Source organism: Cytobacillus sp. Hm23 (genome assembly GCF_051842895.1).
Taxonomy (GTDB): Bacteria; Bacillota; Bacilli; order Bacillales; family SM2101; genus Nanhaiella.
On the sequence record NZ_JBPXRQ010000032.1, the window covers coordinates 1 to 56302 of the forward strand.

The window sequence follows — 56302 nt, forward strand, 5'->3', positions numbered from 1 at the left end:
TCTGGTGGCGATAGCGAAGAGGTCACACCCGTTCCCATACCGAACACGGAAGTTAAGCTCTTCAGCGCCGATGGTAGTTGGGGGTTTCCCCCTGTGAGAGTAGGACGTTGCCAGGCAATGCAAAAGTCAGAGGATGATATAATCCTCTGACTTTTTTATATACAATTTTTTAGCTAATTTGCTGTTGCCTAAAGTATTATTGCATCCAGCTGTTGTTTTCGTATTAAACTGATGTTATTAGTAATAAAAACTAAATATGAATATAACTAACGTCCGGGGCATCTTCTTCTCTAAAGACTATAAAAACCAGTTCATATACATAAGTTACTCAAATGTAAGCAACAAAGTTTATGACAAGCTGTTAGGCTTTTCTTGTTTTGATTTATTAAATAAATGGCAAGGATATACTTGTAGTATATGGTGTGGCAGTTAATTTAGCTAATTCGAGTCGCTTGCGCTTTTTTCCAATTCACTATATAGTAAAAGTAAAGTCAAATATAGTCAAAGTCAATGAAAGGAGGGGTTGAGTGAGAAATATATCTGATGTTATTGAACAGTATTTGAAAAGCGTTCTAGAAATGAATGATCAAGATATTGTTGAAATAAAAAGAAATGAAGTAGCAGATAAATTTCAATGTGTACCTTCTCAAATTAATTATGTGATAAATACACGTTTTACAATGGAACGTGGTTATATTGTAGAAAGTAAACGTGGTGGCGGTGGTTATATACGAATAATGAAAGTACAGTCTCATGATGATACCCACTTAATTGAACAACTGCTATCGTTAATTGGTCCAAGAATCTCTCAAACAATAGCTGAAAATATTATAGGTCGATTAATTGAAGAAGAGGTTATTACTGAACGTGAAGCAAAAATCATGTTGAGTACTGTTGATCGATCAATCTTATATATTAGCCTTCCAGATAGAGATGAACTACGATCTAGAATACTCATTGCGATGTTGACATCACTAAAATACAATTAATGATATGAGTAATTCAGATGATATTAATAATCTAGAAAGGAGAGGTGAAGTCATTGATATGTCAAGAATGTAACAAGAGACCTGCAACGTTGCACTTTACAAAAATTATAAATGGAGAAAAAGATGAAACCCACGTTTGTGAGCATTGTGCACAGGAAAAAGGAGAAATGTTTATGCTTGCAAATAATCAAGGCTATTCGATTAATAACTTAATAGCAGGACTACTCAATATGGAACCTTCTCTACAAGAAAAACAACGTAATTCATTTCATCAAAATGAGGTTATTCAATGTGAAAAATGTAAAATGACTTATACTCAATTTTTAAATATTGGAAAATTTGGATGCTCTGAATGTTATAAGACGTTTAAAAATCATTTAACTCCTATACTCAAAAGGTTTCACAGTGGAAACACTATTCATTCTGGAAAAATCCCGACAAGGATAGGTGGAAATATACATTTACGAAAACAAATTAAACAATATAAACAAACGCTTCAGGAGTATATAGTCAATGAGGAGTTTGAAAAAGCAGCAGAAGTTCGTGATAAGGTTAGGGCTTTAGAACGAAGTCTAAGTCAGATAGACATGGGGGAGGGATAACTATGTCACTTCAGCAGTTTCTACAAAAGGCAATAAGCTCTTGGATGAGTGAGGATGGTCCTGAATCAGATATTGTACTTTCTAGTAGAATTAGACTTGCGCGAAATATAGAAAATATATGGTTTCCTACTGTCATAACAAATGAAGAAGCGCAGAAGATTATTCAATTATTTAAAAAGGTATGTGAAGAAAAAGCACCAGAATCTTTTGGGAAGCTAGAATTATTAGCGATGAATGAAATGCAGCCTATTGAAAAAAGAGTACTAGTTGAAAAGCATCTAGTTAGCCCTCAATTAGCCGAGGATGCGCCTTTTGGAGCTTGTATTTTATCAGAAAATGAAGAAGTAAGTATTATGATAAATGAAGAGGATCATATACGAATTCAATGTTTATTTCCTGGGTTTCAGCTTAGTGCAGCTTTGGAAAAAGCAAATGAGTTAGATGATTGGATTGAAACACATGTAGACTATGCGTTTGATGAACAGAAAGGGTATTTGACTAGCTGTCCAACGAATGTTGGTACTGGATTAAGGGCATCGGTCATGATGCATTTACCTGCCCTTATATTAACCCAACAAATGAGCAGAATTATTCCAGCAATAAATCAACTTGGTCTAGTTGTTAGAGGAATATATGGTGAAGGAAGCGAAGCATTAGGTAATATATTTCAAATATCAAACCAAGTAACTCTTGGTAAATCTGAAACTGATATTGTGAATGACCTAGAAAGTGTGGTGCAACAACTAATTGCTCAAGAACGCTCTGCACGAGAAGCATTAGTAAAAACATCGGGTATTCAACTAGAAGACAGGGTATATCGCTCATATGGTACATTAGCACATAGTCGCGTCATTGAGACAAAAGAAGCTGCTAAATGTTTGTCTGACATTCGCTTAGGCATCGATATCGGATATATAAAAGATATATCCAGCAATATTTTAAATGAATTAATGATTGTAACACAGCCTGGCTTTCTTCAGCAATATGCAGGTGGTCCATTAAGGTCACATGAACGTGATATTCGTAGAGCAACATTGATTAGAGAAAGAATAAGCTTGGAAAAAAGCAATCAAAATGAGTTTGGAGGTCGAGAATTATGATGTTTGGAAGGTTTACTGAGCGTGCACAAAAAGTTTTGGCATTGGCACAGGAAGAGGCAGTTCGTTTAGGTCATAATAACATAGGAACGGAGCATATTTTATTAGGTCTTATTCGCGAAGGTGAAGGAATTGCTGCTAAGGCGTTAGTTGCTCTTGGATTGGAATCTAATAAGATTCAAGAAGAAGTTGAAAAGTTAATCGGTAGAGGGCAAGAAACAACTCAAACGATTCATTACACACCTCGTGCCAAAAAAGTTATTGAATTATCTATGGATGAGGCGAGAAAGCTAGGACATTCTTATGTAGGAACGGAGCATATTTTACTGGGGCTCATCAGAGAGGGTGAAGGTGTTGCTGCTCGAGTTTTAAATAACCTGGGAGTAAGCTTAAATAAAGCACGTCAACAAGTGCTTCAGTTGTTAGGGAGTAATGAAACTTCATCAGGTCATCAAGGGGGAGCTGCTACCAATGCTAATACACCTACATTAGATAGTCTCGCACGGGATTTAACAGCCATTGCACGAGAAGGAAGCTTAGATCCTGTCATTGGTAGAAGTAAAGAAATTCAGCGTGTAATTGAAGTTTTAAGTAGACGCACAAAGAACAACCCAGTCCTTATAGGAGAACCTGGAGTTGGTAAGACTGCAATTGCTGAAGGGTTAGCTCAACAAATTGTAAATAATGAAATACCAGAAATCCTACGTGATAAGCGTGTAATGACTTTAGACATGGGCACAGTGGTGGCAGGAACTAAATATCGCGGTGAATTTGAAGATAGACTAAAAAAGGTAATGGATGAAATTCGCCAAGCAGGAAATATCATATTATTTATTGATGAACTTCATACATTAATTGGAGCTGGTGGAGCTGAAGGAGCAATTGATGCTTCAAATATTCTAAAACCGTCATTAGCTAGAGGGGAGCTTCAATGTATTGGAGCTACAACTATAGATGAATATAGAAAATATATAGAAAAAGATGCTGCGTTAGAAAGGCGTTTTCAGCCGATACAAGTAGATGAACCAACGAATGAGGAATCAATACAAATTTTGAAAGGTTTACGTGATCGGTATGAAGCACATCATCGAGTGTCAATCAGTGATGACGCAATCATTCAGGCGGTAAAATTATCCGATCGCTACATTTCAGATCGCTTTTTGCCTGACAAAGCGATTGATTTAATAGATGAAGCAGGTTCAAAAGTTCGTTTGCGGTCTTATACGACACCACCAAATTTAAAAGAGCTTGAACAAAAATTAGATGAAATAAGAAAAGAGAAGGATGCAGCAGTACAAAGTCAAGAGTTTGAGAAAGCGGCTTCTCTACGGGATACTGAACAACGCTTGAGAGAGCAATTAGAGGAAACAAAGAAAAGCTGGAAACAGAAACAAGGTCAAGAAAACTGTGAAGTAACAGTAGAAGACATTGCTAAAGTTGTTGCCAGCTGGACTGGAATTCCAGTATCAAAACTTGCTCAAACTGAAACAGCTAAATTATTAAAATTAGAAGAAATCCTGCATTCTAGAATAATTGGGCAAGAAGAAGCTGTGAAAGCTGTTTCCAAGGCTGTACGTCGAGCGCGTGCTGGATTGAAAGATCCGAAAAGACCTATCGGCTCATTTGTTTTTTTAGGCCCTACAGGTGTTGGAAAAACTGAACTAGCAAGAGCATTAGCTGAATCAATGTTCGGTGAAGAAGATGCAATGATCCGAATTGATATGTCTGAGTATATGGAGAAGCATTCGACGTCAAGGCTCGTTGGTTCACCACCAGGTTATGTCGGTCATGATGAGGGTGGGCAACTAACTGAAAAAGTTCGTCGTAAACCATACTCAGTTATTCTTCTAGATGAAGTTGAAAAAGCACATCCTGAAGTTTTTAATATTTTGCTTCAAGTGCTAGAAGACGGCAGGTTAACTGATTCAAAAGGCCGTACAGTAGATTTTCGGAACACAGTGTTAATTATGACATCAAATGTTGGTGCAGATGCGCTAAGACGGAATAAATTTGTTGGATTTAATGTACAGGATGAAAACCAAAATTATAAAGATATGAAGGGGAAAGTGATGGATGAGCTGAAAAAAGCATTTCGTCCTGAGTTTTTAAATCGTATCGATGAAATTATTGTTTTCCATTCTTTAGAGAAAAAGCATCTTAAAGAAATCGTGACATTAATGACAGAACAATTAACAAAAAGATTAGTGGAGCAAGAAATTGCCCTGGAAATTACAGACGCAGCAAAGGAAAAGCTAGCAGAAGAGGGGAATGACCTAGAGTATGGAGCACGTCCTTTGCGCAGAGCGATTCAGAAGCATGTTGAAGATTTGCTTTCTGAAGAATTGCTCAAAGGAACGATTGCAAAAGGTCAGAAAGTTATGCTAGATGTTGTTGAGAATGAGTTTGCTATTCGCTTAGCAGAAGAAATCGGTGAATTAAACCACTTATAACATACGATAAGTAAGAAAAGAGGTATACGTCAGCATGTAAAGTCGTATACCTTTTCTTCTTTAGATCTACTTATATTGTCATAAAATATAATACACATAGGTATTTTAAATAGAGGAGCTTAACATAATGGCTAAAAGAAAAACAAAGTTTAGTTGTCAAACTTGTGGATATGAATCAGCAAAATGGATGGGAAAGTGTCCTGGGTGTAATGCGTGGAATACAATGGTAGAAGAAATGGAACAGACTAAATCTGCTCGGAAGGGATCGTTTTATGTAGCACCTACGTCTACTAGTACAAAACCTACAGCTATAACAAAAATAGAAACAACGAACGAACCAAGAATGTATACAGATTTTGTGGAATTTAATCGGGTATTAGGTGGAGGTATTGTTAAAGGATCGCTTGTATTAATAGGTGGAGATCCTGGTATTGGAAAATCAACATTGTTATTGCAAGTATCATCAAAATTAGCACATTCTGAACATAAAGTATTATATATATCTGGAGAAGAATCAATAAAACAAACGAAGCTTCGTGCAGATCGACTAGAGGTTCACGGAGAGAATGTCTTCGTGTTAGCTGAAACTGATTTAGAGTATATATCAAAAGCAATTGAAGAGATGGAGCCATCATTTGTTGTTATTGATTCTATACAAACTATTTTTCACCCAGAGGTTACATCTGCTCCGGGTAGTGTCTCACAAGTAAGAGAATGTACCGCTGAGCTTATGAAAATTGCAAAAACGAAAGGTATCGCCACTTTTATTGTTGGTCATGTTACGAAAGAAGGCTCAATCGCTGGGCCACGGTTACTAGAACATATGGTGGATACAGTTCTTTATTTTGAAGGTGAACGCCATCATACGTATAGGATATTAAGAGCAGTAAAAAACCGTTTTGGATCAACAAATGAAATAGGAATTTTTGAAATGAAAGAAATAGGTCTAACTGAAGTTCAAAATCCTTCGGAAATTTTTCTTGAGGAACGTTCAAAAGGAGCAGCTGGTTCAACAGTTGTAGCCTCTATGGAAGGAACAAGGCCTGTTCTGGTCGAAATACAAGCACTCATTTCGCCAACAAGTTTCGGTAATCCACGAAGAATGGCAACTGGAATCGATCACAATAGAGTATCACTACTTATGGCTGTACTAGAAAAGAGAGTTGGGCTATTGTTGCAAAATCAAGATGCATACTTAAAGGTAGCAGGAGGAGTCAAGTTAGATGAACCTGCAATTGATTTAGCTGTAGCCGTCAGTATCGCTTCAAGCTTCCGAGACCAACTATCAAACCCTACAGATGTAGTTATCGGGGAAGTTGGCTTAACTGGGGAAGTACGACGCGTTTCTAGAATTGAACAGAGAGTTCAGGAAGCTGTGAAACTTGGCTTTAAGAGGGTTATTTTGCCTGAGAATAATTTAGGAGGATGGACTGTTCCAACTGGAATTGAGGTAATTGGAGTATCATCTGTTAATGAGACCTTACAACATGCATTGGGAGGGTAGATAGTTAATGGAGAGAGTGCATAGCGAACAAATTGTAGCAGACATATTAAAGCTAATTGCCCCTGGAACCCCTATTCGGGAAGGGTTAGATAACGTATTACGTGCAAAAACCGGTGGATTAATCGTTGTTGGCTACAACGATAAAATGAAAAAATTGGTTGATGGTGGCTTTCAAATAAATTGTCAATTCTCACCATCATATTTATATGAATTAGCTAAAATGGATGGTGCAATTATCTTAAATGAATTAGGGACGAAAATTTTAATATCCAATGCACAATTAGTTCCAGATTCTTGTATTGTTGTATCTGAAACGGGCATGAGGCACCGTACTGCAGAGAGATTTGCGAAACAAACAGGGAGCTTAGTCATCGCTATCTCACAACGCCGTAATGTTATTACGTTATATAAAGCTGACTTTCGCTATGTATTAAAAGATATTGGTGTCATTTTGACGAAAGCAAATCAAGCTATGCAAACACTTGAGAAATATCATGCTGTTTTGAATCAAAGTATGACCAATTTAGGTGCATTGGAATTTGAAGAACAAGTAACTTTTTCAGAAGTATTACAAGTTCTACATCGCATTGAAATGGTGTTGAGAATTCAAAATGAGATCATCAGCTATGTTACTGAGTTAGGTTCTGAAGGAAGGTTAATACGCCTACAAATGAACGAATTAGTTGCCCATATTGAGGAGGAGGCAATTTTACTTATTAAGGATTATGCATGTGAAGCTAAGGAAGATATTGATGCAATTTTACTTAAAATACAAAAGCTTTCGAGCTCGGAGCTTCTTGATGATTATCTACTTTTAAAATTACTTGGGTATCCTCAAAATACAAATATAGATAAAGGTGTGATACCTCGAGGTTATAGAGCCTTATATAAAATACCACGTTTGCCATCAGTTGTTATAGAAAATTTAATAGAAACCTTCAAAAATATGAATCAAATCGTGAAAGCAAGTGTAGAGCAATTAGATGAAGTAGAGGGGATTGGAGAAGTTCGAGCACGAAAAATTAAAGAAGGACTTAAAAGAATACAGCAGCAATTGTTAATTGATCGTCAAATATAGTAGTCATTTGCAATCATCGCATAAAGGATGATATGCTAAGTGAAAGATGTCTTTATTTTACAAATATATTTCATCGCGGTTACAAATAGAAAAAATAATAGTAATAGTACGTTTCAATTATTGCAAACTGTTTATAATGTATAGAAGGAGGTGAAAGAATGTTAAAAAGAATTGTACAATTATTTTTTCTCATTATCGGTGGGATATTAGGTATATTTTATATTCCATATGTATTACCTTTAATGAATATTGATAACATTGCATTGTTAAGAGAACATTACATGCTAGCCATATTAGGTGCACTTATTTTCTTTCTTGTTACATTTTGGTTAGTAGATTATATAGTAAATTTAATACGTTGGTTAGAGGAGACTGTTGTTAAGGCTCCAGCAACTGATGTAGTCTTTGGGAGTTTAGGGTTAATCTTTGGCCTTATTGTTGCTTTTTTTATTAATATCCCAATACAAAAAATCCAAATTCTATTATTCAATACTGTTATACCTATATTTTTGACTCTGTTATTAGGTTATTTGGGCTTTCAAATAGGTTTTAAAAAGCGAGACGACCTTATTAACTTATTTTCAATATCAAATCGCAAAGGAACAAAAAAAGGCAACGAAGAAGATTTTGAGCTGTATGATAAAAAATTAAAAATATTGGATACAAGTGTTATTATTGATGGTCGTGTAGCGGATATATGTCAAACAGGCTTTTTAGAAGGAACGATCGTCATACCCCAATTTGTGCTAGAAGAGCTTCAGCATATCGCAGATTCAGCGGATGTGTTAAAACGTAATAGGGGTAGAAGAGGGCTTGATATTTTAAATCGCATACAAAAGGAATTATCAAATAACGTTGAGATATATGAAGGTGATTTTGAAGATATACAGGAGGTTGATAGCAAGCTTGTAAAGCTAGCTAAAATTACTTCTGGAGTGGTAGTTACAAATGATTTTAATTTAAACAAAGTTTGTGAATTACAAAATGTAGCTGTGTTAAATATTAATGATTTGGCAAATGCCGTGAAGCCAGTTGTTCTTCCAGGAGAAGAGATGAATGTCCAAGTAATTAAAGATGGGAAAGAACAAAATCAAGGCATTGCATATCTTGATGACGGAACGATGATTGTTGTTGAAGATGGAAGAGATTATATAGGTAAAAATCTTGATGTGTTAGTTACGAGTGTACTACAGACTTCTGCTGGGAGAATGATTTTTGCTAAGCCGAAGTTGTTAGAAAGAGCATTATAAGATATAATACAAAGTTTATAAATGATAAAGTTATAGGTGAAGTGAGCAAGTTCCTTAACCGTTATCATGCCTATACAAATGTTAGGAGAGCAGCATGATGTTATATAAGGTAGTCATTCCTGCAGCAGGACAGGGGAAAAGAATGAATGTAGGTATGAATAAACTGTTTATGTCATTACAGTCAATGCCAATCATAGCACATACTTTAAAAGTTTTTGAGAACGATCCCCTTTGTGTAGGAATTGTCCTAGTTATTAATTCACTAGATGAGCAATATATGAGGGAAATTGTAGAAGAGAACAACTTATCGAAAATAGAAAAAATCGTGTATGGTGGAGCTGAGCGGCAACATAGTGTACATTTGGGCTTAAAAGCAGTACATAATGTTGATATTGTGCTCATTCATGATGGTGCTAGACCTTTTATTAAAACCGAGCATATTCATTCTTTGGTTAATACGGCATACAATGACGGGGCGGCTGTTCTTGCAGTACCCGTTAAAGATACTGTGAAGCGTGTTCTGGATTTTAAAGTGGAGGAAACATTTGAACGATCTAGCTTGTGGGCAGTGCAAACGCCACAAGCTTTTCGTATATCATTATTGGAAGAAGCGCATGAACAAGCCATTAAAGATAGATATATTGGTACCGATGATGCCAGTTTAGTAGAACGACTAAATAAACAAGTAATTATCGTCGAAGGTGATTATCAAAATATCAAAATTACTACACCAGAGGATATCAAATTTGCACATGCAATTTTGGGTGAGTAGTTTAAATTAAAAGCGAGTTAACATAGAGAGATAAAGTAACGGGAGTGAAGAGTTATGATTCGTATTGGGCAAGGTTTTGATGTTCATCAATTTGTTGATGATAGACCTCTAATATTAGGGGGGATTGAAATTCCACACGTAAAAGGTTTGTTAGGACATTCAGATGCGGATGTATTATTACATACAATTGCAGATGCCAGTTTAGGAGCCATTGCTGCAGGGGATATTGGCAAACATTTTCCTGATACAGACCCGCAATATAAAAATGTTGATTCATCACTATTACTTCAACACGTGTGGAAGCTAGTAAAGAATGAAGGCTATGAATTGGGCAATGTGGATTGTACGATTATTGCTCAACAACCAAAAATGGCCCCATATATTGACCAAATGAGAGGGAGAATTGCTGAACTTCTAGAGGCTTCTATTGACCAAGTAAATGTAAAAGCTACAACTACTGAAAAGCTTGGGTTTACAGGAAGAGAAGAAGGAATAGCTGCCCAAGTAGTTATTTTACTAAAAAAAAGGTAGCAACATAGACATGCTTTGTATACAATCATGTTTGGTGATAAAATAACGATAATACTTTGCTATGTACAATTATGGGGGTAACAATTATGGTAAAAGATATAAGGGTTCGTTATGCGCCGAGTCCAACAGGACATTTACATATAGGGAATGCGCGTACGGCATTGTTTAATTATTTATTTGCTCGAAATAATGATGGCAAATTTATTATCCGAATTGAAGATACGGATAAAAAGCGTAACATTGTAGGTGGAGAAGAAAGCCAATTAAAATATTTATCTTGGCTAGGTATTGATTGGGATGAAAGTGTTGATGTAGGCGGGAATTATGGGCCTTATCGTCAATCGGAAAGAAATGATATTTATCAGCAGTATTATAATGAATTATTAGAGAAAGATTTAGCATATAAATGTTATTGTACTGAGGAAGAACTAGAAAAAGAGCGCGAAGAGCAATCTTTAAATGGAGGCATGCCTCAATATTCAGGGAAATGCCGTCATTTAACGGATGAGCAACGCAAATCTTTAGAAGCCGAAGGTCGAAAACCTAGCATTCGTTTTAGAGTGCCATCAGAAAAAACATACCGTTTTCAAGACATGGTAAAGGGTGAAGTGACTTTTGAATCACAAGATATTGGTGATTATGTCATTGTTAAGAAGGATGGTACCCCAACGTATAACTTTGCAGTAGCAGTTGATGATTATCTTATGAAAATTTCACATGTTTTACGTGGGGATGATCATATTTCTAATACACCAAAGCAAATGATGATTTATGAAGCTTTTGGATGGGAGTATCCTACATTTGGTCATATGACTTTAATTGTAAATGAGAGTCGGAAAAAGCTTAGTAAGCGGGACGAAGCGATTATTCAATTTATCGAGCAGTATGAAGAATTAGGTTATTTGCCAGAGGCTTTATTTAACTTTATTGCACTTCTAGGTTGGTCACCAGGTGGTGAAGATGAAGTATTTACGAAGGAACAATTAATTGATATTTTTGATGCTAAGCGCTTATCCAAATCACCTGCTTTATTTGATAAACAAAAATTGACATGGATGAACAATCAGTATATAAAACATCTAAACGCCGATGAAATCGTAAACTTGTCCTTACCTCATTTAATTAAAGCTGGGCTCATACAGGAAAACGTGGATGAAGAAAATAGAGAGTGGGTTCGAAAATTAATTTTGTTACATCAAGAAAAAATGAGTTACGGGGCAGAAATTATTGGCTTAACAGAAATGTTTTTTAAAACAGATCTCGAGTATGATGAGGAAGCAAAAGTAGTTCTATCAGAAGAACAAGTAAATGAGGTACTTACAGGGTTTCTGTCAGAGATTGAACAGCTTGAATTATTTAAAGCAGAGCATATTAAAGCAGCAATGAAATCTGTTCAAAAATCTACAGGCAACAAAGGTAAAAAGCTCTTTATGCCGATCCGTGTTGCGACAACAGGTCAAACACATGGCCCGGACTTACCAATGGCAATTGAGTTACTCGGTAAGGAAAAAATTAAAGAGCGGATAAAAAGCCTAATTAGTTAACTTTTTTTGAACTTTGTAATATAGTAAAGATATATCAATCGACGTTTAAATGTGTAAATTATAATATATATTTTGGGAAACAAGCTTTAACAAAATGAATGATACGTAATTACGTTGACGAGGAAAAGTAAATGAGCGGATAAAGATATTTAAGAGAGAACCATCATCGGCTGAAAGTGGTTCATATCTCCGCTTTTTGAAATGCACCTCTGAGTATTCTAGGTGAACTAATCTTTGATTAACTAGCTTAGGACGGATTCTCTTCCGTTAGAAGGGTTGAGTTGGGGTTAGCTTACAAGTTTGAGCTACCTAAACAGGGTGGAACCGCGTGAAAACGTCTCTGTGCATAGGCATAGAGGCGTTTTTTCGTATATAGAAATGAACACGAATACAACTTGTGTTCATCGTATCTTTTTTTATATTTGTTCTTAATATTTCTAAAATTTGGTGCATCCTTACTTCTATAAAACGATGACTTTTACGTAAAATGATATCTTTATCTTCTAGTATAGGTACAATAGCAACAAAGTTAACGAAAAGAGTTTTGTTAGAAAATCAACACCTTTATTGATGAGTTATAGAAAATATGGCCCTTACAGTCATTTCAACATAAAACCATTTGATAGTTAATTGTCTTGTTTTAACCCATGTTGGGGATGATTGTGGCTCTTGCACTTTTCTTGTCTTTTGAACAAATAATAAGAATGGAGGGGAACACCGTGTTTAAAATGTTTAAAGAAGATATTGAGGTGGTTTTTGAGCAAGATCCAGCTGCAAGAAGCTATATTGAGGTGATCCTTACTTATTCAGGGTTACATGCTATTTGGTCACATAGGATAGCTCACGGATTATTTAAGCGAAAACTGTTTTTTCTTGCTAGACTCATATCACAAATAAGCAGATTTTTTACTGGAATTGAAATTCATCCTGGTGCTCAAATAGGAAGGCGCTTGTTTATTGATCATGGCATGGGTGTTGTCATAGGTGAGACGTGTGAAATTGGAGATAATGTTACGATTTATCAGGGTGTTACGTTAGGGGGAACTGGTAAGGAAAAGGGTAAGAGGCATCCGACTATTAAGGATAATGCACTTATCGCGGCAGGAGCAAAAGTACTAGGATCAATTACTATTGGAGAGAATTCAAAGATTGGGGGAGGCTCTGTTGTCTTACATGACGTTCCTGACAATTCTACAGCTGTTGGCATACCGGGAAGGATAGTTATAAAAAATGGTGTGCGTGTAAAGAAAGACTTTAATCATCGAGATTTACCAGACCCGATTGCTGATCGTATAAGAGAAATTGAATTAGAAATGAATGAATTACGAAATGAACTAGCAGAAATGAAAGAGAGGAAAACAGAACATGCCAATTCAAATTTATAATACACTTACTAGAGCAAAGGAATTATTCATTCCTATTGAGGAAAATAAGGTTACAATGTATAAGTGCGGACCAACAGTATATAACTATATCCATATTGGAAATGCACGACCTGATATTATATATGATACAGTTCGGAGATATTTTGAATATCGCGGGTATGATGTGAAATATATTTCCAACTTTACTGATGTTGATGACAAGATTATAAAAGCTGCTAACGAGTTAGGTGAGGACGTACCTACTGTCTCTGAAAGGTTTATTCAAGCATATTTCGAAGACGTTTCCGCGTTAGGGTGCAAAAAAGCCGATGCTCATCCACGAGTCACAGAAACGATGGATATTATTATTGACTTTATTCAAGCATTGATTAACAAAGGTTATGCTTATGAATCAGGTGGAGATGTTTATTATAAAACACGTGAATTCGATGGGTACGGAAAATTATCTCATCAATCAATAGACGAACTCCGAGTAGGTGCTCGAATTGAAGTTGATGAGAAGAAAAACGATTCAATAGATTTTGTTCTTTGGAAAGCAGCCAAGGAAGGAGAGATTTCCTGGGAAAGCCCATGGGGCTTAGGTAGACCTGGTTGGCATATCGAATGCTCTGCAATGGTACGGGAATATTTAGGAGATACAATAGATATTCATGCAGGAGGGCAAGACTTAATTTTCCCACATCATGAGAATGAGATAGCACAATCAGAAGCTTTAACAGGAAAACAGCTTGCTAACTATTGGATGCATAATGGATATATCAATATAGATAACGAAAAGATGTCGAAATCATTAGGGAACTTTGTTTTGGTTCATGACATTATTAAAGAGCATGACCCACAAGTGTTGCGCTTTTTTATGCTATCTGTACATTACCGTAATCCAATAAATTATAATATTGAATTACTTCAGAGTGCCAAAAGTAGCCTAGAGAGATTACGTACAGCATATACGAATTTAAAACATCGGATGAATAGCAGTGCTAATTTAACTACTAATGATGATGAATGGATTCAAAATATTAGTCAATACAAAGAGAAATTTATTGAAGAGATGGATGATGATTTTAATACTGCGAATGCAATTACAGTATTATTCGACCTTTCTAAGACAGCAAATCTTTATTTAATGGAAAAAAACACTTCCAATCAAGTTATTCAACAATTTATATTGCTCTTTGAAGAAACCTTTAACGTTCTTGGACTCACATTAGAAAATAATGAGCTACTTGATGATGAAATAGAAGAGCTGATTCAACAAAGAATAGATGCTAGAAAGAATAGGGACTTTGCATTATCTGATCAAATTCGAGATGAGTTAAAAGAGCGAAATATTATTCTTGAAGACACAGCTCAAGGTACAAGATGGAGAAGAGGGTAAAGAAAATGTTACATTCACCTAATATTATTGATGTGAAACAGTTAAACAGTCTAGCTTTAGCATATATGGGTGATGCTGTATACGAAAGTCATGTGCGGCATCATCTATTACTAAAAGGTAATATTAGACCTAATCAATTACACAATATTGCTAAAGCATATGTGTCAGCGAAAGCGCAAGCAAATGTTATTCACTTCTTTCTCCAAAATGATATGCTTAGTATTGAAGAGCAAACAATTGTAAAAAGAGGGCGTAATGCAAAATCAGGTACCATTCCAAAAAATACAGATGTACAAACTTATCGATATAGCACAGCGTTTGAAGCTTTATTAGGATATCATTATTTAATGGGAAATGAAGATAGGTTTGAAGAGCTTGTAAGTGAATCATTTCAATTTATTGAGAAACAAAAGAAAGGAGGTAAATGATGAATCAGGAATATATTATTGGCAAAAATCCTGTGTTAGAAGCGTTAAAATCAAAGCGGGAAATTAATAAGATTTGGATTGCTGAAGGATCACAACGAGGGCAAATGCAACAGGTTGCTCAGCTTGCAAAGGATAAGCAAGTACCGGTTTCATTTGTTCCAAAGAAAAAGATAGATCAAATGAACGATGGCAATCATCAAGGTGTTATTGCTCAAGTGGCTGCATACGAATACGCAAGCCTAGATGATCTATATCGTAAAGCAGAGGAAAAAGGAGAAATGCCCTTTTTTATCTTACTCGATGAAATTGAGGATCCACATAACCTCGGTTCTATCATGCGAACTGCAGATGCAGTTGGTGCTCATGGCATTATTATTCCTAAGAGAAGAGCGGTAGGATTAACTGCAACTGTTGCTAAAGCTTCAACCGGAGCGATAGAGTATATTCCAGTAGCCAAGGTGACAAATTTGTCTCGCACAATAGAAGAGCTCAAAGAAAATGGCATATGGATTATTGGTACAGATGCAAATGGTCAAGATGACTACAGGAGCATTGACGGAAATATGCCTTTAGGACTTGTCATTGGGAGTGAAGGAAAAGGGATCGGAAGACTTATTAAAGAAAAATGTGATTTTCTCATTAATCTTCCTATGCGTGGGAAGGTAACATCTTTAAATGCATCGGTTGCTGCTGGCTTACTAATGTATGAGGTTTACCGTAAACGAATCCCGTTAGGGGACTAGCCTTTATGGATATCCTGATTGTTGATGGATACAACATTATAGGGGCATGGCCAAGCTTAAGACCTTTAAGGGATAAAGATTTTAACTCAGCTCGTGATAACTTAATCAATCAGATGGCTGAATATCAAGCTTATACTGGCTATAGAGTAATCATTGTTTTTGATGCTCATCTCGTTAAAGGCATTGAAAAGAAATTAAAAAACCACAAAGTAGAGATCATATTCACACGTGAGAATGAAACTGCAGATGAACGTATAGAGAAGCTCGTGAAAGAACTTAAGAATATTCAAACGCAAGTTCATGTTGCAACATCAGATTATATGGAACAATGGACGATTTTTGGACAGGGCGCATTGAGGAAATCCGCACGAGAACTATACAATGAAATGACCGCAATTAAACAGCGAATTGAGAAGAAGGTCAAAGTAACACAACAAAAAAAGCCAAAGTCTAAAATACATCTTAGTGAAGAAGTTGCAGAAATTTTCGAAAAATGGAGACGTGGACAACGATGAGTAGTTGACGTTGAAAAAAATCGTGCTGTATAATATTTCTATATAACGGTCGGAGGGATCTGTGTGGTTTCGAACTTCAAAGGGAAGACAAGGGGAATATATGAGCAGTATGAGGATGAACATATTGTAGAATTAGTTCACAGCGGCAATAGTGAAGCGCTTGATTATTTGATCAATAAGTATAAAAACTTTGTCCGTGCAAAAGCGAGATCGTATTTCTTAATTGGAGCAGATCGAGAAGATATTGTTCAAGAGGGTATGATAGGCTTATATAAAGCAATACGTGATTTTAAAGAGGACAAGCTTACATCATTTAAGGCTTTTGCGGAATTATGTATTACGAGACAAATTATTACTGCTATTAAAACTGCTACTAGACAAAAACACATTCCGTTAAATTCCTATGTATCACTGGACAAGCCTATTTATGACGAGGAATCGGATCGAACACTAATGGATGTAATTTCTGGTACGAAGGTAATGAATCCAGAAGAACTCATTATAAATCAAGAAGAATATGATGATATTGAAGTGAAAATGTCAGAGTTATTAAGTGATTTAGAAAGAAAGGTATTAGTTCTTTATCTAGATGGAAGGTCTTATCAGGAAATTTCCGAAGATCTAAATCGTCATGTGAAATCTATTGATAATGCACTACAAAGAGTAAAAAGAAAGCTTGAGCGTTACTTAGAGCTGAGAGAGATAAGTTTGTAGCTTTCCTCCATTTCTTAACAGTTGTTGACATAGAAAAGAATGGTATGATAATCTTTTAAGGACATGTATGTCTATGGTAGGTGTTTATCATGAGTAAAAAAATAGTCCTTGCATGCAGTGAGTGTGGAAGTCGAAACTATATAACTATGAAAACTGATGCAAAAACAGAGAAAAGACTTGAAATAAATAAGTTTTGTAAAACTTGTAATACACATACAACCCATCAAGAAGCAAAATAATTTTTCAACCTAGATTATATAAAAACCGGCGCTGGAGGTTACGTATATGAAACGTTTAACAACATTTTTGCGTGATGTTGTACGTGAAATGAAAAAAGTAAGTTGGCCTAAACGAAAGGAATTGACTCGCTATACTATTACAGTACTATCAACTGTAGTATTTTTTGTGTTGTTTTTTGCTTTAACAGACCAAATTATTTCTTTTTTAATTGAATTAGTAGTTGAATAACAATTGCATTGTCATGGTATAATGATTGATAAAGTTGATGAAAAGCCCGGTAACGGGTTTTTTGATTTGGGAATAAATGTATTTTGGGTAGGCGTTTTAACAAGAGGACGGAGTTAATTAAGGTTATAACCCACTGATGAATGTTTGACGTCTGAATGTGCCTTTATGAAAGTTGACGAAATGTTAATGGTCTCTTAAGTGTAGGGAAACTAATCATCTCCTCGAGGTCACTATACCTTTTTACTAGAAGGCAAAAAAGCGCCTTCAAGTTAGGTGGCTCCAGTGCTTGTGTGGGATGAATGAGACGTTTGAACTTTGCTGAATGACTAGCTTCAGCAGCCATCATCTCGAGGTTATAAGCCAATCCGTCATTATGGATAAAAAGCAACCGTATTGATGGTTCGCCATATGCTTGTCACCGGTGAGTGTGCTGTTTGCGCTTTCAGGTCTATTTTATTGTTGGGGAGGGAAGGACATAATAAGTCCTATCAAATGGAAAAGAATTGGTATGTTGTTCATACGTATTCAGGTTATGAAAACAAGGTAAAAGCAAATTTAGAAAAACGTGTTGAATCAATGGGAATGCAAGATAAAATATTTAGAGTTGTAGTTCCTGAAGAAGAAGAAACAGATGTGAAGAACGGAAAAAAGAAAGTCGTTAAGAAAAAAGTATTCCCGGGATATGTGCTAGTAGAAATCATAATGACAGATGACTCTTGGTATGTTGTACGAAACACACCTGGAGTAACAGGTTTTGTCGGATCATCAGGTTCTGGATCAAAACCAACTCCGTTGTTGCCAGATGAAATTACTCATGTGTTAAAAAGAATGGGTATGGAAGAAAAAGTTGTTGAGGTTGATTTTGAACTTAGTGAAACGGTAAAAGTGAAGGATGGTCCTTTTGCTAACTTTACAGGTAAAATTGAAGAGCTTGATGTTGATAAGAGTAAAGTTAAAGTCCTTGTAAATATGTTTGGACGTGAAACGCCAGTTGAGCTAGACTTTGATCAAATAGAAAAAATATAACCAATTAAACTTGAAATGACACAAAAAAAGTGGTAATATTTCAAAGTCAGTATGTCTCAAAAAGTATGGGGCTAGATGATAAATATCTTTATTATAGTGAGTGTTCAAAAAAGGATGAAGAAGTACTAGTGGGCTATACTACCAAATTTCATGTACATATGCATCGTACATGAGAAGTGGTAAAGCAAGCTTTCTTAAGTCTCTTGACGGTTCCTTCTCTCAGACGATTTGGACATCCTCGAATAGATAATAAAGGTTTACGATGAGTGGGAGGGAATACCCTATTACCACATCACGGACTTTAAGGAGGTGTGTCTCGTGGCTAAAAAAGCAATAAAAGTTGTTAAGTTACAAATTCCTGCTGGTAAAGCAAATCCGGCACCACCGGTTGGACCAGCCTTAGGGCAAGCAGGTGTAAATATCATGGGATTCTGTAAGGAATTTAATGCTCGTACAGCTGATCAAGCTGGTTTAATTATACCGGTTGAAATTACAGTTTTTGAAGACCGTTCATTTACTTTTATTACAAAAACTCCACCTGCAGCAGTATTACTTAAAAAAGCTGCTGGAATTGAGTCTGGTTCAGGTGAACCAAACCGTAATAAAGTAGCGACTGTAAAACGTGACAAAGTACGCGAAATTGCTGAAACAAAAATGCCTGATTTAAATGCAGCAAATGTTGAATCAGCAATGCGAATGGTTGAAGGTACAGCCCGCAGTATGGGGATTGTTATTGAAGATTAATCGCGTGCATATATAGGTGTTGGGAGGTTGCGGCTATGAGTGCATTCTCATTCGCAACCTTTATTCGTGGGAGGTTGTTCCGTTAAAACCACAAATAAGGAGGAAATACAATGGCTAAAAGAGGTAAAAAGTACGTAGAGGCTGCTAAATTAGTAGACCGTACAAAAGCTTACCCAGTTGGAGAAGCGATTGAACTAGTTAAGAAGACAAACACAACAAAATTTGATGCAACGGTTGAAGTTGCTTTCCGTTTAGGAGTTGACCCTAAGAAAGCAGATCAACAAATCCGTGGTGCTGTCGTACTACCACATGGTACTGGTAAAGTACAACGTGTGTTAGTTTTTGCAAAGGGTGAAAAAGCGAAAGAAGCAGAAGCAGCGGGTGCTGATTTTGTTGGTGATAGCGACTACATTAATAAAATCAATCAAGGTTGGTTTGATTTTGATGTGATCGTTGCAACTCCAGATATGATGGGTGAAGTAGGTAAATTAGGTCGAGTATTAGGTCCTAAAGGTTTAATGCCTAACCCTAAAACAGGTACTGTAACATTTGATGTTGCGAAAGCTATTAATGAAATTAAAGCTGGTAAAGTAGAGTACCGTGTAGATAAGCAAGGTAACATTCATGTGCCAATTGGTAAAGTTTCCTTTGAAGAAGGAAAGCTAGAAGAAAACTTTACTACAATTTATGACACGATGGTAAAAGTGAAGCCTGCAGCAGCGAAAGGTACGTACATGAAAAATGTATCAGTAACTTCAACGATGGGACCTGGAATTAAAATTGACCCTTCAACAGTAACTGATGCAAACTAATTAAAAAATAATTTGACAAACAGGTTATGATTCTATATAATCATCCTTGTTGTTTAAATAGAATATAATTTATACCGTAGACAGTAGGTGCTCATAATGAGCTTAATTTCCCACCGAGGTGTTTTGTAAATATACAGTGTAATAACAGAATGTTAATTATTGTATATCAAACCTCCGTGTCTTATAGATGTGGAGGTTTTTTGCTGAAAGAGAAAGATAAATTTCGGCATACACCAAGCGGTATAAGTAACCAGAGAAAAATCATAGGAGGTGTAGGGATGAGTAACGCAGTTGAACAAAAACAGCAGATCGTAACGGAAATTGCTGATAAACTTCGTGGTAGTAAATCAACGGTAGTAGTAGACTATCGTGGTTTAACTGTTGCAGAAGTAACAGAACTTCGTAAGCAACTTCGTGAAGCAGGTGTTGAATTTAAAGTGTATAAAAATACTTTAACACGTCGTGCAACAGAAGAAGCTGGTTTAGAGGGGTTGAACGAACATTTAACTGGACCAAATGCAATTGCTTTTGGTGTTGAAGATGTAGTAGCTCCTGCGAAAATTCTTAACAACTTTGCGAAAGACCATGAAGCACTTGAGATTAAAGCAGGTGTGATTGAAGGTAATATCGCATCAGTAGAAGACGTTAAAGCTCTTGCAGAACTTCCATCACGCGAAGGATTATTATCTATGTTGCTTAGCGTTCTTCAAGCACCTATTCGCAATCTTGCTCTTGCAACAAAAGCTGTTGCAGATCAAAAAGAAGAACAAGGCGCATAATTTAAGTAAACAAATAATATTCGTATAAAAAATTACAACTTTTCAAGGAGGAAATTATAATGACTAAAGAACAAATCATTGAAGCAGTTAAGGAAATGACTGTTTTAGAATTAAACGACTTAGTAAAAGCTATTGAAGAAGAATTTGGTGTAACTGCTGCTGCTCCTGTAGCTGTAGTAGGTGGAGCTGCTGGTGGAGACGCTGCTGCTGAAAAAACTGAATTTGATGTAGAACTAACAAGTGCTGGTTCACAAAAAATTAAAGTTATCAAAGCTGTTCGTGAAATCACTGGTCTTGGCTTAAAAGAAGCTAAAGAATTAGTTGATAACACTCCAAAAACACTTAAAGAAGGCGTTTCTAAAGACGAAGCTGAAGAACTTAAAGCGAAGCTTGAAGAAGTTGGAGCTGGCGTAGAAGTTAAGTAATTTTGTTGAATAATAAAAAAGCTCGCTAATAATATTAGCGAGCTTTTTTTAAGACTCATAATATTAAATATGCTGTTGTTGTTTTTAACATGTATTTGAGTATCTGATGGCTTTAGAGGAGAAAAGATGCCACGAACGTTAGTTATCTTAGTTTTTAGCTCTTTTGACGAAAAGCAACAATAATTAAGAATGAAACTTTAAGATAAGATGCTGCGAATGGTTAATTTCTAAGGGTGTGAAACGACAATTCATGCGAAAGAAGTTAATGCAAAATCTTAAGAAGGACAGGGGGTCGTTTTTTGGGGGATCATTATTTTACAGATAAGCCTAAAGTGAATAGCAATCCGCAAACTTGGAGTTATGAATTAAAAGGCTTTATGTTTTCTTTTATTACAGATAATGGTGTATTCTCGAAAAGTGAAGTTGACTTCGGTTCTAAATTATTAATACAACATTTTGAGCCTTCTAAAGCAGATGGTTCTATACTTGATATTGGCTGTGGTTACGGGCCGATTGGTCTTTCGATTGCAAAAGCATTTCACAAACAACAAGTGGAAATGGTTGATGTTAATGAACGAGCACTTGAGTTAGCTCAGAAAAATAAGCAATTGAATGGTGTTACAAATGTAACTATTTATAAAAGTGATTTGTTTGAGGGTGTAAGTCAACGGTGTTTTTCTGCGATATTATCAAATCCACCTATTCGAGCAGGGAAAAAAGTAGTTCATACGATTTTAGAAAAAAGTATCGATTATTTAGATGATGGTGGTGAACTATGGGTTGTTATTCAGAAAAAGCAAGGAGCTCCCTCAGCAGTTGAAAAGCTTAAAACAATCTTCAGTGAAGTAGAGATTGTTATTAAGAAAAAAGGCTATTATATCATAAAAGCAAAAAAAAGTTGACGGTTATTTTTTGTTGTGTTAACATTATAAAATGCCAAATATGTATTTTTTCTAATATAATTGAAAAAATTATCATATCAGTTGTATATTGTTTAGTTTGAATGGAAAAACTAAAAAAATCAATAGTTCGTGAGTAAAATGTGGTTTTCTAAAAAGAAACCCTTTTATTTTTTGCCTTATGACTGATGATTTTTCAGTTCGTAAGACAAATATATATGCAGTAATAATAAAACGCTTGATTTGAGGGGTGAATCAGTTGACAGGTCAAGTAGTTCAGTTTGGACGACACCGCCAACGAAGAAGTTACGCTCGTATTAGTGAAGTATTAGAATTGCCAAATCTTATTGAAATTCAAACCTCTTCATATCAGTGGTTTCTTGATGAGGGTCTTAGAGAAATGTTTAGAGATATTTCTCCGATTGAAGATTTTACAGGTAACCTTTCACTTGAGTTTATTGATTATAGCTTGGGTGAGCCTAAGTACCCTGTAGCAGAATCGAAGGAACGCGATGTTACATATTCTGCTCCACTGCGCGTAAAAGTACGCTTAGTGAATAAAGAAACAGGTGAAGTGAAGGACCAGGATGTATTTATGGGAGATTTCCCGTTAATGACAGAAACAGGTACGTTTGTTATTAACGGTGCTGAGCGAGTAATCGTTTCTCAGCTTGTACGCTCACCTAGTGTTTATTACAGTGGCAAAGTTGATAAAAACGGTAAAAAGGGTTTTACAGCAACTGTAATTCCAAACCGAGGAGCATGGTTAGAATATGAAACTGATGCGAAGGACGTAGTATACGTGCGTATCGATCGTACTCGGAAGTTACCGGTTACGGTTCTTTTGCGTTCGTTAGGGTTTGGGTCTGATCAAGAAATCATCGATTTAATTGGTGATAACGAATATATCCGCAACACCCTTGAAAAAGACAACACCGAAAGTACTGAAAAAGCATTACTAGAAATATATGAACGTCTACGACCAGGTGAACCACCTACAGTAGAAAATGCAAAAAGCCTACTAGAGTCTCGTTTCTTCGATCCAAAGCGCTATGATCTAGCTAGTGTAGGACGCTATAAAATTAACAAGAAGTTGCATCTAAAAAATAGATTATTTAATCAACGTTTAGCTGAAACACTTGTTGATTCTGAAACTGGTGAAATCATTGCTGAAAAAGGAACTTTGTTAGATCGTAGGACACTAGATCGTATACTTCCTCAACTAATCGATGGAGCTGGGTTTAAAAGCTTCCATACAGTAGGTGGAGTAATAGAAGAAGAGATATTACTTCAGTCTATTAAAATTTATGCACCAAGTGATGCAGATGGTGAGCAAGTAATTAATGTGATCGGCAATGCTTATATTGAGGAGTCTGTTAAGAATATTACTCAAGCTGACATTATTGCTTCTATTAGTTACTTCTTTAATCTATTACATCAAGTAGGAGATACGGATGATATTGACCATTTAGGTAATCGTCGCCTTCGATCGGTTGGAGAATTACTCCAAAATCAATTCCGTATTGGGCTATCAAGAATGGAACGTGTTGTGCGTGAAAGAATGTCTATACAAGATACGAATACGATCACGCCACAACAACTTATTAATATAAGGCCTGTTATTGCATCTATAAAAGAATTTTTTGGAAGCTCTCAGCTTTCACAGTTTATGGATCAAACAAATCCATTAGCTGAATTAACTCATAAACGTAGATTATCGGCGCTTGGACCAGGTGGTCTGACCCGTGAACGTGCTGGGTTTGAGGTCCGAGATGTACATTACTCACATTACGGACGGATGTGTCCTATTGAAACACCAGAGGGTCCGAACATCGGGCTGATCAACTCATTATCATCTTTTGCAAAGGTAAATCGATTTGGTTTTATAGAAACACCATATCGAAAAGTTGATCCTGAAACTGGTAAAGTGTCTAGCAAAATAGATTACCTAACTGCAGACGAAGAAGATAACTATGTAGTTGCACAGGCTAATTCTAGGTTAACAGAAGACGGAACTTTCGTAGACGATGATGTATTTGCCCGTTTCCGTGGTGAAAATATCGTTGTTAAAAGTGAACGTGCTGACTATATGGATGTATCTCCTAAACAAGTAGTTTCTGCTGCAACAGCTTGTATACCGTTCTTAGAAAACGATGACTCTAACCGTGCACTGATGGGAGCGAACATGCAACGTCAAGCAGTACCGTTGATGCAGCCTGAGGCACCAAGGGTAGGTACAGGTATGGAGTACGTATCTGGTAAGGACTCAGGGGCAGCTGTGATTTGTAAACATCCTGGAATAGTAGAGCGTGTTGAAGCAAAAGAGGTTTGGGTAAGAAGGTATGAAGAAGTAGACGGCCAAAAGGTCAAAGGTAACCTTGATAAATATCGTTTACTAAAATTTATTCGTTCTAACCAAGGTACATGCTACAACCAACGTCCAATTGTCGCTGTTGGAAATGAAGTGAAAAAGGGAGAAATCCTTGCTGATGGACCTTCGATGGAGTTAGGAGAATTAGCGCTAGGTCGAAATGTACTTGTTGGATTTATGACTTGGGACGGCTATAACTATGAAGATGCGATCATCATGAGTGAACGACTAGTGAAAGATGATGTCTATACTTCAATCCATATCGAAGAATACGAATCAGAGTCACGTGATACAAAGCTTGGTCCTGAAGAAATCACTCGTGATATTCCTAATGTTGGTGAAGATGCACTTCGTAATTTAGATGAACGCGGTATTATTCGCATCGGTGCTGAAGTGAAGGATGGAGATCTGCTAGTAGGTAAAGTAACACCTAAAGGTGTAACGGAGCTTACTGCTGAGGAACGTTTACTCCATGCGATTTTCGGAGAAAAAGCTCGTGAAGTTCGTGATACTTCACTTCGAGTTCCTCATGGAGGCGAAGGAATCATCCTTGATGTAAAGGTGTTTAATCGCGAAGATGGCGATGAATTACCACCTGGAGTTAATCAGCTTGTTCGAGTATATATTGTTCAAAAACGTAAGATTTCTGAAGGTGACAAAATGGCAGGACGTCACGGAAATAAAGGTGTAATTTCAAGAATCTTACCTGAAGAAGATATGCCATATTTACCAGACGGTACGCCGATTGATATAATGTTAAACCCATTAGGGGTTCCATCCCGGATGAACATCGGTCAGGTATTAGAATTACATCTTGGAATGGCTGCTAGAAAACTCGGTATACATGTTGCTTCTGCGGTATTTGATGGTGCTCGTGAGGAAGACGTATGGGATACATTACAAGAGGCAGGTATGGCTCGTGATGCGAAAACGGTCTTGTATGATGGACGTACAGGAGAGCCGTTTGACAATCGTGTATCAGTCGGTGTTATGTATATGATTAAACTAGCGCATATGGTTGATGATAAGCTACACGCTCGTTCAACGGGTCCATATTCACTAGTAACTCAGCAACCTTTGGGTGGTAAAGCTCAATTCGGTGGTCAGAGGTTTGGTGAAATGGAGGTTTGGGCACTTGAAGCATACGGTGCTGCATATACACTACAAGAGATTCTAACTGTTAAGTCAGATGATGTAGTAGGTCGTGTGAAAACGTATGAATCTATTGTAAAAGGTGAGAATGTACCTGAGCCTGGTGTTCCAGAGTCATTTAAAGTATTAATTAAAGAGCTACAAAGTTTAGGTATGGACGTTAAAATGCTCTCTAGTGATGAACAAGAAATAGAAATGCGTGATACTGAAGATGATGATGATCAACAAAATGCTAGTGTATCTATAGATGAAGAAGCTCCTGTAGAACAAGAGGCAGATGCAGTGGTGAAAGAGTAAGAGATAGTAAAAAGCTACACTTTTTTCAAAGGGGAAATCCCCTTTGAAATTCTATATTAGTACGTGTTCAAAAAAGGACGGCGAAAACATCTTGTGTTAGTTTAACAGTTGTTCTTCACTAGCTTTTTGAGCATTTAGGTATAATTGAGTTTGGGTGTAAAGGGAAAACCTGAGACTAAAAGGGAGGTAGGCCCCTTGATAGACGTAAATAACTTTGAATATATGAAAATTGGACTCGCTTCACCAGATAAGATTCGCTCTTGGTCATTCGGTGAAGTAAAAAAACCTGAAACGATAAACTATCGTACTCTTAAACCAGAGAAGGACGGTTTATTTTGTGAACGCATATTTGGTCCTACAAAAGATTGGGAATGTCATTGTGGAAAATATAAACGTGTTCGTTATAAAGGAGTAGTTTGTGACCGATGTGGAGTAGAAGTCACGCGTGCTAAAGTTCGTCGTGAACGCATGGGGCATATTGAACTCGCTGCACCGGTAACGCATATTTGGTATTTTAAGGGTATTCCAAGTCGTATGGGACTTGTATTAGATATGTCTCCTCGTGCTCTAGAAGAGGTAATATATTTTGCGTCTTACGTAGTAACTGAATCAGGAGATACGCCGTTAGACAAGAAACAGTTGCTCTCTGAGAAAGAGTTTCGTGTGTATCGAGAGAAATATGGGCAAACATTCCAGGCTTCAATGGGAGCAGAAGCGATTAAAAAGCTTCTTCAGGATATTAATTTAGAAAAAGAAGTAGACAGTCTAAAAGAGGAATTAAAAACAGCACAGGGTCAGCGTCGTACTCGTGCAATTAAACGACTTGAAGTGCTTGAGGCTTTTAGAAACTCTGGTAATCATCCGTCGTGGATGATTTTGGATGTCTTACCAGTTATCCCACCTGAACTTCGCCCGATGGTACAGCTTGATGGTGGAAGGTTTGCTACATCAGACTTAAACGATTTATATCGTCGTGTAATTAATAGAAATAATCGCTTGAAGCGTTTATTAGATCTTGGTGCACCGAGCATTATCGTACAAAACGAGAAGCGTATGCTTCAAGAAGCTGTTGACGCACTTATAGATAATGGTAGACGCGGAAGACCGGTAACAGGGCCAGGGAATAGACCTCTTAAATCATTATCGCACATGTTAAAAGGGAAGCAGGGACGTTTCCGTCAAAACCTACTAGGTAAACGTGTCGATTATTCAGGTCGTTCTGTAATCGTAGTTGGACCTAATTTGAAAATGTATCAGTGTGGATTACCGAAAGAGATGGCAATTGAACTGTTCAAGCCATTTGTTATGAAAGAGCTAGTAGAAAAAGGTCTTGCTCATAATATTAAAAGTGCAAAACGTAAAATTGAACGTTTACAGCCAGAAATTTGGGATGTATTAGAATCAGTTATTAAAGAACATCCAGTTTTACTAAATCGAGCACCAACATTGCATAGATTAGGTATTCAAGCATTTGAACCTACTTTGGTAGAAGGCCGAGCAATTCGCCTCCACCCGTTAGTTTGTACAGCATATAATGCTGACTTTGACGGTGACCAAATGGCAGTTCACGTACCTCTATCATCAGAAGCACAAGCTGAAGCACGTCTACTTATGCTAGCAGCTCAAAATATCTTAAATCCTAAGGACGGAAAACCAGTTGTTACACCATCGCAGGATATGGTTTTAGGTAACTATTATTTAACGATGGAACGAGAAGGAGCCGTTGGGGAAGGAATGATATTTAATGACACTGATGAAGCACTCCTAGCGTATCAAAATGGCTATGCTCATCTTCATACGAGAGTAGCTGTAAATGCAGGTGCATTAAATAATCCAAACTTCACGGAAGAACAAAATAATCAATTACTTATAACAACAGTAGGTAAGTTAGTCTTCAATGAAATTTTACCTAAGTCATTTCCTTACATTAATGAGCCAACGAAGTCTAACTTAGAAGAAAAAACACCAGAGAAGTATTTTATTGAGAAGACGGTTGATGTAAAGGAAGAAATTAAAAAGCGCCCAATTATTGATCCGTTCAAGAAGAAAATTCTAGGTAATGTCATTGCTGAAGTGTTTAAACGATTCAAGATCACTGAAACGTCTAAAATGCTTGACCGCATGAAAGATTTAGGCTTTAAGTATTCTACAAAAGCTGGTATTACAGTAGGTGTATCAGACATTGTCGTGTTACCTGAAAAACAAGAAATATTAAATCAAGCTCAGAACAAAGTAGATACTGTCATAAAGCAATTCAGGCGTGGACTTATTACAGATGATGAGCGTTTTGATCGAGTGATTTCTATATGGAGCTCAGCTAAGGATGTTATTCAAGGGAAATTAATGGCGTCATTAAATAAGCGTAACCCAATCTTTATGATGAGTGATTCAGGTGCTCGTGGTAACGCATCTAACTTTACTCAGCTTGCAGGGATGCGCGGACTCATGGCCAACCCAGCTGGTAGAATTATTGAATTACCGATTAAATCAAGTTTCCGTGAAGGGCTGAATGTACAAGAGTACTTTATTTCTACACACGGTGCTCGTAAAGGTTTAGCAGATACAGCGTTAAAAACAGCTGACTCTGGTTACTTAACTCGTCGTCTAGTTGATGTTGCCCAGGATGTTATTGTACGTGAAGACGACTGCGGCACGGACAGAGGATTGTTTATTCGTTCATTAATGGAAGGTACTGAAGTAATTGAGAAGCTTGAAGAGCGTTTGATTGGGAGATATGCTCGTAAAGCAATTAAACACCCACAAACAGGGGAAGTTTTTGTTGCAGAGAATGAACAAATTGATGAAGATCTTGCGCGTGTAATAGTTGAGGCGGGTGTTGAAGAAGTTTGGATCCGTTCAGCATTCACATGTAATACCCGTCATGGAGTATGTAAGAAGTGTTATGGACGTAATTTAGCTACTGGATCGGAAGTTGAAGTTGGGGAAGCTGTTGGTATTATTGCTGCTCAATCAATAGGAGAACCAGGAACACAGTTAACAATGCGTACATTCCATACAGGTGGGGTTGCAGGAGACGATATTACCCAAGGTCTTCCTCGTGTTCAAGAATTATTTGAAGCACGAAATCCGAAAGGTCAAGCGATTATTTCTGAAATCGATGGAACTGTCATCGAAATCAAAGAAGCGCGTGATAGACAGCATGAAATTGTTATACGAAATGATGTAGAAACAAGAAATTATCTTGCACCATATAACGCAAGATTGAAAGTAGCAGAAGGTTCGGTCATTGAACGTGGTCAAGAGCTAACTGAAGGTTCAATCGATCCTAAAGAGTTGTTGAAAGTAAAAGATATGACTGCTGTTCAGGAGTACTTACTTAAAGAAGTTCAACGCGTATACCGTATGCAAGGTGTTGAGATTGGTGATAAACATATCGAAGTAATGGTAAGACAAATGCTTCGTAAAGTGCGTGTCCATAATGCTGGTGATACAAATGTGTTACCTGGATCGTTACTAGATATTCACCAATTTACCGATGCAAATGAAAAAGTGCTATTAGAAGGTAAAACACCTGCAACTGGTCGTCCAGTACTATTAGGTATTACGAAAGCATCATTAGAGACAGATTCTTTCTTATCAGCCGCTTCATTCCAAGAAACAACGCGTGTGTTAACGGATGCAGCTATTAAAGGTAAACGTGATGATTTACTTGGGTTGAAAGAAAATGTAATTATTGGTAAATTGGTTCCTGCTGGTACTGGAATGACACAGTATCGCAAAGTCACACCAGAATTACCATCGATCATTGAAGAAGAAGCTGCAGTAATTGTTGACTGAAGTTTATAGAGGAGTGTTTGTAACCTCCTCTATAAGCAAGTTTTTTTCTTGTTGACATTTATTGAACAGAATGTTATTATAGCAAAGGTGTTTCAAATAACCTGTTACTTTGGAGGATATTAAAGTTGTCTTATGAAAAAGTATCACAGGCAGCAAAGATTATTATAGGTACAAAGCAGACGGTTAAAGCTCTCAAATCGGAAGCTGTGAAAGAAGTTATCGTTGCTGCTGATGCTGACGAACGCATAATTAATAAAATTGTGCATGTTGCTAAAGCAAACGATGTACCTATTAATACAGTAGACTCAATGAAACAGCTAGGTAGAGCTTGTGGAATTGAAGTGGGAGCAGCAACAGTTGCAATTATTTATTAAAACTGTTTTTGTGGAAATATTATTTTCTACAAAAACTTTGTTTTTGTAAAAAAATGAACCACCTGGATGTGTGGTCTTAGCAACATACGGAAGGAGGAAACAAGATGCCTACTATTAATCAATTAGTACGCAAAGGTCGCGAGACGAAAGTTAAAAAATCAATGTCCCCTGCTTTGAATAAAGGGTACAATAGCTTCAAAAAGTCACAAACTAACGTTTCATCTCCACAAAAACGTGGTGTATGTACACGTGTAGGTACAATGACACCTAAGAAGCCGAACTCAGCACTTCGTAAATATGCTCGTGTTCGTTTAACGAATGGAATTGAAGTTACAGCATATATTCCTGGGATTGGACACAATCTACAAGAACACAGTGTTGTATTAATCCGTGGCGGACGTGTAAAAGACTTACCAGGGGTACGTTATCACATCGTTCGTGGTGCGTTAGATACTGCTGGTGTTGATAACCGCATGCAAAGTCGTTCTAAATATGGAACGAAAAGACCTAAAGCAGCAAAGAAATAACAACATAGTATGAACAATGACTGAAAGGAGGAATATCAATGCCTCGTAAAGGACCCGTTGCAAAAAGAGACGTGTTACCAGATCCGATTTACAATTCAAAGCTAGTAACACGCTTAATTAATAAAATGATGATTGATGGAAAAAGAGGAAAGTCTCAAGATATTCTTTACAAATCGTTTGAATTAGTAAAAGAACGTTCTGGTAAAGAAGCTATGGAAGTATTTGAGCAAGCTCTTAAAAACATCATGCCAGTATTGGAAGTTAAAGCTCGCCGTGTTGGTGGATCTAACTACCAAGTACCAGTTGAGGTGCGCCCTGATCGTCGTACTACATTAGGACTTCGTTGGTTAGTAAACTATGCACGTCTTCGTGGAGAAAGAACGATGGAAGAGCGCTTAGCTAACGAAATTTTAGATGCAGCTAACAATACAGGTGCTGCAGTTAAAAAGCGTGAAGATACGCATAAAATGGCTGAAGCGAATAAAGCATTTGCTCATTACCGTTGGTAAGCCAATAAACTTGATCGACCTAATAAAGAGCAATGTGAATCATTATAAGATCTCCATTGACTCTTTGATGGTCAACTAATAATTATAACACGATACTTTATTATGGAAGGAGAAAGACCCAATGGCAAGAGAGTTCTCCTTAGAAAAGACTCGAAATATCGGTATCATGGCACATATTGATGCTGGTAAAACAACAACAACTGAGCGTGTTCTTTATTACACTGGTCGTATTCATAAAATCGGTGAAACTCATGAAGGTGCATCTCAAATGGACTGGATGGAGCAAGAACAAGAACGTGGTATTACTATTACTTCTGCTGCGACAACTGCACAGTGGGAAGGTCACCGCGTTAATATCATTGATACACCAGGACACGTAGACTTCACTGTTGAAGTTGAGCGTTCACTTCGTGTGCTTGACGGAGCAGTAGCAGTTCTTGATGCTCAATCAGGCGTTGAGCCTCAAACTGAAACAGTTTGGCGTCAGGCGACTACTTACGGAGTTCCCCGAGTGGTGTTCGTTAATAAAATGGACAAAATCGGTGCAGACTTCTTATATTCTCTAAGTACTATTCACGATCGTTTACAAGCGAATGCAGCTGCAATTCAACTACCAATTGGAGCGGAAGATGAATTCCACGGTATTATTGATTTAGTTGAAATGAACGCTGTATTTTACGGGAATGATTTAGGAACAGATATAGAAGTTCGTGAGATTCCTGAAGAGTATATGGATCAAGCAGAAGAATACCGTGAAAAATTAGTTGAAGCGGTTGCTGAGCTTGATGAAGAATTAATGGAAAAATACTTAGGTGGCGAAGAAATTACTAAGGAAGAGCTTAAAGCTGCAATCCGTCAAGGAACAGTTAATGTTGAGTTCTATCCAGTAATTTGTGGATCAGCTTTCAAAAACAAAGGTGTTCAATTAATGCTTGATGCAGTTGTTGACTATCTTCCATCACCATTAGATGTTCCGGCTATCAAAGGTACTCTTCCTGATACTAACGAAGAAGTTACTCGCCCTTCTAGTGACGATGAGCCATTCTCAGCACTTGCATTTAAAGTTATGACAGACCCATTTGTTGGTAAATTAACATTCTTCCGTGTTTACTCAGGAACATTAGACGCGGGTTCATATGTACAAAACTCAACAAAAGGTAAACGTGAACGTGTAGGTCGTATTTTACAAATGCACGCAAACTCACGTGAAGAGATATCAAAAGTTTATGCTGGTGATATCGCAGCTGCAGTTGGACTAAAAGTTACAACTACAGGTGATACGTTGAGCGAAGAGAAAAATCAAGTTATTCTTGAGTCTATGGAATTCCCTGAGCCGGTAATTTCACTTTCGATTGAACCAAAATCAAAAGCTGACCAAGATAAAATGACAACAGCTCTTCAAAAACTTCAAGAAGAAGATCCAACGTTTAGAGCACATACTGACCAAGAAACAGGCCAAGTAATTATCGAAGGTATGGGTGAATTACACCTAGACATTCTCGTTGATCGCATGCGTCGTGAGTTCAAGGTAGAAGCAAATGTAGGTGCTCCACAGGTTGCTTATCGTGAAACTTTCCGTGCTGCTGCAAAAGTTGAAGGGAAATTCGCTCGTCAATCAGGTGGACGTGGACAATTCGGTCACGTTTGGATCGAGTTCGAACCAAATGAAGAAGGTAAAGGCTTTGAGTTTGAAAATAAAATTGTCGGTGGTGTAGTTCCACGTGAATACATTCCAGCCGTTGGAGCTGGATTAGAAGATGCAATGGGCAATGGTGTACTTGCTGGATATCCACTTGTTGATGTAAAAGCTGCTCTTGTAGATGGTTCTTATCATGATGTTGACTCATCTGAGATGGCCTTCAAAATCGCAGCATCTATGGCATTGAAAAATGCGATCTCTAAATGTAACCCAGTTATCCTTGAACCTATTATGAAGGTTGAAGTTGTAATGCCTGATGAGTACTTAGGAGATATCATGGGTGACGTTACATCACGTCGTGGTCGCGTTGAAGGTATGGAAGCTCGCGGTAACGCACAGGTTGTTCGTGCGATGGTTCCTCTATCTGAAATGTTTGGATATGCTACTGCATTGCGTTCTAATACGCAAGGACGTGGTACATTCTCAATGCACTTTGATCACTACGAAGAAGTACCAAAGGCAATTTCAGAGGAAATTATTAAGAAAAATAAAGGTGAATAATTGATTTATTCCATTTATTAAAGTATAACTACTTATGTAAGAAAGAAAGTAGTTCAAGATAGCAACTACTTTCTTATATAAATTATGATATGTATATTAAGGAGGATAAATTATAATGGGTAAAGAAAAATTCGATCGTTCCAAAACACATGCGAATATCGGTACAATTGGTCACGTTGACCACGGTAAAACAACTTTAACTGCTGCTATTACAACAGTTCTAGCTAAAAAAGGTGGAGCAGAAGCACAAGCATATGATCAAATTGATGCAGCGCCGGAAGAGCGTGAGCGTGGAATCACAATCTCTACTGCACACGTTGAGTACGAAACTGACAGTCGTCACTATGCACACGTGGACTGCCCGGGACATGCTGACTATGTTAAAAATATGATCACTGGTGCGGCGCAAATGGATGGAGCTATCCTAGTTGTTTCAGCTTCTGATGGTCCAATGCCACAAACTCGTGAGCACATCCTTCTTTCTCGTCAGGTTGGTGTACCTTACATCGTTGTTTTCTTAAACAAGTGTGATATGGTAGATGACGAAGAATTACTAGAATTAGTAGAAATGGAAGTACGTGACTTATTATCTGAGTATGACTTCCCTGGTGATGACATTCCTGTTATCCAAGGTTCAGCTCTTAAAGCTCTTGAAGGAGACGCTGCATACGAAGAAAAAATTCTTGAGTTAATGGCTGCAGTTGATGACTACATCCCAACTCCAGAGCGTGACACTGAAAAAGATTTCATGATGCCAGTTGAGGATGTATTCTCAATCACTGGTCGTGGTACAGTTGCTACTGGTCGTGTAGACCGCGGTAAATTAAATGTTGGTGATGAAATCGAAATCATCGGTTTAGCTGAAGAGTCAAGCAAAACTACAGTTACTGGTGTAGAAATGTTCCGTAAGCTTCTTGATTATGCTGAAGCTGGAGACAACATTGGTGCATTACTTCGTGGTGTATCACGTGAAGACATTGAGCGTGGGCAAGTTTTAGCTAAGCCTGGTTCAATTACTCCACACCAAAAATTTAAAGCTGAAGTTTACGTATTATCAAAAGAAGAAGGTGGACGTCATACTCCATTCTTCACAAACTACCGTCCTCAGTTCTACTTCCGTACAACTGATGTAACTGGTATCGTTAATCTTCCAGAAGGCGTAGAAATGGTTATGCCTGGAGATAACATTGAAATGACAGTTGAGCTTATCGCTCCTATCGCACTTGAAGAAGGTACTAAATTCTCTATTCGTGAGGGTGGACGTACTGTAGGTGCTGGAGTAGTAGCTACTATCACTGAGTAATAATAGAAAAGAAGCAGGTTTGCGTTTATACGTAGACCTGTTTTTTTATGGAATGGCACTTTGTCAAGCAACTTGAAGAACAAAAAGGCCCCCAAAAGAGCATTAACAAAAACTGCTAACAGTATGTTGTGCTAGAGTAATTGAAAAGAGACTGTAAGGCGTGTATACTAAGTCGTGGGTTAAAAAAATTGATAGATTAAAATTTGCTATTGCATTAGGTGCAATTTTTTTATATAATAGTGAATGTTGGTCTTTGACTGCGATGATGTGGAAGGTTGCTGACACACCCGGCCGCTTTGCCATGGCGAGTGTGTGGAAATTTCCACGGAGAATGTCTATTAAATAAAATAGGCGAAAAAGGAGGGAAAATAATGGCAAAAGAAAAAATTCGTATTCGATTAAAAGCTTACGATCACCGAATTCTTGATCAATCTGCAGAAAAAATCGTAGCAACAGCTAAGCGATCAGGTGCAAATGTCTCTGGTCCGATTCCGTTACCAACTGAAAAGTCTGTTTATACGATTCTTCGTGCTGTTCATAAGTATAAAGATTCTCGTGAGCAATTTGAAATGCGTACACATAAACGCTTAATTGATATCGTAAATCCTACTCCAAAAACAGTAGATTCACTAATGCGTTTAGACTTGCCGTCAGGTGTAGATATTGAAATTAAACTATAATAAATAATAAGTTAGATAACAGGAGGTGTGACGAATGACCAAAGGAATCTTAGGTAGAAAGATTGGTATGACACAAGTGTTCGTTGGAGATGTACTTGTACCAGTTACTGTAGTTGAGGCTTCACCTAACGTAGTTCTTCAGAAGAAAACTGAAGCAACAGATGGTTATGAAGCTATACAACTTGGTTTTGATAACAAGCGTGAAAAGCTTGCTAACAAACCAGCTAAAGGACATGTTGCAAAAGCGGATACTACGCCTAAGCGCTTCATCCGTGAATTCCGCGGGCTGAACGTTGAGGAATATGAAGTTGGTCAGGAAGTCAAAGTTGACGTCTTTTCTGAAGGCGATGTAGTAGATGTTACAGGTATTTCAAAGGGTAAAGGATTCCAAGGTGCAATTAAGCGCCACGGACAATCACGCGGCCCTATGTCACACGGTTCGCGCTATCACCGCCGTCCTGGTTCAATGGGACCTGTTGATCCAAACCGTGTATTCAAAGGAAAGCTTTTACCTGGACGTATGGGTGGAGAACGTATAACTGTTCAAAACTTAGAAGTTGTAAAAATTGATGCTGAACGTAACATTTTACTTATTAAAGGTAATGTCCCAGGACCAAAAAAAGGTCTTGTAACTATTAATAGTGCGGTTAAGGCACAGTAATTTTTGTAAGAAAGGAGGAATATACCAATGCCTAAAGTAACATTATATAGCCAAAATGGTTCTACAGTAGGTGAAGTAGAGCTTAATGAATCTGTATTTGGTATTGAGCCTAACAAGAGTGTATTATTCGATGCAGTTATTATGCAAAGAGCTTCCTTAAGACAAGGAACTCACAAAGTAAAAGGTCGTTCTGAAGTACGTGGCGGTGGACGTAAACCTTGGCGTCAAAAAGGTACTGGACGTGCTCGTCAAGGATCAATTCGTTCTCCACAATGGCGTGGTGGTGGAATAGTATTCGGACCTACACCTAGAAGCTACAGCTATAAGCTACCTAAGAAGGTACGTCGCTTAGCACTTAAATCAGCACTATCAACAAAAGTGCTTGAAAATGATATCGTTGTATTAGAGAGCCTAGCATTTGAAGCTCCTAAAACAAAAGAAATGGTAAACATTTTAAACAGTCTTTCTGCAGATCGCAAAGCGTTAATCGTAACTGCTGATCAAAATGAATTCGTGACTCTTTCAGCGCGTAATATTCCTGGAGTAACAGTTATATCTGCTACAGGTGTGAACGTACTGGACTTATTAAACCACGATAAACTTGTAATCACTAAAGATGCGGTGGAAAAAGTAGAGGAGGTGCTTGCGTAATGAAAGAACCTCGTGATATTATTAAGCGCCCCGTTATTACAGAACGTTCTACAGATTTATTGGAAGAGAAAAAATATACGTTTGACGTTGATGTGAAAGCTAATAAAACTGAAGTCAAGGATGCTGTTGAGGCAATTTTTGATGTGAAAGTAGAAAAAGTAAACATCATGAACTACAAAGGTAAGTTCAAGCGTATGGGTCGTCATAGTGGTTATACTAATCGTCGCAGAAAAGCAATCGTGAAGTTAACTGCTGATAGCAAAGAAATCGAACTTTTTGAAGTATAAGTTTACTAGTGAAGGAGGGAAATAGAGATGGCGATTAAAAAGTATAAACCTACCTCAAACGGTCGTCGTGGTATGTCGGTATCTGATTTTGCAGAAATCACTACTGATACTCCCGAGAAGTCGTTATTGGCTCCTTTGAATAAAAAGGGTGGACGTAACAACCAAGGTAGATTAACAGTACGTCATCAAGGTGGCGGTCATAAGCGTCAATACCGCATCATTGATTTTAAACGCGACAAAGATGGTATACCAGGACGCGTTGCTACAATCGAATATGATCCAAATAGATCAGCTAATATTGCGTTAATTAACTATGTTGATGGTGAAAAACGTTATATTCTAGCTCCGAAAAATTTAGAAGTGGGCATGGAAATCATGTCTGGCCCAGAAGCGGATATTAAAGTGGGTAATGCATTACCTTTAGTTAATATTCCTGTTGGTACAGTTATTCATAACATTGAACTTAAACCAGGTAGAGGTGGACAATTGGTACGTTCTGCTGGAACATCTGCTCAAGTTCTTGGTAAAGAAGGAAAATACGTTTTAGTACGTTTAACTTCAGGTGAAGTTCGTATGGTTTTAGCTGCTTGCCGTGCTTCTATTGGTCAAGTTGGTAATGAGCAACACGAACTTATTAATATCGGTAAAGCAGGTCGTTCTCGTTGGTTAGGTAAACGCCCAACTGTACGTGGATCTGTAATGAACCCGGTTGATCACCCACATGGTGGTGGTGAAGGTAGAGCTCCTATCGGACGTAAGTCACCAATGACACCTTGGGGTAAACCAACACTCGGTTATAAAACGCGCAAGAAAAATAAGAAGTCAGATAAATTTATCGTGCGTCGTCGTAAAAAATAACGGGGTTGTGCTACGGTTCACAGGAACCGTATGCCAATCGCGAAGGGAGGTTCACATATGGGACGCAGCTTAAAAAAAGGACCTTTTGTAGATGATCATTTAATGAAAAAAATTGAGAGCTTAAATGAAACCGATGGTAAGCGTGTGGTTAAAACATGGTCTCGTCGTTCAACGATTTTCCCTCAATTCATTGGTCATACAATTGCAGTTTATGATGGTCGAAAACATGTGCCTGTATATATAAGTGAAGACATGGTTGGTCACAAGCTTGGAGAGTTTGCACCAACTCGTACGTATAAAGGTCACGCTAGTGATGACAAGAAAACAAGACGTTAAGAGAGGAGGCATCCTAAATGCAAGCAAAAGCTGTTGCAAGAACAGTTCGAATTGCGCCTCGTAAAGCTCGCTTAGTAGCGGACTTAATTCGAGGAAAGCAAATTGGTGAAGCATTAGCAGTTTTACGCTTAACAAACAAAGCGGCTTCTCCAATAGTAGAAAAAGTATTAAAATCAGCTGTTGCAAACGCAGAACACAACTATGAGATGGATGTTAATAATTTAGTTGTTGAAGAAGCGTATGTGAACGAAGGCCCGACTATGAAACGTTTTCGCCCTCGTGCAATGGGACGTGCTAGTCAAATTAATAAACGTACGAGCCACATTACTGTAGTGGTATCAGAAAAGAAGGAGGGATAATCAGTGGGACAAAAAGTAAATCCAGTCGGTTTGCGTATAGGAGTCATCCGTGATTGGGAATCAAAGTGGTATGCTGATAAGGACTATGCAGACTTGTTGCATGAAGACCTTAAGGTTCGTGAATACATTACTAAAAGATTAAGTGACTCTGCTGTATCAAAAGTGGAAATTGAACGCGCGGCTAATCGTGTAAATATTTCAGTTCACACTGCAAAACCAGGAATGGTTATTGGTAAAGGTGGATCAGAAGTAGAAGCACTTCGTAAAGCGTTAAATGCGTTAACAGGTAAACGTGTCCACCTTAATATCGTAGAAATCAAGAGAGCTGATTTAGACGCTAAATTAGTAGCAGACAATATTGCTCGTCAATTAGAAAACCGTGTATCCTTCCGTCGTGTGCAAAAGCAAGCTATTCAACGTGCTTTACGCGCTGGAGCAAAAGGGATCAAAACAATGGTATCTGGGCGTTTAGGTGGTGCAGATATCGCTCGTGCAGAATATTACAGTGAGGGAACAGTTCCACTTCATACACTCCGTGCTGACATAGATTACGGTACAGCTGAAGCTGATACTACTTATGGTAAATTAGGCGTTAAAGTATGGATTTATCGTGGAGAGGTCCTTCCTACAAAGAAGAATAAAAAGGAAGGAGGAAAATAATCATGTTAATGCCAAAACGCGTTAAGTATCGTCGCGAACACCGCGGGAAAATGCGCGGTCGTGCAAAAGGCGGCACTGAAGTTAATTTCGGTGAGTTCGGCTTACAAGCGCTAGAAGCGTCTTGGATTACTAACCGCCAAATCGAGGCTGCTCGTATTGCGATGACACGTTATATGAAACGTGGCGGTAAAGTATGGATTAAAATATTCCCATCCAAGCCATATACAGCTAAACCTTTAGAAGTCCGAATGGGTTCCGGTAAGGGTGCTCCAGAGGGCTGGGTTGCTGTTGTAAAACCAGGTAAGATTATGTTTGAAATCTCAGGTGTACCTGAAGAGGTGGCACGTGAAGCACTTCGCCTTGCATCACATAAACTTCCAGTAAAATGTAAGTTTGTAAAACGAGAAGAAATTGGTGGTGAATCTAATGAAAGCTAATGAAATTCGTGACCTTACCACTGCCGAAATTGAACAAAAAGTTAAGTCTTTAAAAGAAGAGTTATTCAATTTACGTTTCCAGCTAGCGACTGGACAACTTGAAAATACAGCTCGTATTCGCGAAGTACGTAAATCGATCGCTCGTATGAAAACTGTGATACGTGAAAGAGAGATCGGTGTGAATAATCGATAAATGAGGGGAGGTTTACTTAAATGAGTGAACGCAACCAACGTAAAGTGTATACAGGTCGTGTTGTATCTGACAAAATGGATAAAACGATAACTGTATTAGTTGAAACATACAAAACTCATTCGCTATATGGTAAACGTGTTAAGTATTCTAAGAAATTCAAAGCACATGATGAGCAAAATGTTGCAAAAGTTGGCGACGTAGTTAAAGTAATGGAAACACGTCCACTATCTGCAACAAAACGTTTCCGTTTAGTAGAAGTAGTTGAAAAAGCGGTAATTATATAATACAAGGTCGGATGAATTTTATATCCGAAGGGAGGTTTCGTGAATGATTCAACAAGAATCTCGGTTGAAAGTTGCTGATAATTCTGGAGCTCGTGAAGTGTTAACGATTAAAGTTCTAGGTGGCTCTGGACGTAAATACGCAAATATTGGTGATGTAATTGTTTGTACAGTGAAACAAGCAACACCAGGAGGCGTTGTCAAAAAAGGTGAAGTAGTTAGGGCTGTTGTTGTACGTTCAAAAAAAGGAGCACGACGCCCAGACGGTTCATACATCCGTTTTGACGAAAATGCATGCGTGATTATTCGTGACGACAAAAGTCCACGTGGTACTCGTATTTTTGGCCCGGTAGCTCGTGAATTACGTGATAGCAACTTCATGAAAATTGTATCATTAGCTCCTGAAGTTCTTTAATTTGAAAATTGAAATGCCTTATCAAGGAGGTGCAGATAAGATGCATGTAAAAAAAGGTGATAAAGTACTTGTGATTTCAGGTAAGGATAAAGGTAAACAAGGAGTTATCCTTGCTGCATTCCCAAAGAAAAGTAGAGTTCTTGTGGAAGGTGTGAACATTGTGAAGAAGCATTCTAAACCTTCACAAGCAAATCCCCAAGGTGGGATTAACAGCCAAGAGGCACCTATCCATGTATCAAATGTTATGCCATTAGATCCAAAGTCGGGTGAACCTACGCGTGTTGGACATAAGCAAGTTGATGGCAAAAACGTACGCTATGCAAAAAAATCTGGTGAATTATTAGATAAATAACTAGTTGTAGAAAGGAGGTACTACTATGAACCGCCTAAAGGAAAAATATCAAAAAGAAATTACTCCTAGTGTTATGAGTAAATTTAGTTATAAATCAGTTATGCAAACACCTCAACTTGAAAAAATAGTTGTAAATATGGGTGTAGGTGATGCTGTTTCAAACTCAAAGGCATTAGATAATGCTGTTGAAGAATTAACAACAATAACTGGTCAAAAGCCTGTAGTTACAAAAGCAAAGAAATCTATCGCTGGTTTCCGTCTTCGTGAAGGAATGCCAATTGGTGCAAAAGTAACTTTACGCGGTGAGCGTATGTATGAATTTTTAGATAAACTAGTGTCTGTAGCACTTCCACGTGTACGTGACTTCCGTGGTGTATCTAAAAAATCATTCGACGGTCGTGGTAACTATACATTAGGGATTAAGGAACAATTGATTTTCCCTGAAATTGAATATGATAAAGTTTCGAAAGTTCGTGGTATGGATATCGTTATCGTAACCACTGCAAATACTGATGAAGAAGCTCGTGAATTATTAACTCAAATGGGTATGCCGTTCCAAAAGTAATCAGTGCCATCTAAATATAAGGAGGCGAAAATGTGGCTAAAAAATCAATGGTCGTAAAACAAAAACGTGATCAAAAGTTTAAAGTGCGTGAGTACACACGTTGTGAACGATGTGGTCGTCCTCATTCAGTACTAAGAAAATTTAAACTTTGCCGTATTTGTTTCCGTGAATTAGCATATAAGGGACATATCCCAGGTGTAAAAAAAGCAAGTTGGTAAAACCCAGATATGGGAAGGAGGTAAAAATATTATGGTGATGACAGATCCTATTGCAGATTTGCTTACTCGTATTCGCAATGCGAACATGGTACGTCACGACAAATTAGAGGTTCCTGCTTCAAACATGAAGAAAGATATCGCTGATATTTTAAAACGTGAAGGTTTTGTTCGTGATGTGGAATTTATTGAAGATAACAAACAAGGTATTCTCCGTATTTTCTTAAAGTATGGTGCAAATAATGAACGTGTAATTACTGGATTAAAACGTATTAGTAAACCTGGTTTACGAGTATACGCTAAAGCTGATGAGGTACCTCGTGTACTTAACGGTTTAGGAATTGCGATCGTTTCTACTTCTCAAGGCGTGTTAACTGACAAAGAAGCTCGTCAAAAACAAGCAGGCGGAGAAGTATTAGCTTACGTTTGGTAAAAAGTTTTTTTAGAATGGAGGTGTAATTTATGTCACGCGTTGGTAAAAAACCAATTGTTATCCCTGCGGGTGTAACAGTAACTGAGGAAAATAAAAACGTTATTGTTAAAGGACCGAAGGGTGAATTAACTCGTACAATCCATGCAGATATGGAATTAACTATAGAAGAGAGCGTAGTAACAGTTGTTCGACCATCTGATTCAAAAGAGCACCGCTCATTACATGGAACAACTCGTAGCGTACTTGCTAATATGGTTGAAGGTGTTTCTAAAGGATATGAAAGAGGTCTTGAATTGATCGGGGTAGGTTACCGTGCTCAAAAGCAAGGTAAAAAGCTAATCCTAAATGTTGGATACTCTCATCCTGTAGAAATCGAGCCTGAAGCAGGGATCGAAATTGATGTGCCTGCAAATACAAAAATTGTTATTAAAGGTACTGATAAAGAACGTGTTGGAGCTTTAGCTGCTAACATTCGTGATGTACGTCCACCTGAGCCTTATAAAGGTAAAGGAATTCGTTATGAAGGTGAATATGTACGTCGTAAGGAAGGTAAGACTGGTAAGTAATACCGCCTAGTGTATAAGAAAGGAGTGGCATAGTATGATTACAAAACCTGATAAGAATGCAGTTCGTAAAAAAAGACACGGACGTGTTCGTGCGAAAATTTCAGGAACAGCTGTACGCCCGCGTTTGAATGTGTTTCGTTCTAGCAAACACATATATGCGCAAGTAATCGATGATGTGAATGGTGTTACACTTGCAAGTGCATCTACTTTAGATAAAGAATTAAGCATTGAGTCAACAGGTAATGTTGACGCAGCGCAAAAAGTTGGCGAGTTAGTTGCTAAACGTGCGTCAGAAAAAGGTATTAAAGAAGTGGTTTTTGATCGTGGAGGATACCTATTCCATGGACGTATTAAAGCGTTAGCTGATTCAGCTCGTGAAAATGGCTTAGAATTTTAATTGTCAAAGGAGGGATACAGATGGTCCGTGTTGATCCAAGTAAACTAGAACTTGAAGAACGTGTTGTTACCGTAAACCGCGTTGCAAAGGTAGTGAAAGGTGGACGTCGTTTCCGTTTTGCTGCACTTGTTGTTGTTGGTGATAAAAACGGTCACGTTGGTTTTGGAACTGGTAAAGCTCAAGAGGTTCCAGAAGCTATTCGTAAAGCTATAGAAGATGCTAAGAAAAATCTTGTTACTGTACCTATGGTTGGTACAACAATTCCACATGAAGTTATCGGACGATTTGGCGCTGGAGAAATCTTGTTAAAGCCTGCTTCTGAAGGTACTGGAGTTATCGCTGGAGGTCCTGTACGTGCAGTATTAGAGTTAGCTGGTGTACATGACATCCTATCAAAATCTTTAGGTTCAAATACACCTATTAACATGATTCGTGCTACAATTAGTGGTATTCAGGATATGAAGCGCGCTGAAGACGTTGCAAAGTTGCGTGGAAAATCAGTTGAAGAATTGTTAGGATAAGGGGGGAAATGAAATGTCAAAGAAATTAGCTATCACCCTCACAAGAAGTGTTATTGGCCGTTCTAAAGATCAAAAAGTAACTGTTCAAACTTTAGGTTTGAAAAAGATGCATCAAACGGTCGTACATGAAGATAATGCTGCAATTCGCGGCATGGTAAACAAAGTTGCACATTTAGTTACGGTAAAAGAACAATAATTTTAACATGAGTAAATAAGGAGGTGCCCTGATGAAACTTCATGAACTTAAACCAGCTGAAGGGTCTCGTAAAACTCGTAATCGTGTAGGACGTGGTATTGCTACTGGTAATGGTAAAACATCTGGTAGAGGCCAAAAAGGTCAAAAGTCTCGTTCTGGCGGTGGCGTACGTCCAGGCTTCGAGGGTGGTCAAACACCTTTGTTCCAACGACTACCTAAACGTGGTTTTACGAACATTAACCGAAAAGAGTATGCGGTCGTTAATCTTGAAACATTAAATCGTTTTGAAGATGGTACGGAAGTAACACCTGAATTATTAATCGAAACAGGTGTAGTAAGTAAGCTTAAATCGGGTTTGAAAGTCCTTGCAAAAGGAAAAGTTGAGAAAAAGCTTACTGTTAAAGCTCACAAATTCTCTTCTGCTGCAAAAGAAGCAATTGAAGCTGCAGGCGGTAAAACTGAGGTGATTTAATGTTCCGAACAATCTCCAATTTTATGCGCGTTGGTGATATAAGAAAGAAAATAATATTCACCTTGTTGATGTTAGTTGTGTTTAGAATAGGGACGTTTATTCCTGTTCCGAACATCAACGCTGAAGTATTACAGGTTACAGGCGAAAACAATCTATTTGGAGTATTGAATACATTTGGTGGTGGAGCATTACAGAACTTTTCCATCTTTGCAATGGGGATTATGCCTTATATCACGGCTTCCATCATCATTCAATTACTACAAATGGATGTTGTTCCAAAGTTTACTGAGTGGTCAAAACAAGGTGAAGTTGGTCGTCGTAAATTAGCTCAGTTTACCCGCTACGGCACAATAGTTCTTGGATTTATTCAAGCAATTGGTATGTCCATTGGCTTTAACACTATGTCGAACGGGGCATTAATTGAGAACCCTGGCATTCCAACTTATTTGTTAATAGCATTAGTATTGACGGCTGGAACTGCCTTTTTAATGTGGTTAGGTGAACAAATAACAGCTCACGGTGTTGGTAATGGAATTTCCATCCTCATCTTTGCTGGGATTGTGGCAGGCATTCCGAATATCGCTAACCAAGTATATGCAACACAATTTGAAGGTGCTGGAGAACAGCTGTTCTTACGTATCGTTACAGTAGTATTATTACTACTCGCGATCGTTGCAATCGTCGTTGGTGTAATTTTCATCCAACAAGCATTTCGTAAAATTCCAATTCAATATGCAAAACGCTTAGTAGGTCGTAGTCCAGTTGGAGGACAATCTACTCATTTACCTTTAAAAGTAAATGCTGCGGGTGTAATACCTGTTATCTTTGCAGTATCGTTTATTATTACACCACCAACAATTGCATCATTCTTTGGACAAAACGATGTTACTATGTGGATTGAAAATACATTCAGGTATACTGAACCTGTCGGTATGACAATATATGTTGCATTAATTATTGCGTTTACTTATTTCTATACGTTTGTTCAAGTGAATCCTGAACAGATGGCAGAAAACCTTAAAAAACAAGGTGGATATATTCCTGGAATTCGTCCAGGGATAAATACGCAAGAATATGTAACTCGGATACTATATCGTCTTACATTTGTAGGTTCTATTTTCTTAGCTGCAATTTCTGTTCTTCCTATCATTTTTATTAAATTTACCAGTCTTCCGGAATCAGTACAAATTGGTGGAACAAGCTTGCTCATCGTTGTCGGTGTTGCACTTGAGACAATGAAACAGCTTGAAAGCCAACTTGTAAAACGTCATTACAAAGGGTTTATTAAGTCATGAGGTTTTGGGGTTCTCCCATTTCCTCATTGTTAGATGAGGGTGAACACATATGAATCTCGTATTAATGGGGCTCCCTGGTGCAGGTAAAGGTACGCAGGCAGAGCAAATTGTTAGCAAGTATAATATTCCTCACATATCAACAGGAGATATGTTCCGTGCTGCTATAAGTGAAGGAACTGAATTAGGCTTAAAAGCAAAGGCTTTTATGGATGAGGGCAAACTTGTTCCTGATGAAGTTACAATAGGTATTGTTCGTGAAAGATTAGGTAAAAATGATTGTAAAAATGGTTTTCTGTTAGATGGTTTCCCTCGAACAGTCGCTCAAGCAGAGGCGTTAGAACAATTATTACATGCTATGAACAGTACGATAGATTTTGTTATCAATATAAATGTTGATAAATCAATACTATTAGAACGTTTAACAGGCAGAAGAATTTGTAAGGACTGTGGTGCCACATATCATCTAGTATTTAATCCACCGCAACAAGAGGGAGTTTGCGATAAATGTGGAGGAGAATTATATCAACGTGCTGATGATAATGAGGCTACTGTAAAAACTCGACTAGAGGTAAACATTAAACAGTCAGAGCCTTTATTAAATTTCTACAAGCAAAAAGGTTATTTACAAAACATTGATGGACAACAAGCAATCGATAAAGTATTTATAGATATTGATAAATTGCTTGGAGGCTTATCTAAATGATTATTTGTAAGACCCCACGTGAGATAGAAATAATGCGTGAAGCAGGCCGTATCGTTGCTTTGACTCACAAGGAATTACAGAAACATATTAAACCTGGTATTACTACTAAGCAATTGGATACAATTGCTGAAGAGTTTATTCGGAAACATGATGCAATTCCATCATTTAAGGGGTATAATGGTTTTCGCGGGAGTATATGTGCTTCAGTCAACGAAGAGTTAGTTCACGGTATTCCTGGTGATCGTGTCTTAAAAGATGGAGACATCATCAGTATAGACATTGGGGCTAAATACAATGGATATCACGGTGACTCTGCTTGGACATATCCAGTCGGGAATATTACTGAAGAAACACAGAGGCTCTTAGATGTGACTGAGAATTCATTATATGAAGGTTTAAAGGAAGCTAAGTCTCATGTAAGGTTATCGAACATCTCTCATGCGATCCAAACGTATGCTGAAGAAAATAATTTCTCAGTCGTTCGTGAGTATGTAGGCCACGGTGTTGGTCAAGATTTGCATGAAGATCCTCAAATACCACATTATGGCCCACCAAATAAAGGGCCGCGATTGAAACCAGGGATGGTATTGGCGATTGAGCCGATGATAAATGCAGGTAGTCGATATGTAAAAACGCTAGCAGATGACTGGACAGTTGTAACGGTTGATGGTAAAATGTGTGCACATTTTGAGCATACGATTGTTATTACAGAGACTGGTTATGAAATTTTAACAAAAGCCTAAGTGAAGGTGATAATAGTTGAACGATTCTGATTCGAGTCCGCGCATAGGTCAGTTTGTTTTAATCACTCAAGGCAGAGACGCTGGACAGTATGCAATAATTATAAAAAGTGTTGATGAGCGATTTGTTTTACTTGCGGATGGAGAAAAGCGAAAATATGATCGGCCAAAAAAGAAGAACATTCAACACCTTGAGTTTTTTGATTACGTATCTCCGGAAGTTCAGAACAGTATAAGTGAAACTGGTCGTGTGACAAACGGGAAATTGCGCTATGCATTAACAAAGTTTGTCAATGAGCAAGTTACTGATTTGAAGAAGGGAGAGCTTTTAGATGGCGAAAGACGATGTAATTGAAGTTGAAGGTACTGTCGTAGAAACATTACCAAATGCAATGTTTAAGGTAGAACTTGAAAACGGACATACAGTATTAGCACATGTTTCAGGTAAAATTCGTATGCACTTTATTCGAATCTTACCAGGAGATAAAGTTACTGTAGAATTATCACCATATGATTTAACTCGCGGACGGATTACGTACCGCTTTAAATAATTAAACTCCGTTATTACCAAGGAGGTTAGAACAGTGAAGGTAAGACCATCAGTTAAACCTATTTGTGAAAAATGTAAAGTTATTCGCAGAAATGGAAAAGTAATGGTTATTTGTGAAAACCCAAAACATAAACAAAAACAAGGATAAGCATAAGGAGGTGCACGTATAATGGCGCGTATTGCTGGTGTAGATATTCCTCGTGATAAACGTGTTGTAGTATCATTAACATATATTTTTGGTATTGGACGCACAAAAGCAGAGAAAATTCTAGCTGATGCAGGAGTTTCAGAAGATACTCGTGTGCGTGATTTAACTGAAGAAGAATTAGGGAAAATCCGTGATATCATCGACGGCTATAAAGTAGAGGGTGACCTTCGTCGTGAAGTATCATTAAATATTAAACGTCTAATCGAAATCGGTTCATATAGAGGAATTCGTCATCGTCGTGGATTACCAGTTCGAGGACAAAATTCTAAAAATAATGCTCGTACACGTAAAGGTCCACGTCGTACTGTAGCGAATAAGAAGAAATAGTAAAGGAGGTTCTTAAGAAATGGCACGTAAAACAAATACACGTAAACGTCGTGTGAAAAAGAATATTGAGTCTGGTATTGCACATATTCGTTCAACGTTTAATAACACAATCGTTACGATCACTGACGTTCATGGTAACGCGATTTCTTGGTCTAGCGCCGGTGCATTAGGTTTCAAAGGTTCTAAAAAATCTACTCCTTTTGCTGCTCAAATGGCTGCAGAAACGGCTGCCAAGACTTCTATAGAAAATGGCTTAAAAACACTTGAAGTAACTGTAAAAGGACCTGGAGCTGGACGTGAAGCTGCTATCCGTGCACTTCAAGCAGCAGGACTTGAAGTTACTGCAATTAAGGATGTTACACCTGTTCCACATAACGGATGTCGTCCACCAAAACGTCGCCGTGTATAATTTCTCTGTATAGATTTTGAATTCATGTCAATAATGGGTTATGATAAATCATTTTTATTGCGAAACAGATTAATTATTTTAGTTGTTGTGCACATTCGGGAACTTATTATTGGGGAATTTCGGTTAGACATCCATAGACAAACTAACATTAAATTGTCTAGCCGGGGTTTCGACGTTTTGAAGGAGGGTTTGTAATGATAGAAATTGAAAAACCAAAAATCGAAACGGTTGAGATCAGCGATGATGCCAAATACGGTAAATTCGTCATCGAGCCACTTGAGCGTGGATATGGTACAACTTTGGGTAACTCCTTACGTCGTATTCTATTATCCTCACTACCTGGTGCAGCTGTCACATCTATTCAAATAGATGGTGTACTGCATGAGTTCTCAACAATTGAAGGCGTCGTGGAAGATGTAACGTCTATTATTTTACACGTAAAGAAACTCGGATTGAAAATTTATTCAGACGAGGACAAGACGCTTGAAATTGATATACAAGGTGAAGGAGCTGTAACAGCTGCTGATATTACACATGATAGTGATGTGGAAATTCTTAACCCTGACCTTCATATCGCTACTTTAGCAAAAGATGGTCATTTGCGTATGAGATTAACCGCAAGACGTGGACGTGGATATACTTCAGCTGATGCAAATAAAAGTGAGGATCAACCAATAGGAGTGATTCCAATTGATTCGATTTTCACACCGGTATCTCGTGTTTCATATCAAGTTGAAAACACTCGTGTAGGTCAGTTGTCAAATTTTGATAAACTAACATTTGACGTATGGGCAGATGGAAGCACAGGTCCTAAAGAGGCTATTGCTCTTGGATCGAAAATTTTGACTGAGCACTTGAATATTTTTGTTGGTTTAACTGACGAAGCGCAAAATGCTGAAATCATGGTTGAAAAAGAAGAAGACCAAAAAGAAAAAGTGCTTGAGATGACAATTGAAGAATTAGATCTTTCAGTTCGTTCTTATAATTGTTTAAAACGTGCAGGTATTAACACTGTACAAGAACTAGCTCATAAAACCGAAGAAGACATGATGAAAGTACGAAACCTAGGTCGTAAGTCTTTAGAAGAGGTTAAAGCAAAGCTTGATGAGTTAGGGTTGGGATTGCGAAAAGATGACTAGTTATGAGACTCTTAACTAGGCATTTTCATGTTTTCCTTACTGCTATGATAACACTCTAAAAAGGAGGGACATCTCATGTCATATCGTAAATTAGGACGTACAAGCGCTCAACGTAAAGCGTTACTACGTGATTTAACTACTGATTTAATTATCAATGAACGCATTCAAACAACAGAGACACGTGCAAAAGAATTACGTTCTCTTGTAGATAAAATGATAACTTTAGGTAAGCGTGGAGATTTACATGCTCGCCGTCAAGCTGCAGCATTTATTCGTAATGAAGTTGCGAATGAAGAAACAGGTGACGACGCTCTTCAAAAGTTATTTGGCGATATTGCACCACGTTATGAAGAACGCCAAGGTGGTTACACTCGTATTATGAAAATGGGTCCACGTCGTGGAGACGGAGCACCAATGGTTATTATTGAATTAGTTTAATACTACTGAATGTTCAAAAGGAGATTTTTGAACATCTTTGTATGAGTAAATGAGGGCAGGACAGTTTTAATGACTGAATCTATGCCCTTTTTTGCTATTGTTTTTATACTATCAATAAATGTCTAAACTATGATGCTTCATATTTTTCTCTTTATAATGATAGCAGGGGCCAACAAGGGGCATTACAATTACTCTTGAAAATTATTAGGCGGATTGAGGTAAATCGAGAGTCTACGCTTAACGAACTGTCCACCCTCAGTGCATATCTCCTTTAAGTCTCCTCATCTTACCATCAGAACTAATGATGCAATAAAGCTTTTTTTTATTTCTTAGGAAATATGTCGAATAATAGAGGAGGAAAGGATATGGGGAATGAACTATTATCAGTCAAAGGTGTTTCCTTTCGCTATAATGACCAATCACATTATGCGTTAAAAGATATATCATTTTCACTTAAAAATGGTGAATGGTTAGCAATTGTAGGCCATAATGGTTCTGGAAAATCAACACTGGCGAGAATATTGAATGGGTTGTTAATACCAGAGTCTGGAGAAGTATCAGTGGCCGGTATCACACTTACAAATGAGTCGATTTGGGATGTTCGTAAGAAAATTGGTATGGTGTTCCAAAATCCAGACAACCAATTTGTTGGTACAACTGTCATTGATGATGTAGCTTTTGGGTTAGAAAATAATGGGGTAGAACGTTCGGAAATGGTAGATCGCGTGGACGAAGCAATTAATAGAGTGAAAATGGAAGCGTTTGTTGATCAAGAGCCACATAATCTCTCCGGAGGACAGAAACAAAGAGTTGCAATTGCTGGTGTGTTAGCTGTGAGGCCTGATATTATTATTTTAGATGAAGCGACATCTATGCTTGATCCTAAAGGGAAAGAAGAAGTCTTGAGAACAATTAGAAAACTTAAAGATGAGCAAGTTATATCGGTCATTTCAATCACGCATGATTTGGATGAAGCAAGTAAAGCTGATCGTATATTGGTTATGAATAAGGGTAATATTTTCACGGAGGGACGACCCGAAGATATTTTTGCTTTAGAGAAGGAGCTCGTTAATATAGGTCTTGATCTTCCTTTCTCCGTTAGACTTAGTAAAAAAATGAGGCGAGCAGGTATTCCTTTGACAGTTGATCATTTAACAGATGAAGGATTGGTGGATGAGTTATGGACATTACAATACAAAATGTAGAACATAAATATCATCAACATACGCCTCTTGAACGATTAGCACTTTACGATATTAATTTAGCTATTAATTCAGGAACATTTCTAGCAATCATTGGACACACTGGTTCAGGAAAGTCGACTTTGTTACAACATTTGAATGGTCTATTAAAACCGACAGTAGGAAGTTTAACCGTTGGTGATATGACAATCGACTCTGAGAAAAAGAATAAAAAGATAAAGAAGCTTAGACAAAGAGTTGGCATTGTATTTCAATTTCCTGAACATCAATTATTTGAGGAAACAGTAGAAAAAGATATATGTTTTGGTCCAACTAACTTTGGTGTATCAGAGAAAGAAGCGAAGAAGAAGGCACAGGAAGCGTTGGAGTTAGTTGGATTACCAAGTGAATTCTTGCAAAGGTCACCCTTTGACTTAAGTGGTGGTCAAATGAGAAGAGTAGCAATTGCTGGAGTTTTAGCAATGGAACCAGAAGTTCTTGTGTTAGATGAGCCAACAGCTGGGTTAGATCCTAGAGGGCGTACAGAGATAATGGATATGTTCTATAAACTACATCAGAAGAAGAATATAACGACGGTATTGGTAACTCATAGCATGGAGGATGCAGCAAAGTATGCTGATGAGATTGTTGTCATGGATAATGGTACGATTAGAATGAAGGGGAAACCAGAAGAAGTATTTTCTAAGCCAAAGGAGCTAGTCAAGCTAGGGTTAGATGTTCCTGAAGCATTAAAGTTCAAGATGAAGCTAGAAAGCAAATTTGGTATTCAGCTATCGTCCACATGCCTTACGATCGACGATGCACTAGAACAAGCACAATTGATTATGGGTAAGGTGAAACAGCATGATGGATAAAATTATAATAGGTAGGTATGTACCAGGCTCTTCAATTGTCCATCAGTTGGACCCTCGTTCGAAATTATCATTAATATTTCTTTATGTCATAGTAGTTTTTTTAGCAAATAATGAGCTTACATATGGGATTTTATGTTTATATACAATAGGTATGATGTTGCTAACTCAAATACCTATTCGCTTTATTTTGAAAGGGCTAAAACTCATATTTTGGATTATTATTTTTACTTTCATATTACATATTTTTGTAACTAAGGAAGGTGCACTATTATTTAGTTTAGGATGGATTGAAATCTATGAAGAAGGCATCAGGCAAGGTGTATTTATCTCCCTCCGTTTTTTAAATTTGATTTTAATGACGTCTATGCTTACGTTAACGACAACACCGATAGAAATTACAGATGGGATGGAAAGTCTATTAAACCCGTTCAAACGCTTTGGTTTGCCTGTTCATGAGATTGCTTTAATGATGTCTATATCACTTCGGTTTATACCGACATTAATGCAAGAAACAGAAAAAATAATTAAGGCTCAAACAGCTAGGGGAGCAGACTTCACAAGTGGACCAATAAAGGATCGAATAAAGTCAATTGTTCCTTTGTTAATTCCTCTGTTTATTAGCGCGTTTAAGAGAGCTGAAGATTTAGCAACAGCCATGGAGGCAAGAGGTTATCGTGGTGGTGAGGGTAGAACGAAATTTCATCAATTACAGTGGCATAGTAGAGATACCATTGTAATTATGAGTCCTTTATTAGTATCTGTTTTGTTATTTTTATTAAGAAGTTAATGGAGAAGGTAGAAAAATCATGCAACGTTTAAAATGTACAATAGCCTATGATGGGTCAAAATTTAATGGATTTCAAACTCAGACTCTACCAAATCAGCGGACCGTGCAAGGTTACCTTGAGAAAGCCTTAATGAAAATTCATAAGGGACATCATGTTGCAATCTATGCTTCAGGAAGAACAGATTCGGGTGTTCATGCTTATGGACAGGTCATCCATTTCGACTCACCATTAGATATTCCTGCGAACAGGTGGCCCGCTGCATTAAATTCGATTGTCCCTGATGACATTGTTATTAAGGAAGTCGTGCAGGTAGACCCAACATTTCATGCGCGTTACGATGTAACTTCAAAGGAATACCGGTATAAAATACTAAGGTCAAAACAATATGATGTATTCACTAGAAAGTATATATATCATTATCCATATCCCCTTGATCTCTCAGCTATGAAAATGGCGAAAGAATATTTAATTGGTACTCATGATTTTACAAGCTTTTGCTCAGCTAAAACTGCAAAAGAAGATAAAGTTCGAACAATTTATTATATAGATTTGTATGAAGAAAACGACGAGTTGATTTTGCACTTTAATGGGTCAGGATTTTTATATAATATGGTGAGAATTCTTGTCGGTACATTATTAAAAGTAGGTCAAGGAAAAATAAAGCCTCAGGATATAAAAACTATTTTAGAGCAAAAAAATCGGATGCTAGCGGGGCAAACGGCGCCATCTCATGGATTGTATTTATGGCAAGTGAATTATGACAACTAAACCTGGTGTAACATTTTCTTGACAATAGACTCATAAAGATTTATTATATCATATGGTATGTATTTTAAAACCACGATTAGCCCCGGAAAAATCGTGTTGAATAATATATGTAACCAATCATGGATTTTTTTATTTAGGAGGGAAAATCATGCGTACAACTTTTATGGCAAAGCCAGCAGAAGTACAACGTAAATGGTACGTGGTTGATGCTGAAGGAAAGACTTTAGGTCGTCTTGCAAGCGAAATTGCATCGATTTTACGTGGTAAACATAAACCAACTTATACACCACATGTTGATACTGGTGATCATGTAATCATCATCAATGCAGAGAAAATTGAACTTACAGGTAAGAAATTAACTGACAAACTATATTACCGTCATAGTCAACATCCAGGCGGATTAAAAGTAAGAACTGCGCTTGAAATGCGTACGAACTACCCAGAAAGAATGCTAGAAGGCGCAATTCGTGGTATGTTACCAAAAGGCTCATTAGGTCGTCAAATGTTTAAAAAGTTACATGTATATGCTGGTAACGAACATCCACATCAAGCACAACAACCTGAAGTTTACGAACTTCGCGGATAATATTTTAGGAGGGTATTAATTTGGCACAGGTACAATATTATGGCACAGGCCGTCGTAAAAGCTCTGTTGCTCGTGTACGTTTAGTTCCTGGTGACGGACGTATCGTGATCAACGATCGTGATATTGAAAACTATATTCCATTTGCAGCATTAAGAGAAGTTGTAAAACAACCACTTGAAGCAACTGAAACTACAGGTGCTTATGACGTTTTAGTTAACGTTCATGGCGGTGGATATACTGGGCAAGCTGGTGCAATTCGTCATGGTATCGCACGTGCGTTACTACAAGCAGATCCAGAATTTCGCCCAACATTAAAGCGTGCTGGTTTATTAACTCGTGATGCTCGTATGAAAGAACGTAAAAAATACGGTCTTAAAGGCGCTCGTCGTGCACCACAGTTCTCAAAACGTTAATTTTATTTACGTTTCAAAGACTCTCAACCAAATTGGTTGGGGGTCTTTTTTATTGACTGTTTTCTTATTAATTGTTGTTTTTTGAATTAAGTAATACATACACTACTAGAGTGTATGACACCTTTTTCTTCTGTAAAAAAGCCGTTACTAGCGTTTCACGATAGGAACAAAGTTTATGATAAAAAATTTTTTGTTATACTATTTTAAAAAAACTGACTCACTAATTGTTATGACTAATGGGTGTTCAGATGAATAGACTCACAATAGATTGAGAATTTGAAGTTCCACGCTTGTCCCCACGAAATCACTCCACCACTTTTCGTTAAGACAAAAAACACTATCTAACGCATGTCGATGTCAGCCAGATGGATATTCTTTTCTTATAGTTTATTGTTGCTTTTCGTTTCAAAGTTATAAGCACGTATACACTTAACGTTCGTGGCACCTTTTCTTCATTATTACGATAAAAATTATATTAAATACATTAGTTACTTAAATGTAAGTGAAAAAACAACAAAGTTTACGAAAAAAGCCTTTCGTACTGATATAAAGATATAAGAAGCGTCTATTTTTGGCCCGAGGACTTGCTGCAAACGATAAGCAGTGCCTGCTGAATGTGAGCAAGTTATAAGGGTAATGAGATATCCTAACTTTTCTCAATTGGTAAAGACAGTAACGTATGAAGCTTTTAGAGAAGTGTAAACTACCTTCAAAAGGGGTTGAATAAGAAATGAATGTTATAACAACTTTTGCTGCAAAGCAGAAGGAAAAGCAAGTCATTTACGAACGGAAAATGCTAAGAGAGTTATCTCTTGAAATTATAAAAAAACAAGTTGAACAAACTTTTAATGATTTTTACAAGTTAGGTGTTGTGGCGATTAGTGCTATTGAAGATGGATGTATTGACATCGCTGTAGAATCATACTTGTTGGGAGCAAGTTATAGTCGATTTGGTTATTTTGGTGAACCTTTAGAAAAGGTAAAGCTAAGGTGTATAACAGAAGAAAAGTATTTAATTAATACTTTGTATGATTACGTTATATATTGGGGGAACGTTGATGATTTTAGTTTAATGAATGAATCAATGTATTACACATGCGAACATTTTGTTAATTATTGGTTCAATGAAGGTTTTTATAAAGGGGAAAAACGGTATCGAATGAAATTACATTAGCAAACGGTGATAGGTGTCTATAACATGAATATATAAGTTGATCATGTTCTTCACTGCTCATCTTGCATTTTTAACGATAGGTATATAGCTAGGTGGTCTATTTTTGCCTCTTGTCCCATATAGTGTTTACAAGGAAAAAGTGGGAGGCAGAGACAAAGTGAAGAAAAAACTGAAATTTGCTGGATACTTAATAGGCTTTATTATCCTACTAATAATCGTTCAATACCAGTTTACAGAAAATGCTTCATGGAAATCGTGGAATTTACCTCTATCTGGTAAGATAATTATTTTAGACCCTGGCCACGGTGGTCCTGACGGAGGAGCAGTTGGTGGGGATGTGCTTGAGAAAGATGTAGCTTTAAAGGTTACTATCTTATTGAAGGATTTTCTTCAGGAACAGGGTGCACTCGTTATTTTGACCCGTGAAGATGATCACGACCTCGCATCTAGCGGTACAAAGGGCTATAGCAAAAGGAAAACTGAGGATTTGAAAAAAAGAGCAGAAATAA

Annotated in this window: 72 protein-coding genes, 1 rRNA gene and 2 other annotated features (1 of these 75 cut by a window edge); of the genes, 72 read left to right on the forward strand and 1 reads right to left on the reverse strand. The window is 37.5% G+C overall.

The annotated features are described in order from the left end of the window. From rrf to secE, 19 genes are all read left to right on the forward strand, one after another. Positions 1-116, forward strand: a 5S ribosomal RNA gene (gene rrf / locus ACSVDA_RS17450). A gap of 411 nt (positions 117-527) precedes the next feature. Continuing rightward, positions 528-989, forward strand: a complete 462-nt coding sequence (locus tag ACSVDA_RS17455) for a CtsR family transcriptional regulator (protein WP_320211116.1) — start codon at positions 528-530, stop codon at positions 987-989. A gap of 53 nt (positions 990-1042) precedes the next feature. Then, positions 1043-1591 (forward strand): protein-arginine kinase activator protein McsA, encoded by a 549-nt coding sequence (mcsA, locus tag ACSVDA_RS17460; protein WP_485884751.1) that lies wholly within the window; start codon positions 1043-1045, stop codon positions 1589-1591. Between the two features lie 2 nt (positions 1592-1593). Then, on the forward strand, positions 1594-2691 hold the full coding sequence (gene mcsB / locus ACSVDA_RS17465; RefSeq protein ID WP_485884753.1) for a protein-arginine kinase McsB: 1098 nt from the start codon (positions 1594-1596) through the stop codon (positions 2689-2691). Further along, positions 2688-5138: an ATP-dependent protease ATP-binding subunit ClpC gene (clpC, locus tag ACSVDA_RS17470; protein WP_485884755.1), complete on the forward strand. Its 2451-nt coding sequence runs from the start codon at positions 2688-2690 to the stop codon at positions 5136-5138. The genes mcsB and clpC overlap by 4 nt, the downstream gene beginning before the upstream one ends. Before the next feature lie 127 nt (positions 5139-5265). Beyond that, entirely contained in the window at positions 5266-6642 is a 1377-nt protein-coding gene (gene radA / locus ACSVDA_RS17475; protein ID WP_485884757.1) for a DNA repair protein RadA, read from the forward strand. A 7-nt stretch (positions 6643-6649) separates the two neighbouring features. Further along, the gene (gene disA, locus ACSVDA_RS17480; RefSeq protein ID WP_485884759.1) at positions 6650-7720 is read left to right on the forward strand and encodes a DNA integrity scanning diadenylate cyclase DisA; all 1071 of its coding nucleotides are present in this window, start codon (positions 6650-6652) and stop codon (positions 7718-7720) included. Positions 7721-7878: 158 nt separating this feature from the next. After that, on the forward strand, positions 7879-8970 hold the full coding sequence (locus ACSVDA_RS17485) for a PIN/TRAM domain-containing protein (protein ID WP_485884761.1): 1092 nt from the start codon (positions 7879-7881) through the stop codon (positions 8968-8970). A gap of 97 nt (positions 8971-9067) precedes the next feature. Continuing rightward, positions 9068-9742, forward strand: coding sequence for a 2-C-methyl-D-erythritol 4-phosphate cytidylyltransferase (gene ispD, locus ACSVDA_RS17490; protein WP_485884763.1), 675 nt, complete (start codon positions 9068-9070; stop codon positions 9740-9742). A gap of 54 nt (positions 9743-9796) precedes the next feature. Next, the gene (gene ispF / locus ACSVDA_RS17495; protein WP_485884765.1) at positions 9797-10273 is read left to right on the forward strand and encodes a 2-C-methyl-D-erythritol 2,4-cyclodiphosphate synthase; all 477 of its coding nucleotides are present in this window, start codon (positions 9797-9799) and stop codon (positions 10271-10273) included. 86 nt (positions 10274-10359) lie between these two features. Then, complete coding sequence (gene gltX, locus ACSVDA_RS17500) at positions 10360-11817, forward strand: glutamate--tRNA ligase (RefSeq protein WP_485884767.1); 1458 nt, start codon at positions 10360-10362, stop codon at positions 11815-11817. 105 nt (positions 11818-11922) lie between these two features. Then, positions 11923-12162: a binding site (T-box leader), on the forward strand. A 374-nt stretch (positions 12163-12536) separates the two neighbouring features. After that, positions 12537-13202, forward strand: a complete 666-nt coding sequence (gene epsC, locus ACSVDA_RS17505) for a serine O-acetyltransferase EpsC (protein WP_413785570.1) — start codon at positions 12537-12539, stop codon at positions 13200-13202. Then, positions 13183-14580, forward strand: coding sequence for a cysteine--tRNA ligase (cysS, locus tag ACSVDA_RS17510; RefSeq protein WP_485884769.1), 1398 nt, complete (start codon positions 13183-13185; stop codon positions 14578-14580). Before epsC ends, cysS begins: the two co-directional genes overlap by 20 nt. A gap of 5 nt (positions 14581-14585) precedes the next feature. Beyond that, positions 14586-15008, forward strand: coding sequence for a Mini-ribonuclease 3 (locus tag ACSVDA_RS17515; RefSeq protein WP_320211105.1), 423 nt, complete (start codon positions 14586-14588; stop codon positions 15006-15008). Beyond that, positions 15008-15751, forward strand: coding sequence for a 23S rRNA (guanosine(2251)-2'-O)-methyltransferase RlmB (gene rlmB / locus ACSVDA_RS17520; RefSeq protein ID WP_410626599.1), 744 nt, complete (start codon positions 15008-15010; stop codon positions 15749-15751). The genes ACSVDA_RS17515 and rlmB overlap by 1 nt, the downstream gene beginning before the upstream one ends. 5 nt (positions 15752-15756) lie before the next feature. After that, positions 15757-16266, forward strand: a complete 510-nt coding sequence (locus tag ACSVDA_RS17525) for an NYN domain-containing protein (protein ID WP_485884772.1) — start codon at positions 15757-15759, stop codon at positions 16264-16266. Positions 16267-16323: 57 nt separating this feature from the next. Then, positions 16324-16980 (forward strand): RNA polymerase sporulation sigma factor SigH, encoded by a 657-nt coding sequence (gene sigH, locus ACSVDA_RS17530; RefSeq protein WP_413785571.1) that lies wholly within the window; start codon positions 16324-16326, stop codon positions 16978-16980. An 89-nt stretch (positions 16981-17069) separates the two neighbouring features. Next, entirely contained in the window at positions 17070-17219 is a 150-nt protein-coding gene (gene rpmG / locus ACSVDA_RS17535; protein WP_214483870.1) for a 50S ribosomal protein L33, read from the forward strand. Between the two features lie 46 nt (positions 17220-17265). Continuing rightward, on the forward strand, positions 17266-17448 hold the full coding sequence (gene secE, locus ACSVDA_RS17540) for a preprotein translocase subunit SecE (protein ID WP_320211101.1): 183 nt from the start codon (positions 17266-17268) through the stop codon (positions 17446-17448). 163 nt (positions 17449-17611) lie between these two features. On the opposite strand, the gene ACSVDA_RS17545 is transcribed toward secE, so the two are convergent. Then, positions 17612-17794, reverse strand: coding sequence for a hypothetical protein (locus ACSVDA_RS17545; protein ID WP_485884775.1), 183 nt, complete (start codon positions 17792-17794; stop codon positions 17612-17614). 146 nt (positions 17795-17940) lie between these two features. On the opposite strand from ACSVDA_RS17545, the gene nusG reads away from it, so the two are divergent. The 53 genes from nusG to cwlD form a co-directional block, all read left to right on the forward strand. Beyond that, positions 17941-18474, forward strand: a complete 534-nt coding sequence (nusG, locus tag ACSVDA_RS17550) for a transcription termination/antitermination protein NusG (RefSeq protein WP_214483868.1) — start codon at positions 17941-17943, stop codon at positions 18472-18474. 318 nt (positions 18475-18792) lie between these two features. Further along, positions 18793-19218, forward strand: coding sequence for a 50S ribosomal protein L11 (rplK, locus tag ACSVDA_RS17555; protein ID WP_214483867.1), 426 nt, complete (start codon positions 18793-18795; stop codon positions 19216-19218). A 110-nt stretch (positions 19219-19328) separates the two neighbouring features. After that, entirely contained in the window at positions 19329-20030 is a 702-nt protein-coding gene (gene rplA, locus ACSVDA_RS17560; protein ID WP_485884778.1) for a 50S ribosomal protein L1, read from the forward strand. Between the two features lie 56 nt (positions 20031-20086). After that, positions 20087-20241: a sequence feature (ribosomal protein L10 leader region), on the forward strand. Between the two features lie 67 nt (positions 20242-20308). After that, a complete protein-coding gene (rplJ, locus tag ACSVDA_RS17565) occupies positions 20309-20809 on the forward strand; it encodes a 50S ribosomal protein L10 (RefSeq protein WP_214483865.1) in 501 nt (166 codons plus the stop codon). Between the two features lie 59 nt (positions 20810-20868). Beyond that, complete coding sequence (gene rplL, locus ACSVDA_RS17570; RefSeq protein ID WP_214483864.1) at positions 20869-21234, forward strand: 50S ribosomal protein L7/L12; 366 nt, start codon at positions 20869-20871, stop codon at positions 21232-21234. Between the two features lie 299 nt (positions 21235-21533). Continuing rightward, the gene (locus ACSVDA_RS17575) at positions 21534-22136 is read left to right on the forward strand and encodes a class I SAM-dependent methyltransferase (protein ID WP_485884781.1); all 603 of its coding nucleotides are present in this window, start codon (positions 21534-21536) and stop codon (positions 22134-22136) included. A 256-nt stretch (positions 22137-22392) separates the two neighbouring features. Further along, positions 22393-25953 carry a DNA-directed RNA polymerase subunit beta gene (gene rpoB / locus ACSVDA_RS17580; RefSeq protein WP_485884783.1) on the forward strand — a complete coding sequence of 1187 codons (3561 nt, stop codon included), beginning with the start codon at positions 22393-22395 and terminating at the stop codon, positions 25951-25953. A 195-nt stretch (positions 25954-26148) separates the two neighbouring features. After that, the gene (gene rpoC / locus ACSVDA_RS17585) at positions 26149-29751 is read left to right on the forward strand and encodes a DNA-directed RNA polymerase subunit beta' (RefSeq protein ID WP_485884785.1); all 3603 of its coding nucleotides are present in this window, start codon (positions 26149-26151) and stop codon (positions 29749-29751) included. A gap of 125 nt (positions 29752-29876) precedes the next feature. Further along, positions 29877-30125: a 50S ribosomal protein L7ae-like protein gene (locus ACSVDA_RS17590; RefSeq protein WP_485884787.1), complete on the forward strand. Its 249-nt coding sequence runs from the start codon at positions 29877-29879 to the stop codon at positions 30123-30125. Between the two features lie 104 nt (positions 30126-30229). Next, entirely contained in the window at positions 30230-30652 is a 423-nt protein-coding gene (rpsL, locus tag ACSVDA_RS17595) for a 30S ribosomal protein S12 (protein WP_320211095.1), read from the forward strand. A 38-nt stretch (positions 30653-30690) separates the two neighbouring features. Continuing rightward, positions 30691-31161, forward strand: a complete 471-nt coding sequence (gene rpsG / locus ACSVDA_RS17600; RefSeq protein WP_485884789.1) for a 30S ribosomal protein S7 — start codon at positions 30691-30693, stop codon at positions 31159-31161. A 121-nt stretch (positions 31162-31282) separates the two neighbouring features. Next, complete coding sequence (gene fusA, locus ACSVDA_RS17605) at positions 31283-33361, forward strand: elongation factor G (RefSeq protein ID WP_485884791.1); 2079 nt, start codon at positions 31283-31285, stop codon at positions 33359-33361. A 115-nt stretch (positions 33362-33476) separates the two neighbouring features. Further along, positions 33477-34664: an elongation factor Tu gene (gene tuf / locus ACSVDA_RS17610; RefSeq protein ID WP_410626584.1), complete on the forward strand. Its 1188-nt coding sequence runs from the start codon at positions 33477-33479 to the stop codon at positions 34662-34664. A gap of 160 nt (positions 34665-34824) precedes the next feature. Then, positions 34825-35010 (forward strand): hypothetical protein, encoded by a 186-nt coding sequence (locus ACSVDA_RS17615; RefSeq protein WP_485884793.1) that lies wholly within the window; start codon positions 34825-34827, stop codon positions 35008-35010. A 25-nt stretch (positions 35011-35035) separates the two neighbouring features. Next, positions 35036-35344, forward strand: coding sequence for a 30S ribosomal protein S10 (rpsJ, locus tag ACSVDA_RS17620; protein WP_214483856.1), 309 nt, complete (start codon positions 35036-35038; stop codon positions 35342-35344). A gap of 34 nt (positions 35345-35378) precedes the next feature. Beyond that, complete coding sequence (rplC, locus tag ACSVDA_RS17625) at positions 35379-36005, forward strand: 50S ribosomal protein L3 (protein ID WP_214483855.1); 627 nt, start codon at positions 35379-35381, stop codon at positions 36003-36005. A gap of 27 nt (positions 36006-36032) precedes the next feature. Beyond that, positions 36033-36656 (forward strand): 50S ribosomal protein L4, encoded by a 624-nt coding sequence (gene rplD, locus ACSVDA_RS17630; protein ID WP_410626580.1) that lies wholly within the window; start codon positions 36033-36035, stop codon positions 36654-36656. Further along, entirely contained in the window at positions 36656-36943 is a 288-nt protein-coding gene (rplW, locus tag ACSVDA_RS17635; RefSeq protein WP_485884796.1) for a 50S ribosomal protein L23, read from the forward strand. Before rplD ends, rplW begins: the two co-directional genes overlap by 1 nt. Before the next feature lie 27 nt (positions 36944-36970). Continuing rightward, a complete protein-coding gene (gene rplB, locus ACSVDA_RS17640) occupies positions 36971-37801 on the forward strand; it encodes a 50S ribosomal protein L2 (RefSeq protein WP_214483852.1) in 831 nt (276 codons plus the stop codon). Between the two features lie 57 nt (positions 37802-37858). Then, positions 37859-38137: a 30S ribosomal protein S19 gene (gene rpsS, locus ACSVDA_RS17645; protein WP_320211090.1), complete on the forward strand. Its 279-nt coding sequence runs from the start codon at positions 37859-37861 to the stop codon at positions 38135-38137. A 17-nt stretch (positions 38138-38154) separates the two neighbouring features. Next, positions 38155-38496 (forward strand): 50S ribosomal protein L22, encoded by a 342-nt coding sequence (rplV, locus tag ACSVDA_RS17650; protein ID WP_214483850.1) that lies wholly within the window; start codon positions 38155-38157, stop codon positions 38494-38496. A gap of 3 nt (positions 38497-38499) precedes the next feature. Continuing rightward, positions 38500-39156 carry a 30S ribosomal protein S3 gene (gene rpsC, locus ACSVDA_RS17655; RefSeq protein WP_214483849.1) on the forward strand — a complete coding sequence of 219 codons (657 nt, stop codon included), beginning with the start codon at positions 38500-38502 and terminating at the stop codon, positions 39154-39156. Positions 39157-39158: 2 nt separating this feature from the next. Beyond that, positions 39159-39593: a 50S ribosomal protein L16 gene (gene rplP / locus ACSVDA_RS17660; RefSeq protein ID WP_214483848.1), complete on the forward strand. Its 435-nt coding sequence runs from the start codon at positions 39159-39161 to the stop codon at positions 39591-39593. Next, a complete protein-coding gene (rpmC, locus tag ACSVDA_RS17665) occupies positions 39583-39786 on the forward strand; it encodes a 50S ribosomal protein L29 (RefSeq protein ID WP_214483847.1) in 204 nt (67 codons plus the stop codon). Before rplP ends, rpmC begins: the two co-directional genes overlap by 11 nt. A 20-nt stretch (positions 39787-39806) precedes the next feature. Then, entirely contained in the window at positions 39807-40070 is a 264-nt protein-coding gene (gene rpsQ / locus ACSVDA_RS17670; RefSeq protein ID WP_320259556.1) for a 30S ribosomal protein S17, read from the forward strand. Positions 40071-40113: 43 nt separating this feature from the next. After that, a complete protein-coding gene (gene rplN, locus ACSVDA_RS17675) occupies positions 40114-40482 on the forward strand; it encodes a 50S ribosomal protein L14 (protein ID WP_214483845.1) in 369 nt (122 codons plus the stop codon). A gap of 40 nt (positions 40483-40522) precedes the next feature. Continuing rightward, positions 40523-40834, forward strand: coding sequence for a 50S ribosomal protein L24 (gene rplX, locus ACSVDA_RS17680; protein WP_214483844.1), 312 nt, complete (start codon positions 40523-40525; stop codon positions 40832-40834). Positions 40835-40859: 25 nt separating this feature from the next. Next, a complete protein-coding gene (gene rplE / locus ACSVDA_RS17685; RefSeq protein ID WP_485884802.1) occupies positions 40860-41399 on the forward strand; it encodes a 50S ribosomal protein L5 in 540 nt (179 codons plus the stop codon). A gap of 32 nt (positions 41400-41431) precedes the next feature. Next, positions 41432-41617: a type Z 30S ribosomal protein S14 gene (locus ACSVDA_RS17690; RefSeq protein ID WP_214483842.1), complete on the forward strand. Its 186-nt coding sequence runs from the start codon at positions 41432-41434 to the stop codon at positions 41615-41617. 31 nt (positions 41618-41648) lie between these two features. After that, positions 41649-42047 (forward strand): 30S ribosomal protein S8, encoded by a 399-nt coding sequence (gene rpsH / locus ACSVDA_RS17695; RefSeq protein WP_485884805.1) that lies wholly within the window; start codon positions 41649-41651, stop codon positions 42045-42047. 29 nt (positions 42048-42076) lie between these two features. Beyond that, a complete protein-coding gene (rplF, locus tag ACSVDA_RS17700) occupies positions 42077-42613 on the forward strand; it encodes a 50S ribosomal protein L6 (protein ID WP_485884807.1) in 537 nt (178 codons plus the stop codon). A 34-nt stretch (positions 42614-42647) separates the two neighbouring features. Further along, entirely contained in the window at positions 42648-43010 is a 363-nt protein-coding gene (gene rplR, locus ACSVDA_RS17705) for a 50S ribosomal protein L18 (RefSeq protein WP_214483839.1), read from the forward strand. A gap of 20 nt (positions 43011-43030) precedes the next feature. After that, complete coding sequence (rpsE, locus tag ACSVDA_RS17710) at positions 43031-43531, forward strand: 30S ribosomal protein S5 (RefSeq protein ID WP_214483838.1); 501 nt, start codon at positions 43031-43033, stop codon at positions 43529-43531. 13 nt (positions 43532-43544) lie between these two features. Then, a complete protein-coding gene (rpmD, locus tag ACSVDA_RS17715; RefSeq protein WP_214483837.1) occupies positions 43545-43727 on the forward strand; it encodes a 50S ribosomal protein L30 in 183 nt (60 codons plus the stop codon). A 31-nt stretch (positions 43728-43758) separates the two neighbouring features. Further along, complete coding sequence (gene rplO, locus ACSVDA_RS17720; RefSeq protein WP_214483836.1) at positions 43759-44199, forward strand: 50S ribosomal protein L15; 441 nt, start codon at positions 43759-43761, stop codon at positions 44197-44199. Next, positions 44199-45494 carry a preprotein translocase subunit SecY gene (gene secY, locus ACSVDA_RS17725; protein ID WP_214483835.1) on the forward strand — a complete coding sequence of 432 codons (1296 nt, stop codon included), beginning with the start codon at positions 44199-44201 and terminating at the stop codon, positions 45492-45494. The genes rplO and secY overlap by 1 nt, the downstream gene beginning before the upstream one ends. A 49-nt stretch (positions 45495-45543) precedes the next feature. Then, positions 45544-46197: an adenylate kinase gene (locus ACSVDA_RS17730; protein ID WP_485884811.1), complete on the forward strand. Its 654-nt coding sequence runs from the start codon at positions 45544-45546 to the stop codon at positions 46195-46197. Continuing rightward, the gene (gene map / locus ACSVDA_RS17735) at positions 46194-46940 is read left to right on the forward strand and encodes a type I methionyl aminopeptidase (protein ID WP_320211084.1); all 747 of its coding nucleotides are present in this window, start codon (positions 46194-46196) and stop codon (positions 46938-46940) included. The genes ACSVDA_RS17730 and map overlap by 4 nt, the downstream gene beginning before the upstream one ends. 16 nt (positions 46941-46956) lie before the next feature. Then, on the forward strand, positions 46957-47292 hold the full coding sequence (locus tag ACSVDA_RS17740) for a KOW domain-containing RNA-binding protein (RefSeq protein ID WP_214483833.1): 336 nt from the start codon (positions 46957-46959) through the stop codon (positions 47290-47292). Next, positions 47270-47488 (forward strand): translation initiation factor IF-1, encoded by a 219-nt coding sequence (gene infA, locus ACSVDA_RS17745; RefSeq protein WP_003348578.1) that lies wholly within the window; start codon positions 47270-47272, stop codon positions 47486-47488. The genes ACSVDA_RS17740 and infA overlap by 23 nt, the downstream gene beginning before the upstream one ends. 33 nt (positions 47489-47521) lie before the next feature. After that, a complete protein-coding gene (gene rpmJ, locus ACSVDA_RS17750) occupies positions 47522-47635 on the forward strand; it encodes a 50S ribosomal protein L36 (RefSeq protein ID WP_017473641.1) in 114 nt (37 codons plus the stop codon). Between the two features lie 21 nt (positions 47636-47656). Continuing rightward, on the forward strand, positions 47657-48022 hold the full coding sequence (gene rpsM / locus ACSVDA_RS17755; protein ID WP_214483832.1) for a 30S ribosomal protein S13: 366 nt from the start codon (positions 47657-47659) through the stop codon (positions 48020-48022). A 19-nt stretch (positions 48023-48041) separates the two neighbouring features. Further along, positions 48042-48431 (forward strand): 30S ribosomal protein S11, encoded by a 390-nt coding sequence (gene rpsK, locus ACSVDA_RS17760; protein WP_214483831.1) that lies wholly within the window; start codon positions 48042-48044, stop codon positions 48429-48431. A gap of 194 nt (positions 48432-48625) precedes the next feature. Continuing rightward, entirely contained in the window at positions 48626-49570 is a 945-nt protein-coding gene (locus ACSVDA_RS17765) for a DNA-directed RNA polymerase subunit alpha (protein WP_320211083.1), read from the forward strand. A gap of 75 nt (positions 49571-49645) precedes the next feature. After that, entirely contained in the window at positions 49646-50008 is a 363-nt protein-coding gene (gene rplQ / locus ACSVDA_RS17770) for a 50S ribosomal protein L17 (protein WP_214483830.1), read from the forward strand. Between the two features lie 365 nt (positions 50009-50373). Further along, a complete protein-coding gene (locus ACSVDA_RS17775) occupies positions 50374-51213 on the forward strand; it encodes an energy-coupling factor ABC transporter ATP-binding protein (protein ID WP_214483829.1) in 840 nt (279 codons plus the stop codon). Continuing rightward, positions 51189-52064 (forward strand): energy-coupling factor ABC transporter ATP-binding protein, encoded by an 876-nt coding sequence (locus ACSVDA_RS17780; RefSeq protein WP_485884818.1) that lies wholly within the window; start codon positions 51189-51191, stop codon positions 52062-52064. The genes ACSVDA_RS17775 and ACSVDA_RS17780 overlap by 25 nt, the downstream gene beginning before the upstream one ends. After that, positions 52054-52851, forward strand: coding sequence for an energy-coupling factor transporter transmembrane component T family protein (locus ACSVDA_RS17785; RefSeq protein WP_485884820.1), 798 nt, complete (start codon positions 52054-52056; stop codon positions 52849-52851). The genes ACSVDA_RS17780 and ACSVDA_RS17785 overlap by 11 nt, the downstream gene beginning before the upstream one ends. Positions 52852-52870: 19 nt before the next feature. Beyond that, the gene (truA, locus tag ACSVDA_RS17790; protein ID WP_485884822.1) at positions 52871-53620 is read left to right on the forward strand and encodes a tRNA pseudouridine(38-40) synthase TruA; all 750 of its coding nucleotides are present in this window, start codon (positions 52871-52873) and stop codon (positions 53618-53620) included. A gap of 148 nt (positions 53621-53768) precedes the next feature. Next, entirely contained in the window at positions 53769-54206 is a 438-nt protein-coding gene (gene rplM / locus ACSVDA_RS17795) for a 50S ribosomal protein L13 (RefSeq protein ID WP_214483825.1), read from the forward strand. A 20-nt stretch (positions 54207-54226) separates the two neighbouring features. Further along, entirely contained in the window at positions 54227-54619 is a 393-nt protein-coding gene (gene rpsI / locus ACSVDA_RS17800) for a 30S ribosomal protein S9 (RefSeq protein ID WP_214483824.1), read from the forward strand. Positions 54620-55349: 730 nt separating this feature from the next. Then, positions 55350-55793 (forward strand): YbaK family protein, encoded by a 444-nt coding sequence (locus tag ACSVDA_RS17805; protein WP_485884825.1) that lies wholly within the window; start codon positions 55350-55352, stop codon positions 55791-55793. A gap of 157 nt (positions 55794-55950) precedes the next feature. Next, a protein-coding gene (gene cwlD / locus ACSVDA_RS17810) for an N-acetylmuramoyl-L-alanine amidase CwlD (protein WP_485884827.1) crosses the window boundary here: on the forward strand, positions 55951-56302 show its 5' end (the start). It continues 362 nt past the right edge of the window; only the first 352 of its 714 coding nucleotides appear in the window; the start codon lies at positions 55951-55953; its stop codon lies off the right edge, out of view.

Bases quoted from the DNA above. Each gene is read 5' to 3' on its own strand.
- mcsB (WP_485884753.1), top strand. From the start codon at position 1,594: ATGTCACTTCAGCAGTTTCTACAAAAGGCAATAAGCTCTTGGATGAGT.
- clpC (WP_485884755.1), top strand. From the start codon at position 2,688: ATGATGTTTGGAAGGTTTACTGAGCGTGCACAAAAAGTTTTGGCATTG.
- radA (WP_485884757.1), top strand. From the start codon at position 5,266: ATGGCTAAAAGAAAAACAAAGTTTAGTTGTCAAACTTGTGGATATGAA.
- disA (WP_485884759.1), top strand. From the start codon at position 6,650: ATGGAGAGAGTGCATAGCGAACAAATTGTAGCAGACATATTAAAGCTA.
- ACSVDA_RS17485 (WP_485884761.1), top strand. From the start codon at position 7,879: ATGTTAAAAAGAATTGTACAATTATTTTTTCTCATTATCGGTGGGATA.
- ispD (WP_485884763.1), top strand. From the start codon at position 9,068: ATGTTATATAAGGTAGTCATTCCTGCAGCAGGACAGGGGAAAAGAATG.
- ispF (WP_485884765.1), top strand. From the start codon at position 9,797: ATGATTCGTATTGGGCAAGGTTTTGATGTTCATCAATTTGTTGATGAT.
- gltX (WP_485884767.1), top strand. From the start codon at position 10,360: ATGGTAAAAGATATAAGGGTTCGTTATGCGCCGAGTCCAACAGGACAT.
- cysS (WP_485884769.1), top strand. From the start codon at position 13,183: ATGCCAATTCAAATTTATAATACACTTACTAGAGCAAAGGAATTATTC.
- ACSVDA_RS17515 (WP_320211105.1), top strand. From the start codon at position 14,586: ATGTTACATTCACCTAATATTATTGATGTGAAACAGTTAAACAGTCTA.
- rlmB (WP_410626599.1), top strand. From the start codon at position 15,008: ATGAATCAGGAATATATTATTGGCAAAAATCCTGTGTTAGAAGCGTTA.
- ACSVDA_RS17525 (WP_485884772.1), top strand. From the start codon at position 15,757: ATGGATATCCTGATTGTTGATGGATACAACATTATAGGGGCATGGCCA.
- rpmG (WP_214483870.1), top strand. From the start codon at position 17,070: ATGAGTAAAAAAATAGTCCTTGCATGCAGTGAGTGTGGAAGTCGAAAC.
- secE (WP_320211101.1), top strand. From the start codon at position 17,266: ATGAAACGTTTAACAACATTTTTGCGTGATGTTGTACGTGAAATGAAA.
- ACSVDA_RS17545 (WP_485884775.1), bottom strand. From the start codon at position 17,794: ATGATGGCTGCTGAAGCTAGTCATTCAGCAAAGTTCAAACGTCTCATT.
- nusG (WP_214483868.1), top strand. From the start codon at position 17,941: ATGGAAAAGAATTGGTATGTTGTTCATACGTATTCAGGTTATGAAAAC.
- rplA (WP_485884778.1), top strand. From the start codon at position 19,329: ATGGCTAAAAGAGGTAAAAAGTACGTAGAGGCTGCTAAATTAGTAGAC.
- rplJ (WP_214483865.1), top strand. From the start codon at position 20,309: ATGAGTAACGCAGTTGAACAAAAACAGCAGATCGTAACGGAAATTGCT.
- rplL (WP_214483864.1), top strand. From the start codon at position 20,869: ATGACTAAAGAACAAATCATTGAAGCAGTTAAGGAAATGACTGTTTTA.
- rpsL (WP_320211095.1), top strand. From the start codon at position 30,230: ATGCCTACTATTAATCAATTAGTACGCAAAGGTCGCGAGACGAAAGTT.
- rpsG (WP_485884789.1), top strand. From the start codon at position 30,691: ATGCCTCGTAAAGGACCCGTTGCAAAAAGAGACGTGTTACCAGATCCG.
- fusA (WP_485884791.1), top strand. From the start codon at position 31,283: ATGGCAAGAGAGTTCTCCTTAGAAAAGACTCGAAATATCGGTATCATG.
- tuf (WP_410626584.1), top strand. From the start codon at position 33,477: ATGGGTAAAGAAAAATTCGATCGTTCCAAAACACATGCGAATATCGGT.
- rpsJ (WP_214483856.1), top strand. From the start codon at position 35,036: ATGGCAAAAGAAAAAATTCGTATTCGATTAAAAGCTTACGATCACCGA.
- rplC (WP_214483855.1), top strand. From the start codon at position 35,379: ATGACCAAAGGAATCTTAGGTAGAAAGATTGGTATGACACAAGTGTTC.
- rplD (WP_410626580.1), top strand. From the start codon at position 36,033: ATGCCTAAAGTAACATTATATAGCCAAAATGGTTCTACAGTAGGTGAA.
- rplW (WP_485884796.1), top strand. From the start codon at position 36,656: ATGAAAGAACCTCGTGATATTATTAAGCGCCCCGTTATTACAGAACGT.
- rplB (WP_214483852.1), top strand. From the start codon at position 36,971: ATGGCGATTAAAAAGTATAAACCTACCTCAAACGGTCGTCGTGGTATG.
- rpsS (WP_320211090.1), top strand. From the start codon at position 37,859: ATGGGACGCAGCTTAAAAAAAGGACCTTTTGTAGATGATCATTTAATG.
- rplV (WP_214483850.1), top strand. From the start codon at position 38,155: ATGCAAGCAAAAGCTGTTGCAAGAACAGTTCGAATTGCGCCTCGTAAA.
- rplP (WP_214483848.1), top strand. From the start codon at position 39,159: ATGTTAATGCCAAAACGCGTTAAGTATCGTCGCGAACACCGCGGGAAA.
- rpmC (WP_214483847.1), top strand. From the start codon at position 39,583: ATGAAAGCTAATGAAATTCGTGACCTTACCACTGCCGAAATTGAACAA.
- rpsQ (WP_320259556.1), top strand. From the start codon at position 39,807: ATGAGTGAACGCAACCAACGTAAAGTGTATACAGGTCGTGTTGTATCT.
- rplN (WP_214483845.1), top strand. From the start codon at position 40,114: ATGATTCAACAAGAATCTCGGTTGAAAGTTGCTGATAATTCTGGAGCT.
- rplX (WP_214483844.1), top strand. From the start codon at position 40,523: ATGCATGTAAAAAAAGGTGATAAAGTACTTGTGATTTCAGGTAAGGAT.
- rplE (WP_485884802.1), top strand. From the start codon at position 40,860: ATGAACCGCCTAAAGGAAAAATATCAAAAAGAAATTACTCCTAGTGTT.
- rpsH (WP_485884805.1), top strand. From the start codon at position 41,649: ATGGTGATGACAGATCCTATTGCAGATTTGCTTACTCGTATTCGCAAT.
- rplF (WP_485884807.1), top strand. From the start codon at position 42,077: ATGTCACGCGTTGGTAAAAAACCAATTGTTATCCCTGCGGGTGTAACA.
- rplR (WP_214483839.1), top strand. From the start codon at position 42,648: ATGATTACAAAACCTGATAAGAATGCAGTTCGTAAAAAAAGACACGGA.
- rpsE (WP_214483838.1), top strand. From the start codon at position 43,031: ATGGTCCGTGTTGATCCAAGTAAACTAGAACTTGAAGAACGTGTTGTT.
- rpmD (WP_214483837.1), top strand. From the start codon at position 43,545: ATGTCAAAGAAATTAGCTATCACCCTCACAAGAAGTGTTATTGGCCGT.
- rplO (WP_214483836.1), top strand. From the start codon at position 43,759: ATGAAACTTCATGAACTTAAACCAGCTGAAGGGTCTCGTAAAACTCGT.
- secY (WP_214483835.1), top strand. From the start codon at position 44,199: ATGTTCCGAACAATCTCCAATTTTATGCGCGTTGGTGATATAAGAAAG.
- ACSVDA_RS17730 (WP_485884811.1), top strand. From the start codon at position 45,544: ATGAATCTCGTATTAATGGGGCTCCCTGGTGCAGGTAAAGGTACGCAG.
- map (WP_320211084.1), top strand. From the start codon at position 46,194: ATGATTATTTGTAAGACCCCACGTGAGATAGAAATAATGCGTGAAGCA.
- infA (WP_003348578.1), top strand. From the start codon at position 47,270: ATGGCGAAAGACGATGTAATTGAAGTTGAAGGTACTGTCGTAGAAACA.
- rpsM (WP_214483832.1), top strand. From the start codon at position 47,657: ATGGCGCGTATTGCTGGTGTAGATATTCCTCGTGATAAACGTGTTGTA.
- rpsK (WP_214483831.1), top strand. From the start codon at position 48,042: ATGGCACGTAAAACAAATACACGTAAACGTCGTGTGAAAAAGAATATT.
- ACSVDA_RS17765 (WP_320211083.1), top strand. From the start codon at position 48,626: ATGATAGAAATTGAAAAACCAAAAATCGAAACGGTTGAGATCAGCGAT.
- rplQ (WP_214483830.1), top strand. From the start codon at position 49,646: ATGTCATATCGTAAATTAGGACGTACAAGCGCTCAACGTAAAGCGTTA.
- ACSVDA_RS17775 (WP_214483829.1), top strand. From the start codon at position 50,374: ATGGGGAATGAACTATTATCAGTCAAAGGTGTTTCCTTTCGCTATAAT.
- ACSVDA_RS17780 (WP_485884818.1), top strand. From the start codon at position 51,189: ATGGACATTACAATACAAAATGTAGAACATAAATATCATCAACATACG.
- ACSVDA_RS17785 (WP_485884820.1), top strand. From the start codon at position 52,054: ATGATGGATAAAATTATAATAGGTAGGTATGTACCAGGCTCTTCAATT.
- truA (WP_485884822.1), top strand. From the start codon at position 52,871: ATGCAACGTTTAAAATGTACAATAGCCTATGATGGGTCAAAATTTAAT.
- rplM (WP_214483825.1), top strand. From the start codon at position 53,769: ATGCGTACAACTTTTATGGCAAAGCCAGCAGAAGTACAACGTAAATGG.
- ACSVDA_RS17805 (WP_485884825.1), top strand. From the start codon at position 55,350: ATGAATGTTATAACAACTTTTGCTGCAAAGCAGAAGGAAAAGCAAGTC.